Source organism: Halovenus rubra (assembly GCF_026586665.1).
Lineage (GTDB): Archaea > Halobacteriota > Halobacteria > Halobacteriales > Haloarculaceae > Halovenus > Halovenus rubra.
The window spans coordinates 1-54,617 of sequence record NZ_JAODIY010000011.1 but is presented as its reverse complement, the minus strand read 5'-3'; the positions used below and the strand labels follow the sequence as shown (position 1 = coordinate 54,617).

Below are 54,617 nucleotides of genomic sequence, written 5' to 3'. Positions count from 1 at the left end.
TGGTCGGGCCCCAAGCACGTCGTATACGGTTGCCATCGACTCGCCCGAAGAGATGCGTGACCGGGCTCGGCGAGCGGTCGACCGAGGCTTTGACGTGCTCAAGGTCAAGCTCGGGACCGCTGGGGACCGGGAACGGATCGAGGCAGTCAGAGAAGGCGCACCTGACGCGCGAATCCGTGTTGACGCTAACTGTGACTGGACCGCCGAGGAGGCTGTCGCAAACACGAGATGGCTGGCTGACTACGGTGTCGAGTTTGTCGAGCAGCCAGTCCCAGCTGACGACATCGAAGGGCTTCGCCGCGTCTCAGTCGAAGGTAACATTCCAGTTGCAGCCGATGAGTCCTGTGTTACGGCGGCAGATGTCCCGACTGTGGCTGATGCTGTCGATATCGTAGTAGTGAAGCTGATGAAATGTGGTGGTCTCCGGCCCGCCCGTAACCAGATTCTCGCCGCGAATGCACACGACCTGTCCGTTATGCTAGGCTGTATGACAGAGAGTAACGCATCGATTGCGGGCGCGTGTCAGCTGGCACCGCTAGTTGACTACGCGGACCTTGATGGTGCACTGTTGCTTGCTGACCACGCGTACGACGGCGTTCCGATGCCTGAAGGAGCTATCGACCTTACTGCTGTCGAGAGTGGTACTGGCGTTTCACAACTAGACTGACCGGTTCTTGACTTTCTGTGGGTCAATCCGCAGTTGTTGGCGTGGTTGTCGTTGTGCTTTGGACCGAAAGCTGGCCGGAGAGCGCAATGAATCCGAACCCGATTTTCGCGACGACATCGAGATACGAGATGACTAATGCCGATGTTCCAATTTGGATCAGGCCAAGCCCGACTGGTGCAAAGACCCAGATAAGCGGGTATATGAGCCATAGCACGATAACGAACGCCCGAAGCTTCCGGAACGTCGAAAGTACCGGTGATCCCTGTGCAGCCGTGTCAAACTCGGCGTACGTGTAGTAGACGACACCGGCAAATGTGAGTCCTCCAGCGCCAAAGAGGAGCCACTTGAGCGGTGAGGCCGCGTACGCGCCGCCAAAGCCCAGAACGATTGTCGCGCCCATCAGCCCTATCGATTTATAGACAGCTCTTGTGGCCGCTCCGGCCAACAGACCTAAATAGAGGACGTGAAGGGGAGTGGTCAGTAGCCAGTCGATATACCGGTAGATGAACAGGCTGTCTCCGGTTTGTGTTTCGATACTCCCGTATCCAAGTGCCATTAGAGCATACGCAACAACGGCAATAAACGGGACAGCAACCAGTAGTGAGTATCGACGACGGTTCGAACGGGGAACCAGTCGGAAGCCGTACGCAAGCCCAAGAGTTCCAGCCAACATCCCAATCGTCCCCAGCGTGTACCAGGTGCTTAGTCCAGCCATTATGCATCACCTCCGCTCACTGCGACAACACCGTCTTCCTCGCCGGTGACAGTAAAGCGCGAGAGTAGCTGGTCAAGTGCCTCTGTCCGCTCTCGGAGTTGATTTGCAGAATCAGACACCTCCGAAATGGAGTCGGCCTGCTGTTCTGCTGCATCGGCAACCGTATCGGCTTCACGTGCTGTCTCCTGACTGATGTCCGTGAGGTCATCAATTACTTCCATGACGTTCTGTGAGGTGCGTGCCTGTTGTTCGGTCGCCTCGTCTATCTCTTGAATCCCAACATCAACCTCTTCAGTGTATTCGACAATACGTTCGAGCGCGTCGACTGCTTCGCCGACAGTCTCGGTACCAGAGGTGATACGGTGACTCGTCGTTTCGATTGTTTCGACTGTCTCGCCGGTCTGTGACTGGATGCGTGCGATTCGGTCTTCGATATCCTCCGCTGCCTCGCGAGTCTCCTCAGCGAGGTTTTTGACCTCGTCAGCGACAACAGCAAACCCGTCTCCGCCCGCATCCGCACGGGCAGCTTCGATTGACGCGTTCAACGCGAGCATGTTTGTCTGCTCGACGATATTGGTAATGAGGTCGACGATATCCCCAATCTCGTCGAGTTCGTCCGCGAGTTCGTTTATCTCGGTTACTGTTTCGTCGGTTTCCTCGTCAATTGCATTCATTTCGTCGATAGCTTCCTGTGCCGCTTCCCGGCCAGTTTCTCCCACTTCGGCGGCAGACTGAGAGGTGCTTGCGACCTGTTGTGCAGAAGAAGCAACCTCTTGGGCGATGGCCGATAGGTCTTCCATGTCTGAGGCTGCATCTTGCAGTCGGTCGTTTTGCTCGGAGGCTCCCTCGAAGATTTCTTCGATTGATTCCCGCACTTCCTGACTGGCAGTATCGACTTCAATGGCGTTCTCTCCGGCACGGTCGCTTGCGTCCAACACCTCTCGTGCGAACGATTTTGTCGTCGAAAGTATCTCTTCAAGCGCATCCAACGTCGTGTTTATCTCCTCACCAACAGACTGCATCGCCTCGTTCTCGCTGTCAGGGTCAACCCGCCGGGTGAGGTTGCCCGCTGCAACGTCATCGAGCACTTCCCGGTACTCTGTTGCCTTTGATTCCAGCTCTTGGTTTATCTGTTGCATCCGCTCACTTTCCTCGACTGCTCCCTGTTTGGCTTCCTCGGCTTGTGCACGCGCCTTTTCGGCTTCTTCTCGGGCGGTTTCAGCCTCACCAATCTTCTCGCGTAACGACGACCGCATATCGTCAAATGAGTTGTAGAGAACGCCAAACTCGTCTTCACGAGAGGTCGACAGCTCCACATCGAGGTCGCCATTGCCCATCTGCTGGGCCCGTTCGGTCAGCCGTCGGAGTGAGGTTATCGTGTTGGTTCCGACGGTAACACCAACTAGGCCAAGATTGATGATAGCAAACAGAATAAGCCCAAGAAGGTTGGAGTTTATCTGATTACTCAACGCCAACGCAGCCTCGCGGTCCGTCTCAACGACCACAACCCAGTCGGTTGATTCAAGCCCGGTAAAGGTCAGTAGTTGTTCTTCTCCGTCATCAAGGAAGCGACTCTCTTCGCTTGTAACCCCCTCGTAATTCTCGGCATCGATAGCTGACTGTTCGAGAATCCGGTCCCCATCGGGGTGCGTAACGTAGGTTCCTTCTTGATTGATGATCGTAGTACTCGAGTTTTCAGCGTCGGCTGCAATCGAGTTCGACTTCGCTTGGATATCAGGCATATAGACGAGTACATAGTTTTGCTCGCCGGTTACTGGCGATAGAGCCGCAATAATTGGGTGGTCAGCCAGCGAAACACTAAACGGCTCGGTGATATGTGTATCGTGTGGTCCGGAAAATGTCGGCGGGTTCTTGGCAAATGCGGCCCCCTGCTCACTAGGGTCTGCGCCAATAAACTGCTCGTTAGAACTCGCCTCGATAGTCATGGTCTCTGTATTGAGATAGTGAACAGCAGCAACATGCTTGGAAACCTGTTTGTTTTCGACCCATCTACTCAGTTGTTGGCTTATTTCCTCCTCTGTAGCGCCGTTCAACAACGGGTTGTCCGAACTTGCTCTCACGCTTCGCTCGGTACTTTGAAGCCAGGAATCAAGCTGTCCACCTTGAGAGTTTGCTAACTCTTTGGTGTCTTTCTCGACATTATCTTCGAGCGTACTGGACGCTTGTACGCTGATGATTGTCCCGAATGCGAACATCACCAGAATAGCGAAAGCGAGAGCAACGCCCAGTTGGACAGCATAACTCCCCTGGATAAACGATGGTAGTACTGAACTCTTCCTGTCAGCCATTGTTTTTGATAGCTCCGGAAACCGATTAAATGTATGCCTACCATTTTTGTATTTGATACTGCCTCGGAGCCACAAGTGCTTAGCCCCAGCCGTGTCTGAACGATAGTATGGACATTGCTGTGCTGGGTGCCGACAGGGCGGCACAAGAGATTGCGCGTGCTTGTCTCCTTGCTGGTGAAACAGTCCGGCTCCACGCTACTGACGCGACTGCTGTAATGGACGGCATCGACATTATCGAGCGAGATATCGACGATGCATACGATACGGGCTACGTCGACGCCGACCGGCGGGACATGGCTGTCAAGCGCCTCGAAGGAACAACGGGACTAGATGCCGCAGTGACTGACGTTGATATCGTCATCGACGCGACAACACAGGACGTCTCAGCGTTACAGACACGGTTTGCCAAACTGGAGGAGTTGCTTGACGATGCCGTTGTTTCGAGCGCTGTTTCAGCAATCTCTGTCACGAACGCGGCAGCAGGGCTCCGACAGCCCAAGCAAGCAGTTGGCTTTCGCTTTCACCGCTTTCCGGAGCCGTTCGTTGAGGTTGTCATGGCTGAGCAGACCGGCTCGGAGGCTGCATCTCTTGCTTGGCAACTCGCTGAGCGTGTCTCAAGTGACTGCGTCTCTGTTCGAGACACTCCCGGCAACCTCTCGTTGCGACTCACGCTCGCGCTCGAAGTTGCCGCAATCCGGATGCTTGATGAGGGGGTAGCTGGTGTTGAGGCCATCGATACTGCATTCAAGCACACGTATCGCTCCGAGGTCGGTCCGCTCGAACGAGCAGATAGCGTTGGTCTCGACGAGCGGTACGATACCTTACGATCGCTTTCCGAGCGGCTTGGTTCGCGATTCGAGCCGCCACCGATGTTAACTGCGCTTGTCGAGGAGGGACAGACAGGCAAGGAAGCTGGAGAAGGATTCTACATCTGGGAGGACGACACTCCAACGCGAAGTGCGCTTGCAGACCCAACCATCCCGGACGAACAGTATCGTCCGGACTCTGCCGAATGAGACATGTAAGCCAGTACCAGAACTTTCGTCGAAGTTAACAAGCGTTAAAAGCCATGACGCTAAACGGGACGACATGAGCGGACTGCAAGAGCAAATCAGAAATCAGTGTATCTCCTGTGGCATCAACGTCGCAGGGTCTAACGCCGCACAGTTTGACTGTCCGGAGTGTGGCCACCAAGTCTATCGCTGTGCCAAGTGTCGCAAACAGAGCAACCTCTATCAGTGCCCAGACTGCGGGTTCACAGGACCATAACGATGGGTGACGTAGCAGCCGCAGTCAAAGTTATGCCGAACAGCCCGGAAATCGACCTAGACGACCTGCAAGACCAACTTGAGGAGTCCCTTCCAGAAGGCGCAGAAATTAGCGGCGTCAATACTGATGACGTTGCTTTCGGCCTGACCGCGCTTATTCCGACGGTTATCGTTCCTGACGAGGAGGGCGGAACCGAAGCCGTCGAAGAAGCATTTTCGACTGTTGACGATGTCGAAAGCGTCTCCGTCGAAGACGTCGGTCGGCTCTAGACGGTCTTCGTTCTCTGTTGCTCGAACACGACAAGCGACAGCTAACGGAGTGGCTCCGGCGACGGTGGCATCGCTCGTTTGTGGTAGCTTTTCTCGTGTAGGTCCCGAACATGCTCGATAGCCGACTCTTCGACACCAATCTCGTCCGCGGTTGCCTGTGCTGAGACCGGCCCGTCGATGTGGAGCGCAAGGATTGAATCGAGCGTGTCGTAGCCGACGCCAAGCTCAGACTCGTCAGTCTGGTCGTCCCACAGCCCGGCAGTTGCCGTTTTGGTCGCCATCCGCTCGGGAACACCGAGATGTTCGGCGAGCTGTCTGACCTGCTGTTTGTAGAGGTTACCGATTGGGTGACAGTCTACTGCACCGTCTCCATACTTCGTGTAGTAGCCGACCGCCGCCTCGCTCCGGTTGCCCGTACCGAGGACCAGCCCGCCACGCCGGTTCGCTTCGAAAAAGGCAAGGATTGCCCGGATACGCGCTCGGAGGTTTCCAACGGCTACCTGTACCGCGTCGTCTCCCATCTCGTCGGGGTCGACGTTCGGGTTAGCAGCCAGAAACGCCTCGACAAGTGGGTTAATCTCGACGATGTCGTATTCGATGTCGAGTAGTTCGCTTGCGACGCGTTCGGCATCGCTCATATTCTCGTCGATGTTGACAGTGCTTGGTAGGACGAGTCCGTAGACTGCCTCTTGGCCGAGAGCTTCGACGGCAAGATGGGATGTAAGCGTGCTGTCGATACCACCCGAGAGACAGATGACTGCTGATGCAGCCCCTGACGCGTTGTAGGTGTCGGTAATAAACGAGGTTATGTGGTCGCGCTGGCGTTCCAGTTCGGCTTTCGAGAACCGGAGGTCGAGAGGGTTGTCCGCGCTTGCGGTGTCCGTCATGCCCGTGAGTTGGCGTGAACAGTGATAAACCGGTCGGAACCCAGTAGAATTGTGACCGATTTACAAAAAAATGGACGTTCGTTCACTGAAAGAAACGCTACACTGAAGTACGCCCGGGATGGCATTTCCAATGTGCGCGGTTGGTCTAGTGGTAGGACATGAGCTTCCCAAGCTCATAGCCCGGGTTCAATTCCCGGATCGCGCACTGCCTGTTTCGTTTTCCTTATTAGCTCTTGACTCTCCGTGGCCCACTCAGCCAATACCTGTGACGCGGAACACTCTCAGCGCTTGCATTTGCTTGCATCACGTGACTTCCCTCGCTATGTATGTCAGAGAGTCGTCGTTAGACTGTTCGGGTCAGTCCAACATTAGACTGTCCAGTTGTCGTGCAGCACTTCGTCTGGAGAGTACACCGGCAGCGAGTGAACACAGCAACGTGAGTGTAACCCCGACGATAGCCACCCACTCAGGCACGAATGTTTGTGTCCCGTAGAGAGCAATAACCGCAGGAGCGGCCAGAACTGCAACAGCAAGTCCATGTCCGGCCATTGCGAACTTGCCTGGCGTAAGTGGCCCGTCAGTCTCGATTGGGACTGCTTCGAGACGGGGGAGAATGAGGCCGAACGCGATGCCGGTTGGAACCGTCCCGAGGAAGACCGCAATACAGACCACCATCCCAGGCAAAATGAGCGATGGCGGTCCGATGAGAAGCCCACCGGCGACGATTGTCGCAACCGTGACTGGAAGCCCGATAACAGCGGCAGTGAGCGCGTAGCCGGTGACAATTTCGTCCCCATTTGCAGTAAGTAGGTGTGGCAGTGTCCCACCCTCTGAGGAGAGCGGATTGAGCGTCAACACGAACCCAGTCATCCAGACGGCGTACAGCCCCATTGAGAGGGGGAACAACGCGAAATGGCTTCCCTCGGGGTCGACAACAGCCAGACCGACAATAAGTAGCGGGACACCCAGCAGCCCGAGGACCATTGGTTTCCGCCGTGACTGGAGCCAGAGTCGCCAAGCCACTGCGCGGGCAGGTCCTTCGACACCGAGGGATTCGAGCCACTGTCCGACTTGGGTCCGATTGGTTCCCGGCGCGGGACGCTGGTCGCCGCTGAACCACGTTCGCTGGGCAAGCCGCTCAATGAGAATTGCGATAAACGGAATGGTCGCAGTGCTAACCACGATGGTCCAAACGAGTGCCGTCCTGTCGGGTGTAACTGCGGGAATTCCTGAGAGAAACGCTTCAGCGAAGTTTGCTACCGGTATCTGTGAGAGAACCGTAAGTGTTGCATTCGGGTAGCCAAGCGCAAACGAAACAACAACAATGCCGACACCACCGACGATAACTCTCCCGACAGCGCCAAGGCGGAATCCAGAGGCAGCCACGCCCAACCGGAGGGTCATCCCGGTTAGCTCGGCAGTGAGAAATAAGAGCAAAAACGAGAACATCACTAGCGGGTCTCTGGTTGGCAAGCCAAGTCCCCAAAGGAGTGTAACGACTGCTGTGATGGCAAAGAGTCCGTACAATGCCAGACGGCGTGCATACTCTGCGAGCATCGTCCCCCACAGCGTCGGACGAATATCTGCCGAGCGAAGCAAGAACCCACCGCCGGGGACCTGACTAGCGTGTGTTGGCGTTCCCTTTAGCGCGGTGGCGACGTTGAACAGCCAGAGAACAACGATTCCACCGCGGACGCCGTTCCGAAGCTCGGTTGGGTCAAGCTCGCCTGTCGTTCCAGTCGCCCCCTCTACGCCGGGCATCTGTGACCCGGCAAACACCACATACACCCACACCGCTACAAAAAAGCCAACTTGTAACAAGAGAGTACGTGGCTGGTCGAGTGCGCGCCGCAAACTCCGGTGGAGTTGCAAGCGTGCAACGAGAAGCGCGTTGTAAAGGGGCGTTATGGCGCTCATTGGTCCGTTAGCTCGATGACGGCAGCTTCGAGGTCGGCGTCCTCAGCGACGCTTGCTGAGAGTGATTCTGGCGACGCGTCGGCGACCAGCCGTCCATCGCTGACGATGCCAACCTGGTCACAGATTGATTCGACGGTGGCGAGGTCGTGAGAAGAAATCATCACGGTTGTCCCGTCATCACTGACCTCGTTGACGAGTTCTCTGACCGTCCGCGTCGCCCCCGGGTCAAGACCGTTCAGTGGCTCATCGAGTATCAGTATTGGGGGGTCATGAAGCGTCGCCTGCGCGAGGCCAAGTTTCCGGCGCATTCCCGTCGAGTAACCGCTAACCCGGCGGTCGGCGGCGTCGACGAGGTCGTACCGCTCTAGTGCGTGCTCAACCCGGTCACCATCGTCAAGTCGCCGAAACTGGGCTGCGTACTGCAGTTGCTCACGGCCGGTGAGTTCGTCGTACAATGGTGCCTCTGCCGGAAGATAGCCAACTGTGTCGGTGAGCTCTTTTCGGTTGCTAGCTGCGGTTCCATCGACTAATGCAGTCCCGGCATCGGGAGACAGAAGGCCGACGAGCATTCGTATTGTCGTCGTTTTGCCAGCACCGTTTGGCCCAACAAAACCGTAGACCGTCCCGGACGAGATTGAGAGGTCGAGGTCGTCAACTGCCAACACGTCGCCAAGCTGCTTGGTCAACCCTCGTGTTTCGATTGCAGTCGTCACTATCACTGTGTGTTTCACGTTGACGTATAGTCATTTCGCCCTCGATTGTACGAGGAGAGACAGCGCTTCAGGTTTCAGATGGAACCTACCCACTCTCCGTGGGTTGTTCGCTTAGAAGCGCTGGGACTGAAATTGCACCGAAAGAAGGCGGGCGATTTGTTTTGGCTCGGCGTCATCAGAAATCGAAGCTGTCTGGCTGGCTTGAAAAGCGCACGGCGAATTTCGAACCCTGAGGACTCCACGTGTTCAAATTCTCAGTGAACGATGTTAGAACTCACGTTCTGTTTGTGGCAAAATACGGTGGGACTGGGATTTGAACCCAGGAGGGGCAAAGCCCCACCTGCTCTCAAGGCAGGCGCATTAGGCCACTTTGCTATCCCACCAAGCTCCACCCCAACGTTTTTTCTCCCCCTTCTAAGACCTGTCGGAACTCGGTGCGACCGTCCCGTCGTCAATTTGCAAGGCCAACTCTTCGAGACAGGCGGTCGTCCGTGATGGGACAATTCGTTCGGCAGCGTCTCGCGCACGGATAAGTGCAGCCGTTGTCGCCAGCCCAGATTGCGTGTCGATTCGCGGTAACACAGGAAGGTATTCGACCGATAGCCCTGCCTCTCTTGCACGTTGTGTCATCGTCTCAACTGCAGGCGAGTCGTAGCTATCGGTAAAGTCAACCGGCTCGCTAAACCCAGCAAAGTAGAGTCCGCCGTCCGTGGTTGGCCCAAGAACAACATCGCTTGCCCGGAGCTTCATTGCCATTGCTCCGATATGGTCGCGCCGGAGAAGTGGCACAGTCGGGTCAAGTACACCCGCTGTTGGCTCGGATTCTGTCTCGAGTAGATAGGTGAGTGCGTTCCCGACGCGGCTATCGTCGGTCTCTCCGACCTGTACCTCGTAACGGGCGGCATCCGGATTTGCCAGTTCGTCTGCCAGCAGGTCACGCAACTCTGTCTCAGGAGCGTCACTTGCCACACGTTCGGCGTCGGGATAGTTCACCAGCAGGTCAGCCTCACCGTGCTGGACCGTGGTACATACATCCAACAGCGAAGCGCGGTACAGCACCGACGCTTCTTCCCGAGACAACGGCTCGGGCTGTAACGCGGGCAATGGCTCCTCATCGGCCAACTCGGCCGGCACAACAACGGTAGTCATACAGAGCGTTCAGGGGTGTGGACCCTTGGGATTTTATATTGGGACTCCGTAGCAACAGTTGATGCAATGGCGTACGCTCGCGGGCACGGCTGTCGTGACGGCTGTTTCCCTTGCAGTGTTGGGTATCGTTGCTAACTTTGTGTTGTTTGGAAACAAGCTGTTGCGTTCCTCTCAATGGCAACAGCCAGCGCTTTTTTCTCTTGGAATCGTCGTGTTGTCGCTGCTGGTCTTTGCTGCGATGGGACGCCCATGGAAGCGCTGGAGCCGCACAGCGTACTGGTAACTAGACGGCTCACCACCGTAGAACCCAGAACTGTTTTCCCCCACGGTCTCCAACTTTAGCGTATGGTGCTGGAGCTCGCCCTGACGAATCTGCCGCTTTTGTTGATACTGGTCGGTGCAGGCCTCGTCATCGCTGAGGCGTTCGCACCCGGAGCGCATTTTTTTGTCGTTGGGGTCGCGCTGCTGGCTGCTGGATTGGTGGGGTTTCTCGGTGCCTTCCTGTTGCCGGGACCGATTAATCTCCTCTTGATGGCTATTGTTGTCCTTCTTAGTTCGCTGGCGACGCTGTGGGCATATCGCCAACTCGACGTAATGGGTGGCCCCGGCAAAGGGAAAACCTCAGACTCCTCGTCACTCCGAGGGTCGACGGGACGCGTCACTGAACGCGTGACACCGACGAAAGGTGAAATCAAACTTTCTGACGGCGGTTTCAATCCCTACTACAAAGCTCGCAGCATGGACGGTGAAATATCGGAAGAGGAAGAAGTTATCGTCGTCGACCCTGGTGGTGGCAACGTCGTTACGGTCGAATCTGTCTCGAAAATTGGAAACGATATCGACCGCGAACTCGAAAGAGAACGTGAACGGGAAGCGGAAACTGAGACGAGCTAACTGTTTGGGTCAGACCCGGTGTCGTCGGTAGCATCACTTCCGCTGTCGTCGCCATCATCTCCGTCATCACCGTCGTCATCGTACTGCTGTTCGGCGTCCTGAATGTTGTCTTTGAGTGATTTAAGCTCCGATTCCACGTCGATACCAACAGCGTCAGACTGGTCTATCTCCGGGCCTGCGCTGTCTTGTTGTGTCTCTGGTTGTGTCTCGTCTTCGGCCAACTCGCCTTGGACCTGTTCACGGAGTTCTCTAGCACGTGACAGTAGTTCATCGGCCTGCTCGTTTTCAGGACGGGATTCGAGTGCCGTCTGGAGGTCTGTCAAGACGCCATCGAGCTGTGACAGTGATGCCTTGCCGACCTCTTCGGCACGAGACCGTGCCTCTGACACCGCGCCGTCAGGCGACGGCTTCCGGCCATCTGCGAGCCGGACAGCGCGCTGTAGTAATTGGAGTGCACGGACGTTTGTCCGGAGAACCAGAATAATGCCCGGAATCGCGACCTCACTCGTAAATCGCGATAGTTCGCTCGGGGTCGGTAGCCGCGGGCCCCGTGGGCGTTCGGACTCTACCTCCTGTTCTAGCTCGCGGAGGGTCGTCGTGAGGTCTGTCAGGAGCTGTGAAAGCTCCGGGTCGGAATCCGAGTCGCTCATACGTATCCTATGCCCCCGCGATACAAAAACGTACCACGATTGTCTCTCAATAGGTCGTTGTCAGTCGTCAGCAGTACAGGGTGTTGCGTTGCTTCTCTCGGACGTACTGGTTGGCTCGCTGTCTGTGGTCGGTGCCGATGTATTCGACACGAACGGCTGTAGCTTGTCGATTCCAAACATCATTCCAACTACCGTAGCGGTTCCAGCAATCGGCAACGCGGTCGCAAACGGGTTCGTCGCGACGACGACGCAAGCGCTCACGGCGCTCACCGCCAGCAGCAAATGCTCCGCGCGAGATAGATTCGAAATCGCAGTGCGATATCGTTCTTTCATCAGTACCTAGTCATAGCCTCATACGTATAAATATAAGCTTAATTATACTTCTGTCGGATTCTCTACTGAAATTAATTTCATAGAATGTGATACCATTTCTCATGAATGTGAACTATTGGGCCATGAGGTGTCGTTCTCTGTCTCACAGTTTAGGCAGACCAAAATCCTTTTATTTTTAGGGATGCCTAATCAGTAGTAATGGACTCATTCAGACAACAGCGGGAGCCGACAAGTCAGCCAGACCCACAAGACGAGGAGAACAGTGTGTCGGTCCACCAGAGTTCACCCGACCGCACAGTCTTCACCGAGGATGGGAACACTGACGGCTGGATTGCAACTGACCTGACTGTCTCGCTGGAACGGTAACTGCCCAGAGACCGTTGGGTCTCGAGTCAGCCACGCACGCTTGCCGTTGGCGGTGGTCGCTGCTGTGCAATCTTTGAGACACAGTGTCTCTCACTGTCTACGCTGTGTGGAATCTACGCCCAGAGCTATTCTCTTTTGTGAAATTCTGCTTACCTTATTTATACCTTCCTTGTCTCACCTGTGAGTATCAGTTGTGACATGTTCAGCCGACCAACACTCTTTGTGTAGCCTTTTAGGACTGGTGACACTAGCTCAGGTATGACAGTCACTGCATTTCTTGCAGTCTCACCGACCGTCGACGGAAGCATGGCCCCGGAGATAGCGAAGGCAGTCGAAGCCTTAGAGCAGTTCGATGTGTCTTACGAGACAACGCCAATGGGAACAATACTCGAAGCTGACGACGTATCGGAGATATTCGCCGCCGCGCAGGCTGCTCACAGCGCGGTCGACAGTGACCGCGTTGGCACGTTCCTCAAAATTGACGACAAGCGGACAGTTGACGACCCAGCAACAGCAAAAGTTGACGCAGTCGAAGAACATCTTGGTCGTGAAGCCAGCGGGCAGCGGTAGCGCAGTTTTGTTGGTCACAAAGTCCACGCGTTGATAAGGGAGGCCCTCGGAAGATGTCCGTATGGAGAGTCTCAATCGGATGGCAACCGAACTGGTCGACGAGGCCATCGACTTCGCGGAGGAGCTTACTATCGACGCACATACGCTCCCAAACGAGGCGACGGTACTCGACTTCGGTGTCGACCTCCCGGGCGCTCTGGAGGCTGGCCTATTGCTCGCTGAAATCCAGACTGCCGGGCTGGCTACAGTTGGGAGCACCGTCGACGAACTCGCTGGAGCACCGCTTACTCACGTCGAGGTGACCACGGACCACCCGGCGCTGGCATTGCTGTGTTCGGGAAAAGCTGGCTGGGAGCTCGAAACCGAGAACTTTCAGGGTCTCGGGAGCGGCCCAGCTCGTGCACTCGTCGCTGAAGAAGAGATATTCCGGAACATCGGCTTCGAAGATGAGTTCGATTTCGCCGTACTGGCGGTTGAATCCGACCAGCTACCGACCGCTGAAGTCGCGTCAACAGTCGCCGAACGCACTAACGTTCCCGAGAGCAGTATTTTCTTGCCGACATTCTCGACTGCAAGTATCACCGGGAGTGCCGTCGCCGGCTCGCGAGCGGCCGAGCTTGCTGTCTTCCGGCTTGCTGAGTTGGGGTATGATCCGCTTGATGTGCTTTCGGTGAGCGCCTCGGCTCCACTTGCGCCTGTTGCTGAGAGTGAACCCACAGCGATGGCCCGAACGAACGATGCAGTCGCCTACGGTGGCCAGGTTCACCTTGTCGTCGAAGAGCCCTTCGACAAATTTTCCCAAATCGTCTCGACTGCACCGACAGAGTATGGTGACCCATTCGTCGACATTTTCGAGTCTGTTGATTGGGCATACGGCGACCTACCAGTCGAGTTGTTTGCCCCGGCACAGGTGACTGTCGACGTTCGTGGCGGGGATACCCACGTTTACGGGGAAACCGACGAAAGCGTTCTGGCAGAGAGCTTCGGACTCTGATGCGGTACCGACAGCTTCCCCCTGTGGGAGACCTCACAGACCTGGAATCTGTCTACTTGGCTGTCCCGAGAGACGCCGACGAGACTGCTGACTGCTGTCGACGGCTCTGTCGCCGGACAACTGTCGAGACGCGAACACACGCCAGCCAGTGGCTTGTCTTTCTGACTGCAGTTGGCTGTGTCTCTGATGACGGGGCTGGATATTATCGCCAAGAGACAACACTCGACGCAGCGACACTCGGTGACGAGTTTGTTTCGCATGTCTTTGGTGTCCCGGCTGTTCTAGCTGTCTTTGAGGCTACGGACCGAGCGCTTACGCGAGACGAGGTTGCTAATCGTATCGACGGTCGCACTCGTGACCGGCTTGAACGCACCGACCCGGGACCTGTTTATCTCGACCGGGTACTTGGCTGGGCTGTGACGCTTGGCCAACTGACAATCGCCGACAACGGGTATATGCTGTCAACGACTGCGTAGCTGTCTCTTACTGTTCGTGTTCGGGTTCACGCCGACCGAATATCGGACCACGAATGTCGGTAATGACACGCCAGCCGAGCGCAAGACCGCTGATGAGGAGAGTGAACCCAAATATTTGCCGGACAACCGGCAGTGCGTCTTCGCGTCGGTCGACGGTTAGCACCTCAAGCGAGCCAGTTTTCACGTTGTCGTTAGTGGCAACCGAGTAATTGTACTCACCAGCCCCAGCGTTCTCGGGCGCAAGGCTGAACGTTACCGATATCGTCTCGTTTGGGCCGATTGTTCGCTGTGTCGAATCGACTACCTCACCGTTGAACTCAAGGCCAATTGGCGTCGTCGCTGTGAGTGTTCCCGTGTTTTTTACTGCCGCAATAACCTCCGTCTCATCTTCCTGCCAGACTGTCTCTGAGTCATCAAGCGCTGTCACATCGTGGTCCGGGCGCTCGGCGACAGTTGTCGTCTCCGTCGTGCTCTCGTTTCCGGCACGTATTGTTGTCGAATAGTTCCCCGGTTCGTCAGGCGCGGTTACCGAAACAGTGAGCTCTTTGGCCTCGCCGGGGGATAGCCTGATTGCTGTCTGGAGGAGTCCACCCTCAGTCGTCACCCACTCCGGTTCGATGGCGGCAGGTATTCTTTTCGAACGCTCTCCACGGTTCATGAGGCTGACACGCAGTGTAACCCGTTCGCTGGCGGCAACCTCCGAAGAGACGCTCGTGTCGATAATTGCGGCTGTCTCGTTTTGAGCGGAGCGTGCTGTCTCGCGGCCGGTAAGCCAGTCGTGGTGGCCTCCGACACCGAGTCGAGTCCGGGTATCGACACTATCACCATGAAGTGGCTCAGTCACGACAGTTACTGCTCCGGTTGCACGCCCGTCGAAGGCGTCGACACGCCACTGCTCGCGTCCGTTCTCGGTTTCCAGTGCCATCACCTCGCCCGCGTCGGTCCCGGCATACAGCGTGTCATTGAATACATTTACCACCAGCACCTCTTGGTCGTCGCTTTTGACGCGCCACCGTTCTTCCGCAGAGTTGGCGTTAATCGCCACAATTGTCGAACTGACACTTGTGATGGGCGACTCCGTGGCAGCATAGATTGACGATGCTGAACTGTTCTCGCTGGGGTCGCCAACAATTGGGTTGTGTATGGTAGCACTGTTTTCCTTATAAGTCCAGTACCGTTCGCCGTCGGTTGGGTTGAGTGCGTACATATACACACGCCCTTCTGCGGCGTAGGCAACTGGCTCGGCCGTCGTGTTCTTTCCAGTCTGTCGTAACTCCGAGTCGACGACCACAACAGGTGGCGACATCCGACCGAATTCGCTGCTGTTTAACTGCAAGTGTTGCTCACCAGTCTCGGTGTCAAAGCTGTACACTCCCGACACACCAGTGATGAGCAACGAGTCTGGCCCGTTTTGATTCACACTTGGCGTCCCGCTGGTGTGATACGACTCGTCGTTGTTCACTTTCCGCCACTGGCGCTCACCGGTTCCAACCGAAAACGCTGACAGAGTCCCATTCATCGTGCCGACGTACACTGTCTCGTTAAAAACCGTCGGTGAGCCACCGACTGTTCCCTGGACCGAGCTGTTCCACTGTTCTGTTCCTGTGGCGGCATCGAGTGCAACAAGCCCCCTTTTATCGGTAAAATAGAGTGTCCCGTTATCGATGCTTAACCGTGTGCTCGAACTGTGAGCGAGTTCGTAGTGGGTCCACTCGATGCCGTTGGTACTGTCTGTCCACTGGGTGTCGCCGGTTACTGCATCCAGTGCGTGTATCTTCCCGGGGGAACGAACGTAGACCGTTCCGTTCGAGACCAGCGGTGACCGGAGCAACCCACTGAGATTTCTGGACCAAGACGTCTCTCCTGTCTCGGCGTCGAGGGCTGCGATTTTTCCTGTGGCTGAGCCGATGTACACCGTCTTTCCCCAGGCAATAGTGCGTGGCTCCTCAACACTACGCTCTGGTGGGCCAAAATCTAGCTCCGTCTCTAGCCCACCATCGAGCGTCGAAGCGGTCACTCCACCGCCAGTCTCACTTTCCAGAAACGGGAGACCGACGACCAACACAGCAAGGGCAGCGACAATAAGCAACAGTGCCATCCCACCCAGTGTGGCCTGTGGCCACGTCCAGCGTCGCTCGGATTGTATCCACTCTCCGCCCCGTAGCTCCGTCTCAAAGTACGTGGCCCAAAGCTGGTCGGCCGCTACGGTATCACAGCCGTAGATAAGACGACTCCGGAGGTCACTCGCGTCAACCAGCGGTTGCTCAGTATCGTCGATGGTTGTTCGCTCGCTGTTCTCGACACGTGGTGAAACTACGCAGTCAAACACGTCTGCTGGCGGGGGGTCCGAACGCAAACGGGCCAGTCGACCTGTTGGCCGGACCAGCAACCGCTGTTCGCGGTCGCTCTGTTGGGCGACGACAACAGCTCCGTCGATTGTCGTCTCCCAGCCAGCCAGAGACCAGAGGTCGGCCACAAACGCCTGAAACCTGTCGTGAGTTAGCGTTTGAACGTGCTCAGCAAACGCCGACGTAGGAATCGTCGACATTGCAAGTCATTCTGGACTCAACAGAGATATGTATATCGTTATCTTCTAACACAGAACACAAGTTGACACGAAAGTATCAGCGCCGCAAAATTAGAGGCCGTGGATGTTCTCTTCGGCTTCAAGCAGTTCGTGGTAGCGGTTCCGAATCGTAACCTCGGAGATATTTGCCACTTCACTGACCTCACTCTGAGTTACTTTCTCGTTTGTCAGCAACGAAGCCGCATAGACGGCAGCAGCGGCGAGACCAACGGGTGACTTGCCCGAGTGAACACCCTGTTCTTTGGCGGTGCTGAGCAGTTGGCGCGCGCGCCGTTCGACTTCCTCAGAGAGAGTCAGCTCAGAGACAAACCGTGGAACATAACTCTCAGGGTCGGCAGGCTCGATTTCGAGTTGGAGTTCCCTGACAACGTATCGATACGTCCGCGCAATTTCGTCTTTCTCGACGCGTGACACCTGCGTCAACTCGTCGAGCGAGCGCGGTGTTCCGGCCTTCCGAGCGGCCGCGTACAACGATGCGGTCGCGACCCCTTCGATAGAGCGGCCGGGAAGCAAGTCGTCTTCGAGCGCGCGTCGGTAGATGACACTCGACGTCTCCCGAACATTCTCAGGCAGACCAAGCGCGGAGGCCATCCGGTCGATTTCGCCAAGAGCCTGCTTGAGGTTCCGCTCCCGCGAGTCACGGGTACGGAACCGTTCATTCCAGGTACGTAACCGTTGCATCTTCTCGCGTTGGCGACTCGACAGCGCGTTGCCGTACGCGTCTTTGTCTTGCCAGCCGATGTTTGTCGACAGGCCCTTGTCGTGCATCATATTTGTCGTCGGTGCACCGACGCGGGATTTCTCGTCTTTTTCACGGGAATCGAACGCACGCCACTCCGGACCAGGGTCGATTTCTTCCTCCTCGACGACCAGTCCGCAGTCTTCACACACAGTTTCGCCGTGTTCTGCATCCGATGTTAGATTGCCGCCACACTCTGGGCAATCAACAGTCTCGTCGGACGAGCGTTCGGACTCTTCCTCATCATCCTCGTTTTCACGCGCATAGCGTCTCGTGGTGGTGTCGGTCATTGTGGACTGAAGTTGGGCTCAGTGCCCGGGAAAACGTTTTCCTGTATTCAATATGTTGGCTTGCTTCCAACTTAAATCTTTTCCAAAATAGCACTTTCATTCACTAGGACAAAAATTTTTTCTGGGTAATCGTTAACCTACTCTCGCCAATCTGGGTAGCAGTGACGATACTGTCCCAGTCAGTTGTCGGTGTTTTCCATGAGGTCAGCGACGTTTGACAGTTCGAGTTCGCCGCCGATTGTTCGGTTGGGGTAGGGGATGTTGATTCCCTCCGCGTCAAAGCGCTCTTTGACAGCCTGGACGTACTCGCCGCGAACCTTGACAAAATCTGCGCGACTCGGGTTCGAGACCCAGATACGCGATTGGAGGCCAACATCGGAGTTCCCGAGTTCGACCAGTCGGACTGACGGGGCGGGGTCAACAAGGATGTCATCGTGGTCTTGGGCTTCTTCGACAATAATTTCGGCCGCTGTGTCGATATCATCCTCGTATCCGATGCCAAAGTCGACTTTGAGACGGAGTTCGTCGTTTGCGACCGGGTTCTTGATAACGCCGCCAGTGAGTTCGGCGTTCGGGACCGTCAGCAACTCATTGTCGAACGTCCGGACCCGTGTCACCCGGAGGCTGATATCTTCGACGACACCGGCATGACCATTCCATTCAATCCAGTCACCGAGGCGGAATGGACGGTCTGCGTAGATAAAGATTCCCGAGACGAAGTTCTGAATGACATTCTGAAGCGCAAAGCCAATAGCAAGCGTCGCTGCCGCAGCAATCGTTGCCAGTAACTCAAGAAAGTTCCCAAACCTGGCCAGCCCAAACGCCATCGAAAGCGCGGCAAAAAGAATGCCAAAGCTCAGAACTTTCTGTAGTGGCCGCTGTGCATGGGCGTCGAGGTTCTTGGCATCCATCATCCTGCCAGCCATCGGACTGAGGACCTTTTGGCCGACATGATAGACGCCAACGAGAACAGCCACGAAGACAATCACTCGCGCGAGGGTCCGTGACCATGGAATGTTTAACTTGTTGAGGATGTCTGCTACCGGCATGACGGCCCCCACTACATCGGCGAAGGCAGTCAGGCTCCTCATCGTGCAATCACTGCCGTATGCCCGCGTGTCTCGATACCGCTCGCACCGACACGGTCAGCCAGCTTCTGGGCCAACTCCTCGGTATCGGTTCCTGCTCGCGAGGCACGATGGAACTTCACTTTCACGAACCGTCGGTCATCAAGCTGTGTCTCTAGTTCTTCGGCGACGGACTCGATACCGTTCTTGCCGACCCGAAGCGTTGCATCAAGCGAATGCATCTTCTCTCGAAGCTCGTCAGAACTCATCGTTACCCCTGTTTTCATCTATATCCCCTTATAGTTGGGCAAAGTCCGGTCACAGCCCGCGTTACTTGTATGGATGACGGTGCTGTTCCCCACAGTCACAGGTACTGACAACGTGACCGTCCTGTAGCCGAACGCGTGCGTTCGTTCCCGGGATAAGGTACGTCTCGCACCGGTCACAGGTGAAACGGATAAACTCACGCGGAAGTCTGAGCCGGTTGCGCTCTGCAATACGCTTTGCTCTCCGGACGTACCGCTGTGCACGCGCTTTGTTTCCCTCCTGAACTGCTTTGCGTGCCAGTTCCTGTAACCGCTCGATTCGCTCAACCGCAATGCTCACTGGTTATCTATCACCCGGTTTCACACGTATAGCTTCCGCTCTCTCGCTATATACATCCGAACTGCTCATACGGAAACTCACCAGCTCTTGCACTGAGAGCAAACGAACGTGCCATCATCGTTCCACAGCCGCTGTGTCGGGCTGTCACACTTCTGGCAGTGCTGTCCGTCGTTCGCCCACCTCGCGGTTGGTGTCGCGGACTCGACAGTGGTTGCGCTGTGCGTGTCGTCCTCACTGTGTGACTCCACGAACGTGTCGAGTGAGGTCTCTTCCATACCGTCGAGTCGGTGCTCCGGTCCCTTAGCAATGCTGGTTGGCCCGGAGTACCAGAACCAACAAATACTATCCATCCAAACATCCGAGCATGAACCCAGCTACGAAGCTGATTAACAGCATCACCAAAATGCCCGGACAGTTTGCCGACGTTGCGACCCAGGGGCCAGCCGAAGGAGTGTTGGTCCTGTTCGGTGCTATGTTTGTGGTGCTTCCGTCGATTGCACTCGGCTATCTGACCCTCGGTGCCGGTCTCGACCTCGTTACTCCCGGACAGATAGGTTCGAAGCATCCAGAAGAGTAATTGCTTTCTCGATATCGGGACCGATTGGCGACCCAATGACGACGCCGTCGGCTGTTTCTCCCAGCCTGTTCAACCTGTCTGTCACTTCCTTAGGTGTCCCTGCAACACAGAAAGCATCAATCATCTGCTCGGTTACAGCATCGAACGCCGCTGTAAATTCACCTGCCGAAATTGCCTCCTGTATGTCGTTTGCGGCCGCATCGTTGATACCGTGACGCGAGCGGACAGGCGGCGGCGCACCGGCAGCGATAAACGCGACAGGTGGTCGCGCACTCTCCCGCGCGGCCACCCTGTCGGCCGCGACGCTGACACTGGCATAAGCCACAAAGTCGAACGTCGTTGACCCTGTTTTGTCATCACGTTGTTGTCGCCCCTCAGACACACGTTGGGCGGCCCACTCAATATCACGAGGATGTGAACCATTAAAGAGGACGCCGTCTGCATACTTTGCAGCCATTCTGGTCATATGTGGTCCTTGTGCGCCGACGTAGACCGGTATCTCGCCAGCCTCGTAATTCAACCCTGCATCGGTCGCTTCGAAGGTTCCGTCTTGGTCGATGCGTTCGCCGTCCCAGAGGCGACGACTCACCTGCATCGTTTCAAGAACTCGACGAAGTGCATCATCGTGGTCAAAGCCGAGGTTGCCTAACGTCGACGGGTCGCCCGCACCGATACCAAACACACCACGACCATCAGCGAGTTCGTCTAGCGTCGCCATCCGCGAGGCGAGTGTAACCGGGTGTGCCTCGTATGGGTTTGTGATTCCCGGGCCAAGACGGATATCGGCAGTCGCCTGTGCAATCGCCGCGAGTGCAGTAAACTCGTCGCGGTTGTTGTAATGGTGACTGCAAAAGACAGCCTCAAAGCCGCTGTCAGCAGCATGTGTTGCGTGCTCAACGAGTTGAGGGACCGGCTTTTCGGGTGTCAGTTCAATTCCGAGCATTGGACCACTCCTTGAGTGCAGGTCTGATGAGGTCGTCTTCTTCCTCACGGAACAACGCATCACTACCGTCGAAATCACCGAACTCCCAGTCTCTGACCACCGCCACCGGTGTTCCACCAGCACCTTCGCCAGTAATAAGATTAGACGCTGCGGCGAGTTCGTCGACGACAGCCTGCACAGTGACGTCCATTTCTCGGCCGTCGCGGTCGAGCGTTCCTCGCCAGTCACGGGCAGCAGGAAGTCCGGCCCAGCCCAGCGCGACGCCGCGCTGGCCGTGTCGGAACGGTCGACCGGAGGTATCCGTCACAACGACGGGCACATCAAGCTCGTTATGGATGCGTTTGGCACTTGCGGTGGGGTCCTCAGGCAACAGCAGTAACTCCGCGTCAGGGACGTTCGACCGGTCGATACCGGCGTTTACGGTGATATGACCGAATCGGGTAACAGCGAGCATCATCGGTGCTTCGAGCAGTAGTTCTTCGCTCTCTTCAAGTACTGCCTGTGCGAACCGCGGGTCTTTCTTTTCGCCGGCAATTTCGCCAATGTTGGCAGCAATCTGCTTTGCCCGCTCCCCGGCAGGAAAGTCCGCGTGGTCGGCTTGTCTTCTTTCGGCTTTCGAGACGATGGTGCTCGCAACGCAGACGACATCGTCGGGTTCGATATCAACCTGCTGTTCAATGAGCGCGGCGATGTCGTCGCCCGGCCTGATTTCTGGTAGCCCCTCGACAGCGAAGACATTCATGTCTCACGTTGAGGGAGCGTCTCTCAAAAGGTGATTGGTCGGGTCGGGACCCGCCGGTACCGTCAGTCGTCGTCGTCGTCAGATTCGGCTTCGATACGGGCTTGTCGACGCTGTGCACGCTCAATGAACTCGTCAGGGAGTTCGTCAATTTCGCCGGCCTGAACTCCCCAGAGGTGGGCATACAGCCCGCCATTGTCCAGCAGTTCCCCGTGGGTTCCGCGTTCGACAATTTCGCCGCCTTCGAGCACGAGAATCTGGTCGGCATCCTTAATCGTTGAAAGGCGGTGGGCAATAGCGAACGTTGTGCGATTCTGGGTTAGTTTGTCGAGTGACCGCTGAATGAGCATCTCTGTCTCCGTATCGACGTCGCTCGTCGCCTCATCGAGAATGAGGATGTCAGGGTCTTTGAGGATTGCGCGAGCAATCGAGAGCCGTTGGCGCTGTCCGCCAGAAAGCTTCACGCCGCGCTCGCCAACCTCAGTATCGTAACCGTCGGGCAAGTTCTTGATGAACTCATGGGCTTCGGCCATCTTGGCTGCCTCAATAACCTCTCGGCGAGAAGCCTCGAATGTGCCGTATTTGACGTTCTCTTCGACAGTTCCATAGAACAGGAAGGTGTCTTGGCTGACGTAGCCGATTGACTGGCGAATCGAGCGCAGTCGGACATCCTTGAGATCCTGTCCGTCGATAGTGATCTCTCCTTTGTCAACGTCGTACATCCGCAACAGAAGCTTGAGAACCGTCGACTTGCCAGCTCCAGTCGGGCCGACAAGCGCGAGTGTCTCGCCACCGTTGACCGTGACATCGATATCGTCAACAATTGTCTCTTCATCGTCGTATCCGAAAGATACGTCGTTGTACTCGACAGCACCGTCGGTCACGTCGAGGTCCTCAGCACCGGAGCGCTGTTCGAGACGGTCTGGCTCGTCCATCAGCCCGAAGATACGAGCCGAAGACGCGCGAGCCCGCTGATACATGTTGATAATCTGCCCGAACTGCGCCATCGGCCAGATGAACCGCTGGCTATAGAGGATGAATGCAACGAACGTTCCGGCACGGAGTTCGCCCGAGAACGGACCAGGCGGGCCTTCAAGCACCCACAACCCACCGACGAGAAAGGTTAAGACGAACCCAAGTCCAGAGAGCAATTGCAGGCCCGGGAAGAACTTGATTCGGATGTTGATAGCTCCCCAGTTTGCACCCAGATAGTCATCGGAGACTTCGTTGACACGGTCAGACTCGTAATTCTCGGTGACGCTTGACTTGATGACTTTGATACCACCGAGGTTGTTCTCTAGCCGACTGTTGAGTTTCCCGACCATCGACCGGACCTCGGCGTACTTTGGCTGGATGAGTTTGATAAAGATGAACGTAAAGATGGCAATTAGCGGTACAGGTGCCATCGTCACGAGTGCCAGTTGCCAGTTGTACGCGAACAAGAGTACGGCAATCCCGACGACCATCACCGACAGACGGAAAAATGAGTTCATCCCGTCGTTGAGGAATCGCTCCAATCGGTTAGCGTCGTTCGAGAGGATGGACATCATCTCACCGGTCTGCTTGTCGGCGAAAAAGTCCATGTTCAGCGCCTGCATCTTATCATAGGTATCAGTCCGCACATCATGTTGGATGTGCTGTGCGAAGTAATTGAATCCCCAGTTCCGAATCCAGTGGAACACGGCTGCGAAGATGAAGATAACTGCCAACAAGCCGATTGTAAACCAGAACTGCTCTATTTGCTCGTTGGGGATATACGGTTCTAGTGTGTTGCCACCGAACGGTAACGCTTCCGCATAACTCGCTTCCTCGGTGAATATCGCATCGATAGCGACCGCGAGAAACAGCGGCGGCAACAGATCGAGGACACGGGCGAATATCGAGGCCAGAATGCCAGTCAGACCGGCCCACCAGTACGGTTCCCCGTAGTCACGGAACAACCGCTTCATGGGGTTCTCGATTTTCTCCCGTTGTTCCTCGAACGGGTCGTCTTCGTCCCAATCTACGCCACTCATTATCATATCCAGACGCTACACCGTTAAAACACTTTCCGAGTTGTGCTACCGAATGACGGATTTGTATACAATATCTGTTTTTGATGTGTATGATGTCTTACTAATCGTGCCTGGGAGTTAGAAAAGTAAAAGTACGCTTTGTTAGGCTTGAGTGGCTGTTTAATCTAAAATACAACTCCGATTGCTCTCGATACCGGCTATTTGCCATAGATAAATATAAACACAGAAATTTATTTCTGTACTATATCGTATTGTTTAGAATAGTGGCCTGTACTGCTGCTAGTTGGCTGTGTATTCATAGAATAGACTGCGGGTGGCCGTCAGTCGTCGCCTTGGTCGCGGCCAAGCCGATAGAATTCGTCGTTGGGACGCCAGTCAGCGAAGTGTGCCATGCGATTCGAGAGATTGAACAGCGAAGTAAGGCTGGCGATATCCCATATCTCTTCCATCGAGAAGCCATGTTGGCGTAGTCGTTCAATATCGCTTTCGTCAACAGCAGCTGGATTTTCAGTGAGTGTGACCGCCACGTCGCACATCGCCTTATGTTGGTCACTAATATTTGCAGTCCGGTGGTTTGTCGCTAACTGCTCGGCGAGATGTGGGTCCTCTCCGTAGATGCGCGCCAGTGCACCGTGAGCGACAACGCAGTACAGACAGTCGTTGGTGCCACTTACTGCGACCACAACCATTTCAATCTCTTCGCGTGCGAGTGGTGAGTCGTCGATAATGGCGTCGTAGTAATCAAAGAACGCGCGGGCTTGCTTTGGTTTGTATGCAAAGGCAAGGAAGACGTTTGGAATAAAACCAGATCGCTCACGCTCGTCATGGACGCGCTCTTGCATGTCTTCGGGGAGCTCTTCGACAGCAGGTACTGGGAACCGTGTCATTGGTGAATCTGCCATACTGCATACACCGACCGCCTGTACAATAACCGTTCCCCGTCGATTGCAGTGACAGTCGTTATCGACCTATGCTCACTTCTCGGGTCGTTCGTCGAGCTGAAACCGGGCTGCAGTGACGAACGTTCCAGTGACAACTACAAGTAACTCCCACGTTGCGCCGATAACTGGGAAGATTCGTTCAGGGTCCTCGTCGGGTGTGGCTGGCCCACCGGGGTCAACACCAGTCGTGATATCAACCTCCTCCGTGCTGCCGACCGCTTCGGGCGCGGGAGCACCGTCCTCGCCGCCCCATTCAATGAACGTTTGGACCAACCCGCGCTGGTCGGAAAGCTCTATCTGCCCGCTGAGGGTATAAAATTGGTCGTGCACCGGCCAGAGCAGGTTGACGACGCCGTCAGTCATATCGAGCAATACACCGGCGAAAGCATAGCAAAGAATCGCGACCCACGCAACCCGAACCCCCCACCGTCCCCACCTTTTGAGCAGGACTGACTCCTCGCGGATGTAAACATCGGCAACCACCAGTACGGCTCCGAGAACGGGAATCAACAGGTTATGAAAGATTGCTCGGTGACCAAACCCGATAACAAGTGGGATAAACGAATCGAAGTCGATAATCCCCACTGCCCCGAGCACAATCACCATCGATTTTCTGTCGAACGACCGTCCGAGAAGAGCGGCTGCAATCAGCGCCGCAAACGCCATATGGACGATTGTCGACGGCATAGCTGGATATTACGTCCTGCAGGAATGAGGGTTCTGGTCATGGTATATGGGTGCAAGTGACGAACCTGTGGCTGTAGCTGTTTCCGAGTCGGAAACGGCGTAGTGGTGTTTTTTGAGGTGTATTCGAAAGTGGGGCATATGAATCGCGGACAGAGTCAACGACTTTTTTACACCGTCCTAGCGGTCGTCTGTGCAGCTGGCATCCTTTCGCTGATATGGGTTGCTCCCGCAAGCGCGACAGACGCTGATGAAGACCTGAATGTCTCGGTTAGTGCCGACGACAAGAACGTGTGGGTTGGTGGCTCGGTCGACTTGAGCATAACAGTCCAGAACGATGTCAACAAGCCATATCTGGTTGATACTGTTACCATTGTTGACGGAGACGGAACAGTACACGCACAACGCGACATATTCAACTTCCGTGTTGGGGGAGAAAATCCAGAAGATACGGTCAGATTTAACGATATCACTGTTGACGACACCGGAATTACCGAGTTTCGGGCAGTTCTTGCAATCGAGAAAGACCGTGGGCGGGCAGTCGAGACCATCGAGAAATCCATCAAAATCGAGGTGTCGAATCCAGAACCGGTCGTCGATTTGACGGCCGAGCCAGCACTCAGTGGGACCGAGCGCACGGTCTCATTGGCTGTTGGTAACCCGCACAACGAGTCGCTCCGACGTATCGAGGCTGACCTTGCGGGGCCCGACGCGATGGATATTGATATTGTCAACCCCCGAGACGTGATTACGTCTCTTGGCCCATCGGAACGCAAAGATCTCAAGTTTACCGTACGGGACGTGCCGGTCGGCACTCACGAATTCAACGTTTCACTCCGATACGAAACGTCTGATGGCGAATCGTGGGAAACAATGCACCCAGTTAGCGTCGACTTTCCTGACCAGGGAGAATCCGTCCAGATTGGTCTCGCAGAGGCGAGTGTCATTGCTGCGCCAAACGGTGTCCGTCTCAACGGCTCGTTATACACTGAAGGTAATATCACCGCACAGAACGTCCGGATAACGCCTGTTGACGAACAGGGTGTCGAGCCGACCCGCCCATCACCACAGGCGTACATCAACAGCGTCGAAAGGCAGGGAACCGGCAGCTTCGACCTCACGGCGTCGCTGGGTGCGAACCGCAAGAGTATCCCGCTGCAGATTCAGTACCAGATTGACGGTGTCGCGCAGTCGACAACAGTGTCGGTACCGTACGAGGGCCCACGAAACATCCCGCCAGTCCAGTTGACGAATCTTAATATCGCCGGCAGCAACAGCGTCAGTATCAGCGGCGAACTGGCAAACACCCGAGAATCTCCTGTAACCGGTGTCACTGTTCGTATCGCAGAGAAGAACGGCGTCTCGCCTGGCGATTCCGGAGAGTTCTTCGCCGGCTCGATTGATAGTGGGACATTTACGCCACTTGAGCGGATTTCGGCGACAGTCTCGGGCGACAGGGACACGATACCGGTGGAACTCAGCTACGTCTACAAAGGAACCCAATACACTAGCGTTGTCGAATTAGACCACAAAACCGGCGGACAGAGCGGTGTCAGTCCCGGTGGTGGACAAGGAGGGAGTTCGTCACTCCCCGAGTTCGATGCAGGGACAGATGGCGGCGGGGGAAGTGGCAGTTCACTCCCCGCAGACACGCCTCAGCTGGTGGGTGGTATACTGGTAACCCTCGCGCTCGTCGCTGGCGCAGTTGTTTACAGACGACGGTCATAGATAGATGCTCATCACAGCCGACTCCGTTAGCAAGCAGTTCGCTGGCGGTGCTGACACCGTCCGTGCTCTCGACGATGTCTCCTTCAGTATCACAGCCGGCGAATTCGTTACCGTTGTCGGTCCGAGTGGAAGCGGGAAATCGACGTTGTTGAATCTTCTTGGCCTACTCGACACGCCGACATCCGGCTCAGTCACGCTCAAAGGGACCGACATCGAGAGCTACAGCGCCCGTGACCGGACCGGCGTTCGTAAGGAGACAATCGGCTTTGTCTTCCAGAGCTATGGACTGATTCCGACGCTTACTGCGCTCGAAAACGTCGCCGTGCCTCGGATGCTCGAACCGGACCCGTCAGCGACCGAACAGCGCGCAAACGAGTTATTGAATGCCGTTGGACTCGGTGACCGGCTTGAACACTACCCCGCTGAACTCTCCGGCGGGCAGAAACAACGAGTCGCTATCGCGCGCTCTATGATAAACGACCCAGACCTGATACTGGCCGATGAACCGACCGGTAACCTCGACCGAGAGACCGGCAAACAGGTGTTATCGACGTTGCTGGAGAGTACAGGGGAAGACGTTACCGTCGTCGCCGTCACACACGACGAGTACGTCGCCAGCTTCAGTGACAGGGTTCTCGAACTTGTCGACGGAACGCTCAGCCAGAGTGAGTCCTCCGACGCTGAGTTGAATGCTGAGCTCTCGCCGACAACTGGCACAGCCCAAACCACCGGTAACAGTAACGAGCCTGCATCAGATTCCACGACCAGAGGTGAGGGCCGATGAGTTTCCTCCGGCGGTATTTCCCTCGGACCTATCTAGCACGCCGGAATCTCCGCCGAGCAAAAGTTCGGACCGCGCTTGCGATTCTGACCGTTGCAATCGGTGTGGTTGCTATTGGTGGACTCGGAATCTTTGGGCTCTCGTTTGAAGCGAGCCAACAGGAGAACCTTGGTGATCTCGGCAACGAGGTACGTATCGAATCCCCACAGCAGTTCTTCTCTGGTAAGGATGCCCCAGAACTTGACGAGCGCAGTTTGGCAGACATTCGAGAGATTGCTGGGGACGCAAAGATGACTGTCGTTCGGCAAGGAGAAACTGCAACCAGGAGCGGTTCGACCGATGAGATTCAGATACCCTCTCGGGCGATGGGTGTAACCAACCCACAGCTAACCTACGACGTTGTCGAAGGCGAGATTCCCGACAACTGGAACAGTGGTGCATTGGTCGACCAGCGGACCGCCCGGTACGACGAACTCGAAGTCGGAGACCCGGTGACAGTCGGCGGGCGTCTCCAGCGAATTGTTGCACTGATTGAATCGCCAGAAGGATTCTCATCGCTCGAAAATACCGGAGGTTCGGCGTTGCTTCCGATTGAACTGGTTGAACCCGCCCGCCAGCCATACAGCGGCGTTATCATCTATGCTGAAAACGCAATCGAGGCAGACGAGATAGCCAAAGAACTCGAGCGCGAACTGAACGGACCGCTTCGCAAGGACCAAGACAAGTTCACTGTCGAGAACAAGAAAAAGGAGGCCGAAACAATCGAACAGCAGTTGACCTCAACCAACCGGTTCCTTCTCGGGGTTGGCGCGATTGCGCTGCTCGTCGCTGGTGTCAGTATTATAAATGTTCAACTCATGAGCGCCCGCGAGCGTCGGGAAGAAATCGGCGTGCTCCGGGCTGTTGGCTATGGACGCCTAGACATTCTCGCAATCATGATGATAGAGACGGTCTTTATGGGGTTACTCGCTGCTATCGTCGGCGTCAGCCTTGCTGTGGGTGCTGGAGCCATAATCAACGACGCGTTACTCGGTGACCCGATGGCTTTCCAACCTAACAGCTGGCGGTATCTAGCTGGTGCCTTTGGCTTTGGAGTGTTCATCTGTATTCTCGCAGGGATTCTCCCAGCCTGGAAGGCCTCCCGGGAACGGCCGGCTGACGCACTCCGTAGCTGATACCGCCTACCTCGTTTATATCAGCCCGGACATCCGGTGTTGCTGTCACAGAAACGCTGGAGAACCCCCTAATAGCGTGCTTCCGTGGGCATGATGTATGAAGCGTCGAGAACTCCTCGCTGGCTGTGGTGTCGGGTTTGTGACCGCAACTGCCGGCTGTCTCGATTCTCTCCCGTGGTCCGACGAGACTATCGATACGAGTAGTCCTGAAGCGGTTGTTAACTCGTACATTACTCTACAAGAGCAGTTGTACGACGATCCTGAAGCAACAAAAGAGAAACTTGACACGGTGATGTCCAACGACGCTGTCAGCCAGATTGGGTCGTCGCAAAACGCGCAGTTTCTCGAAAAAGCAGAGCTGACTATTACCAGTATCGACGGAATCAGCACTACCACAGAGGGGCTGACAGTCAGGCAGATACGAGAACTTGCACAACGGGGACCACAACAAAAAAGCCAACTCGAAAGCCGCACAATAAACGACCTTGGCTCTCGCAAGACAGCCCTCGTTGATGCTGCCTACAGTAGAAAAATCGAAACCGAAATCAACGGCAAAAGTAATACGTTCGAGAACTCGGCGAAGGAACGATACCTCGTCGTCAACGAAAAAGAGAGCTGGCAGATTGTCCTCCGTACCCCTGTATTAAAACAGTAAGCGACCACATTCTCGGGGCTCTGTCATCGCTCCTCCATCGAACCATTTTCTGGTAACATCGTGGAGCCGAGCACAAGAATTTAAACAATACCCCACGAGATAAGAAATATGGAAAACGACTCCGTTCCACAGGAGATCACGACGCTTGTCGGGCGAGAAGTCTACACGAACAACGGTGTCTTTCTCGGAGAGATTGAGGACCTCCGTCTTGAGTTGGACACACAACAGGTAACTGGGCTGGCTCTTCACGAGTTGAACCATGAGCTGTTTGCCGAAGAGGCTGCCAGCGCCCGTGGTGTTATCGTTCCTTTCAGGTGGGTTCAGTCGGTCGGCGACGTCGTCATTGTCAACGACCTTGCAGAGCGAGTCCAGCAAGCAAAACAAAACGAGGAAGAAGAAGTCAGAGCCTAATTAGCTACTATTTCCGTTGCTGCTACTTTCGACACCCATCGCTTCGAAGAGCTTCGTTTTGACTGCTTCTTCGGTTAGTTCGAGCAGCGTCTCGCGGTTATCTTCGCTTACTTCAATGCCTGTGAAAATACCCAATGGAATCTCTGCGCTAGCGTCAGTCGAGTGCCCGGCCACGTCAGCGATATCCCCAAAGGCATCTTCGAGTACTTTTCCAATATCCATCCGGATATCTTTCGAGCGCGCCGCGAGGTAAATTACGTCGTCGGCGATAGCGAAGACGGCTGTTGTGGTAATTCCTTCGAGATTAAGAAGATGCTGGGCGGCCTGAGAGAGTGCGTCGCGGTCATGGATGAAGCCGGCGTTTGAGACAAGATGGGACCCTTCGACCTCACGGTTACGAATTGCTTCGGCGAGTACGTCCAGTGTCTCCGCGGACATCGAGGGGGATTCGACCTGTTCGAGTGTGTCGTGGTCCGCAAAGGGGTAGAGGTACGCTGCAGCAGTAAGGTCTGCCGGCGTGGTGTCGCGTTTAAAATCGAGTGTCTCCGCACGAATTCCATAAAGCAGGGCAGTCGCGACTGTTTGGTCGAGTGTGAGGTCGAGTTCCTGAATGTACTTCGTCAAAATTGTCGATGTTGAGGAGACGTTTGGACGAATGTCAGTAAGCGTCGACTCGTGGTCGTGGTCGTGTTCGTAGTGGTCGATAATGATGTCGGCACCCGACTCCTCTTCGGGCTCACCAGCTTTGGCATGGTCGACCAGCGCGATTGTATCGTAATCGCCTTCGTCAGTCTCTTCGACCGAGACAAGTTCGATTCCAAGCAGGTTGACGAACGCACGATTTTCTTGATGGCCGATTTCGCCGTCATAAATAATATCTGCGTCTGCCTCGCGACTCTCGGCGATGGTTTTCAGCGCTGCGGCGCTTGCAATTGAGTCCGGGTCCGGACTCCGATGGATGCGGATCGCCATCTCGGTGTCGGTGTCGTCGATAACCTCAGCAAGCTGGTGTGCACGATGTTCGAGTTCGCCGCTTTCGAGCGCACGCAGTGCCGAGTCTGCAATGACGGCAGAGGGATTAATAACGACATCTGCGCCCGCCTTGGTCAGCTCATCGCCCGAGACAGGGTCTGATGCTCGGGCAACGATAAACTGCTCATCGCTGTGGTTTCGGATGTTTTCGATAGCCTGCACGTTCGCTTCGACATCTGAGGAGAGAATGAGAACAACATCTCGGTCGGCAATCTCCTCGGCAACCTCGTTACTCTGTATGTTTCCCTGGCGGGCGTCAAGGTCTTGATCACGAAGTGCCTCGACACGCCCCTCGTCGTGGTCGACAATGAGTAACTCCTTTCCTTCGGCGACGAGTTCATCGGCGACGACGTGCCCGACGCTTCCACACCCGAGAATCGCATAGGTAGACATCGAGGCCATCGTGAGGCCGGTTCCTGTACTCATCAGTGTGTACAGGTGTGACCTAATCCCTTATAACACCAAGGTTCGTCACATTCGTCGTGTTCGAGCAATAACACCGAAACGGCAGTGAAAACCTTACGACGGGTTACTGTGATTGATTGTGTGGAAAACAGCGCTGAATCGGCTGGGTCGGAGATAGCTGTTATTCCCACGCACGATTCTGAGATTGTTCCTTTCACCCCCTGAGTGCCTCGACAGGCCGCTCGCGCGAGGCTCGCCAGGCAGGGTACAGCCCGGCGAGTACACAGATAACGACCCCGAAAGCAAACGCGACGCCGAGATAGATGACGGTATCGGGTTGGAACGCCAGCGGGGCAGCGAGCAGCAGGTTGTTGATGAGCATACCAGCCCCAACGGTCAGGCCAACTCCACAAATCGCGGCTAGCAGCCCCATAATAACCGCCTCAATAAGTATGATTGCGAGAATATCTGTCCGTCCATAGCCGACGGCCCGGAGCACACCGATTTCTTCCCGGCGCTCGCGGGCGCTCATCAACTGGAGGTTCCCGATGCTGATACCAGCAATTATTAGCGAAATAGTCCCAACGCCGAGGAGGAATGTGTTTGTCGACGTAAACTGCTGGTCGATACTTTCAATATCGTCTTGTCGAGAAGAAACTTCGAACGTTTGCTCGTTCTCAGAGAGTGGGCCGTTTAATTCACTCTTTAGCTCCGTCGCAATCTCACCTGCCGCGAACGAGTTTTTGGCATGAATAACAACGCCACGGTACGGGTTGGTTGTACTTCTGACAAGGTCAAGCGGGACGAGCGCCGCGGCACTGGTCCGCTCGACACTGAACCGCCCGCCCGGTTGCTCTACGACTGCAGTTACTTCTTGTAATCGCCCATCTATCGTAATGGGGTCGCCGATATCGAGTTCGAAAATTGTCGCAGACTGTGTATCGATAATCACACCACTCTCCCAGTTCTCGGGAATCTCGCCCCGAACAACATTGTACGTCGCTTTTGGGTTGGTCACCCCAAGCACTCTCGTTGGTGAGGTCATTTTTTCTCCTGGCTGGACTCGTTTCCTGTCTACCTGTCTGATAACGGTCGTTTCTGCGTTACCGGCAATACGCTTGATCTGGTTAAGTCGTTTTTCGCTCAGTTCTGGTGGGTCACCATCCCCGATTGCAAAACTAGACTGACCGGGCGCTTCAACGCGAACTTGGTTGGCAATATCGCCCAGGTTTTGTGTTTGATTTTCCTCGAACGCCAGTCCAAAGACCCCAAGTCCACCAACAGCAAGCACCCCGACCGCAACCGTCAACACTGCGAGCGCAGTTCGCCCTTTCGCACGCTGGAGGTTACGCTGTGCCATGTAGGTCCGCGGAAAGTACCGGCGGAGCCAACTCACGGGTGATTCACGCCTCCATCTGTTGGTGTCTCCGAAGTCTGCTCGCTTACTGGTATCTCCGTATCTGTTCCTGATGTTTTCAGTCTGCCGTCGATAAGCCTGAGTACTCGGTCGCTGAACTCTGCAAGATATTCGTCGTGGGTCACTGCAACAATGGTAACATCGTCGCCAGTAACAGCCAACAACTCCTTGAACACACGCTCTCCGGTGTCACGATCGAGATTACCAGTTGGTTCGTCAGCCAACACAAGTGCCGGTTCGTTGACCAGTGCCCGGGCGATAGAGACGCGCTGTTTTTGTCCACCGGAGAGTTCATCCGGGTAGTGCTTTAGTCGGTTACTCAGACCGACCTTGCCAAGCAACTCTTTGGCACGCCGTTCGGTCGCTGCTGGATCAGAATCAAGGAGACGAGGAACAGCGACATTCTCGAGTGCTGTAAGCGTCGGAATCAGGCCATAGCTCTGGAAGACAAAGCCGATTGTCTCCTTGCGAACACGCGTGCGCTCACGATGATTATACTGTTCGATATCTGTGTCATGCAGACATACTGTTCCTTTACTCGGGACATCTAGCAGGCCGAAGATACTGAGCAGCGTCGATTTGCCGCTTCCGCTCGGGCCGACGACGGTGACGAATTCACCGGTATTAATCTGGACATTGATTCCGTTGAGAGCGTCTACAGTGCCACTACCGCCAGCAAACCGTTTTGTGAGGTTCTCTCCCGTGAGCAACATCAGTACTCACCGCCGCCTGAAGACGATACCTGCGATGCCTATCACAGCGAACACAGCTAAGCCACCCAGTACAAGAACTGCTGTCTGACTGTCCACCGGCGGACCATCTTCATCTCCTGTTTCCTCCCCAGCATTGAACGGTGGAGCGGAGCTATCCTGGTCCGTACTGGCGGTGTCTCCAGTCGAACCACCGTTGTTGTGTTGGATTTCAGTGACGGTTCGGTACTGCGTTCCGTTGACGCTGTATGTTATTTCGAGAGGAATCGTTTCGCGGTCAGAACTGGCATCTACTCTAATTGGGTCAAACGAGTTGAACTTTCCACCCTCCAGCGACCCGACGAAGAACTCAGTAGTCCCGGCAGGAGAGACTCCATCTCTGTCGACGACTCCAACGGAGATACCCGAAATTTTCCTGCCTCGCGTATTCGCGACCTTGCCTTCGATAATGACCGTCCCAGTCCCGCCAACAGAAATTTCGGTTAGTTGTACCGGTGCAATATTGGGGTCAACGGTGGTAACTGCCCCGTCAAACACGGCATCGAGAGTTTTTGAGACTGTTATTGACTCTCCTGTTTCTGTCTCGTAAGAAAGCGTGACTGGGAACGCAAACCGGCCAGCGGGGGCACTGCGGACGCTGAAGCTAATATCACGTGTTTCTCCTGGCTCAACAACCGGCAAAATATCTGTACCATCAGTTATTTCGAAAGAGGCATTTGTCGGCTGTTCGAGTGTAGCTTTGACGCGCTTGACCTGGTTTTTCTGTGGGTTCCCGACCGTTAGCGAGAGGGTCCGGTCTGTTGCGATGAACTCTTGTTGTGTCGAGAGGTCAAGTTGAATCGGTGCAACGTTTGCATCAACTGTTGATGTTGGATCAGCAAACGTTACCAGAAGGGAACGCTGACGTTCCCAGCGCTCACCGTCGGCTGTGACAAACGAGAGTGTAACGGGCACCTCTACCGTGTTGGAGGGGGCCTCTTGAATTTCAAACTCGATGGTGCGGCTCTGTCCCGACTCAACCAGAGGAAGCGACCCAGTCTGGTCTATGACGCTGAGCGTGGTGTTCTGTGGCTGGCCGACTGCAACACGAACACGGGTAATATCGCCGTCGTGTGGGTTACCGACCGACAGCGAGAGCGAACGGTCTGTGAGTGTTTCACCTTGGACATCGAGGTCAAGTGCTGGGGTGGGGTCGGTCGCAACAATCTCGACCTCGGCAGTGTCCTGTCTGTTGTTGCCGTCGTTTGCATCAATTGTTAGAGTGTTAATTCCTTCTTCGACCGGGAGCCCCTCAACGACGAACGTATGCCCTTCGTTTGGCTGTAGTTGTCTACTCTTTATGTCCTTGGTTGCGCGAACGTCACCGGTCTGGTCGCGAACAGTGAGACTCTTAAGACGACGATTCCGCTCTCTGTCATTTTTTACCGTGACGGTAATATCGACTGTTTCATCAACCCAGACAGTTCTCTCTTCAACTGTCGCAGAGATATTGAACACGCTACTATCTCCTCCTGCAGCGGGCACAACAGCGAATAAAAGGCAGACAGCACAGACAAATCCACCCAGAAGGAGAGTGGTAGCTGCAACCTGAATTGTTCTATTCATTGTTGTATATTTGAAACTATTCCGATGATTTTCCATTGGTCCTCGTCTGTTGCGACAAAAAACCGCATCTCGTTGTCGGCTAGATCGTTCGGGCTCTCGATTTCGGTTGCTTTGAGAGAGTAACTCGCGTCGACCAGCGCAGTGTCTGCAGAGAGCAGGTCCTGAACAGGACCCTGAATACCAGTCGTAAGATCGAGCGAACGAATCTGCGACTCGGTCAGATTCTTGTCGACGGTGTTAGTAGCGGTTTCCTCGACTGACGTCGTCTCGTTGTCACGACGGAACCAATCGAAAGCATCATCATCTCCATCCAGAAATGTTGACTGCGGGTGAAATACTGGCTGTGCTTCCTTGAGCCATTTATCAGTGTCTCCGTAAAGCGTAGGGAGAAGATCGATGTACATATCGACGACTGACTCTGGACTGTCGAAATCCGAGCTATCGTTACCGAGTCCGACTAGCCCAAGACAGCCTGAAGAAAATATGGCGCCCGCTGTCGCAACTCCCCCGATAAATCGTCTCCGTGTTTGTTGCACCATCTGCATTATCCTCTGTTATTAATAGATATTTTGTCACTTCTATGCTGGTGCAATGACGAACTGGTGTTGCGGTGCGCTCTGGTGGGACAGCCAGTGCGTACCTTTTTGATCTCATCGTATCCAGAACACTCATCCTCGACAGACTGCTGTGTTGTCTCGGTCAGCGTCTGAGATTGGTTGCACAAACGCAGAGCAGTTGGTCTCTTCGGATGATGTGTCTGCAATCGTTCCATACCCTATTCTTTGTGTGGAGTTGAATAAGTGCTTTGCAGAATTTCACCGTTTGTTAACACAGTCACTCCTGACTCAAGCACATGTTAACAGGCGATAGAAAATCTCTAACGGGCGTATTTTGGTTTATATAATATATCAGAACCTTTGATGTTTTTCGTAGGTAGGATCTACTAGCTGCAGCACAAACCGCTGATACGACCTTGCTATCTTGTTCGTGTTGTCTTCTGTTGGGCTGAAACACGCTGTTAACAAACGATATAACTGGTTGCTGAGTAGATTTCTTGCTAATATGGGTCTGGGTCCGTGGGGGTGCATAGTCAGTTGCGTACAGAAGAAAAACGACTCTCTGGTCGCAGACTGTCACTATTTTTGTTTACGTCTCACCAACCGTTCCTTCGTCGCGGCTGCCGAAAAATATCAGATTACTGATTATATGTGGTGTCGTAGATTTTATTCGTCAGCGTGTGTTGATGAAGTGGGTGCAGTCGCAGTCTGAACAGCAGTCTCGGTACTGCCCTCATCCATGCTTGTAAACAACTTCATACGTGATAGAACTGCCACTCTTGTTGAACTACCCTCGAAAGATACAACTGATGCTAGTACACCACCGACAGGACAGATTACCAGAGGATAGAACAACCCAGCCATCAACACACTTTCTAGCAGGGCCGGCTGAACGAGTAGTTCGCTTTCATAGGTAAACAGGACGGTCCCGGTAGCCGCAGCAATGCTCGTTCCGACTGCGATTGTTCCTGCGGTCAACGCTGATTCGAGAGGAGTCCTGGCACCTGATATACGAGCCAGGAAGAACCCGGCAAACAGCAATACAACCACCGGAATTACGAGATAGCTACCCGCAGGAATCAGCGTTGACGCGAAAAAATCAGAAGGCGTAACCAACTGTCCACTGGGGATGGAACTTCCACTGAGATGTTGAACTAATACGTTGAACTGTTGGTCGTGAAAAGCGGTCGCCCACCCTGTATCGACCATGGATTTCGTTTCCACATTGACGAAATGTGCATTGTAATAAACCCACCCCACATCAGTGGCGTCGGACTGTCCGTTTGCTACTGACATCCCGTACGTGAGGATATATCCGATACCAAACGTGATGATACCTAAAATTGGGCCGAGTATAACTGGGCTCCTGAGCTTCGACAGGCGGGTCACATCCGTAATTGGCGTACAGGCTGAATAAAACCTTTGCAAGGTTGTAGCAACCGTTAACCCTGTCAGTAGGCTGCTGGACCCTCTGTAACGGAAGAATGATTAAGACTAAATCATTTGTTAACAGAAACGGAACTGGTAAATCACCCACACGAGTACAATCTATTGTGCCCCGGAAACGGCAAATCGGGACCCGTATCGACGACTCGGGTGAGATTGCAGAAGCGTGGGACGAGTTCAAGGAAGACTACGAAAACAAGTCCTCAGCGATGCGGCAGTTGATGCGACAGGGACTTGAGATCGACGAGTCTGAAACGGGGGCCCCGGAGAGCAAGTCAGCGGACGCGACCACAACAGCGCCTATCCAATCTATGTATGTTGGGACGTTTGTGACACTCGTTGGCTGGCTCATAACGACTGCTAGTTCAGTAATTGGTGTACTTAACGTCCCGACTGGGTCGCTAGTGGTTTCGGGATTGATTGTTCTGGGAATTCTTTCAACGGTTCTGCATATCCGCTGGGTGTCTGAGCAGCCCGCGTAAGCCTCCACTTCGTTGGTTTTGGCCGTTACACGTCTGGCCCGATATAGCTAATTTGGGTAAGAATAGCGTATTTCTGCTCTCATTTCAGAGTCTAGACCGTTCTGCCCCCTCTGGTTTTATATTTACAGTCACGTTCGTCCCAAGAATGAGCAGCCTTTTGAAAAAGGAAAGCAACTGACCACGACTCAGCATTTATTGAATACGTCTTGAGCGCCCACGAATGTCGGACACGGTTTCGGATGTCTGTACCAGACTCATGAAGCTCCTTTCTTTCGGAGACGAGTTCATCGGCGACGACGTGCCCGCCGCTTCCACACCCGAGAATCGCATAGGTAGACATCGAGGCAATCGTGAGACAATTTCCCGTACTTATTGTTCAGTACCTAGCTCAGCAGACTCATGTAGCCTACGAGGCAGATTCCACTGCCCGGTTGACACGTATAGCCGCTAAAAAAATTGCCTTGAGGTGTGATATTGTCATCCGGACGGCCCAATAGTCGGCCGGTCAGGCCATGTTCTCTTCGTAGTAGTCCTTGGCCGCGAGGCCACCGGCTACGCCCAGCGCCACCGCGATAGCAAACGTGAGACCGACACCAATCGTCGACACGATGCCCTCAGTGATGATATACACAATCTCTATTTCAAAGCCAAACATCTCTAGGCCGATAATCAGCACAACGGCGGATAGGACACCTCGAACCAAACTAGTAATCCAGACGCCGTACTCACTCCGGTCGGTCAACTCTGAGTTTCCGGTCTGTCGCGCAGCGTACTCGGCAAACACCAGTCCGATGATGATGACTGCCGCGCCAGCGACAAAGCCCGGAGCATAGTCAATAATCCCCTCAATCCACTGACTGAGTTCCGAAACCCCCAGCCGGTCAGCCGCCAGAAACGCCGCAAACAGGATAACATAGTATTTAACGGCTTCCCCTGCCGCGTTGGCAACTGGACCGTACCGTGGGGCAGGAGGCTGCCTTGTAGCAGCCTGGTTTTGTGGTGACTCGCTTGGATTCACACCGCCATCGCTCCGTGGCTCTTGAATGGTCTCACCAACCCACGTCCCCTGTAGTGTACTGTCAACGCCGAATCGGTATACTAATCTCGTGACAAACGGACCAAGCCGCGTTCCAATCACATACCCGGCTCCCAGAAATACCAACGCCACGACTATCTCCGGAAAGTAGGCAACCAGCTCTTTCAGTGACTCGTCGATAGTATCACTAAGTGTGTCGCCCACGCTCTTGCCGCCTGACTGTGGTGCTGCCGTTCCGGCAACTGACGCCGAAACTAGTTCCTTTACCCCTCCAAACATGTCAGAAACAACCATGTATCAACCGAATCGAAGCTCCTCATCATAAACATTTCGAATAATTCTTCGAATGTATGTATTGCTTGTCCTGGGAAAGAAACGTATATTAATCACGTACGATAAACACTGATTGCTTGGGGCCGGTAGCTCAGTTTGGCAGAGCGACGGACTCTTAATCCGTCGGTCGCGTGTTCAAATCGCGCCCGGCCCGCTTTCTGAACGATGGATACAGAGTCAGACTGTTAGCGGCTGAACTGTCTCTTTGTAAGGGTTAGAGTCACTATAAGGTTCGGATATGACCGGGATTTTGGTGTTAGTTCGTTTCGTATGTGTTTGGGGTGCGCGCTGTCCTGTGGTTGCATCTTAGCCGATATTAGCCTGACGTAGATACCACTGTGTTCTTGAAGTAATTCACTATAAATCGTTCAATATGAGTATAGCACTTGTAATTCAGAGCCTTAGTAAGAATCTGAGGGTCCGGAAGAATAGCATAAACCCTAAGGCACCAACTATGCCCGTGATAAGACGAGTTTGGTTATTGCTTTCTCTGTTCCGCATTAGTTGAGTTATTCCATCAATTGTTGCAGGAAATCCCAAGAGGATGTACAGTGGGAGAAAAATGATGGGAGGCAATCCTACAATTATCTCAATTAGAAGTGCAATTACGCATCCTATGAGGATGCCTGTACATCGAGTACAAAGAGGAAATTGGTAACCACTGTAGCTGAGACAACGCTCAGATTTACCATGACATAACAATAAATCGAATTTCATGACCTTTGCTCACGTAGAATTCGACTCAGTTCTGCGCCAACGCTGTCATCGACGCCTGAACCCAGTGTAACTTCGATTTGTTGGTGGGCCTCGTCGCCAGTAATGAACTTGATTTTCTGCTTCTCGGTAGTCTCTGCATCTTGTAATATTTTCACTCCAAGAGCCAAGAGACCAGCTCCCAAAAGAAGCCCCCCTAACGCAGTACCCGGCTCGTCACCGAGTGCACTCAACCCTCCAAGTAACATGACACCCCCACAGACACCCACAGCTAAACAGTCCCTTGGTCGGAATTGTCTTCCTCCACTTCGGTCTCTATTGAACTAACATGCTGATAATCAATATCTTTGAAACCCCCGGACTCAGTCAAATAGACGACTCTTCGGTCTGTGGCGCCGAAGGTATATTCCGATTCAGAGAAATCGTGATTGCCATTCTGGCCATCTTTACCTTGAACAACGCTCTCCGCGATAAATACGAGTAATAGTTCTTCATCACTTGCGAGATAGCTTTCAAGCTGGCCTCTACTCATACAAAAGAGAAATTATCACACTCAACTAAAGAATCTACCGCTGTAAGACACCTTGCCTACTGGCAGTTTGTGTCTGTTCTCATTATAATACAGAAAGTAAATAGTATACTAATAAGACTAAGGCAAGTTAAGGAAGATATAAGTATCAAAATTCTATAAGAACATTTTAGATGTCATCTTTGATTAATATTAAGTATAAACCAAATAATGGGGTAAACATGGGTGATAAACTGAGAAAGACTCGACGACGGTTTCTCGCAGGAATCTCGGTGGGTATGGTAGGCGGCTTCGCAGGATGTACCGAAGGGGAGAATAATGACGATGGAAACGACGGTAGTCTTAGTGGTGGTAACGGGAATTCTGATGGAGAAGATACCCCTGTGGATTCGGATGGGGATGGTGTTCCTGATATTGAAGATGACTTTCCTTCCGATAGTACCAGGAGTGAATTGTTCAATCAAGGGAGGGAAACATATGATTTGAACGAGGATTATTACCAATATTTGCAATTTAGTCCGAGACAGGCAGCGACACTATCCTACAACGCCAGAGTTCAGAATGATATAAGAATTGATGTGATACTGATGGACAGTGCAAATTTCCGGTATTTCGAAGATGGAACAGAGTGGGAATACTATCCGGCGGGAAGTGAACTTGATACCCTATCTGCAAATAATGAAGTTCAACTCAGTGGTGACACTGAGTACTGTCTTGTCATAGATAATACTAATAAGGGTCGTACATCTCCGCCTACAAATTTCGACAATGACAGAGTTGATGTTACTTTGGATTACGAACTTTTCAGGTAAAATGCCCCATCTACCTTCCCTAATCATTGTTATTGCGCTGGACATGAGGTGTATTACGACTGACCCTGCTGAGTTGTTCAGATAAGAGCGTACCAGTAGAGAAATCGCACATCAACCCAACTAATTCATTTTTTTGAGGGGACAGGGGATTGCCATGCTGAGATGACTATGTGCTATCAAACGGAAACTCCTCTCCGCCGAGACGGCAGTCCCTTACTTCGAGCAGATGTGAGACAGATGGATTCACGAACGGCTTAGGTGAGACTCATTACGCGAGGTCTTCGCTATGAGGGTATTCCGTCTGATAGTCCATAGTCATCTTGCCTATCGTCTCAGCTTGTTCTGACCGTCAAACACCAACTCTGGAAGTCGAACCACACGATTCTCTGCATGGAGGGGGAATTAGCAGACGTTACTTTACGATTTTCCCCTGCGACGTAGTCAGACGTAGAAAGTAAGAGGTCTGAGATGACTATGAGCTACGCTACGGAATTCTTACGACAGTGCTGGAACTCCCCTGCTTGCTCGAAGGCTCTTTCGCGTAAGTCCATTGACTCTGGGGAGTCCCGACAAATTGCAGAGAAGATTCAGGCAGTGCATGACGCGGTCGCATCACTCCGAGGGAACAAAGAAGACCTCGCAGAAGACGTGACGGCTTTGGTTACAGAAGTAGCTGGAAACGCGGTATCACAACAGGTCGAAGATGAGGCGAAAGGATTCGTCGATGACCTGATTGAGACTTTGGAGGAACAAGCACACCGGACAACTGTTGTTCGAGAGTCACCCAAGGGTGACGACGAATTAGAAAACGAGAAATATGTGATTCGCCTCACCCGAAATGGAGGAGAGGTATTTCGAGTGACTGATACTGGTGGCTGTAATTCTTTGAATCGCTAGTTCCTGATTCGCCAGGCAAGAGCCTCGCTGTTAGAAAATACCAAGTTCGAATCTTCACGTACTTACAGCCATCAGTATGAGGACGTGCAATCTGACGCAATGGCTTCGCTCGCGAACTACCTAATTGGGGAGGAGGGGCTTGTGGATGAGATTGAGATTCCCTACATTCCGGGTACAGGACGCGGGAGTCGTGCGCTCCTCAGTGACAAACCCGAACATCCGGACGGCTCCAATATGAGTGGACAACGGCGAGTGTCTGGTGGCTATTACTTATTCACAGGTCTAAGCGCCGAAGATAAGCAACGATATGTATCGGAACTTCCGGAGAAAGTAGGTCTAAAGTGCGAATTCTCCGGTGGTTGGTGATTCTGGGCGGTGGCTTGCTACTGTGGTAGCTTGACACGGAAGATGCCCCTTTGTTTATTGCCCTCCATGGGTCAGATATTGTCGAAGTATCCTCGGCGGTTCTTCATCTCCTGCTTCTTCGTGCGCTTGTCGTAATGCTTCTTCAACACGTCTGCGCTCACGTCCATTCGTTCAGAAACTGCCTCAATGGGGATTTCACTGCGGCGAGCGTGGGTAATTGCACCTTTCCGCAGTGAATGGGAAGCATGGGATGATGGACACTTCGAGGCGGCGTGATAGGAATTTGCCGCATCACAGTTTTGGGGGTCTCGGCCGTGTGGGCAGTCCAGTCCATAATCGCAGGGTCGGGTAGCTCGATAGCAGTTGCTTCGGATAGAGGTCTTTGAGATACGGCCTTGGCGTGTCGTCAGTAACGGTTTACGTCCAAACTCGTCCGTTTTGGCGAAGCGATGATGGTCGATGTAGTCCTGCACAATCTGGTTGACTTTCGGCTTGAGAGAGACGACACGTTCGCCTTCTTTCCCGTTCTTTAGCGGAGTTTCTTCGTCCGGACGGTGATGCACTTCGAGAGTTCGTTCCTCGTTGTTGTAGTCGCCAAGGTCGATAGCCCGGAGCGCGCCATTCCTCATCCCGGTGTGCCACAGTAGCTCGAAGATGACGTGTTCGCGTTGAGAGTAGTTGAAGTTCCGCTGGTATTCGATGATGGCCTGCGCGGTGTCGGTGTCTATGTAGTCGTCGTTCACGTCCTCCTTGTTCTTCATCGTCGGAGGGTCGATGTAATCGGACAGTCCAGGCTGGACGGCGTCAATGCTCTCGCAGAAGTTGATGAAGACTTTGAGTGTACTCAGTTGCGTCGCCATCGTGACCTTGTTGCAGTCACCTTTCTCCCGTCGCCATTTCTTGTACTGGTGGAAGTACCGACCACTGAGGTCGTTCATATTGCTCACGTTTCCTTCGCCGTTGCACCATTCAACGAATGGAGAGAGTCAGTACTTGTGCGCTCGATAGGTAGCATCGGCAAGTTCGCCACGGCGGTTTTCGAGATACCAGTCCTTCGCTTCTTGCGGTTCGAGTGGTTTGAGGTTAGTCGTCATGGTGGGTCTTGCGCTCAGTCCACCAACAGCGACCCTCAGGTATCCGCATCTGCGGTTCCCGGAGGCGGTGAAACCGCCGGAGGGAGGTCGTGTCGTTCAAATCGCGCCCGGCCCGTACAACGGTCTGTCAACTAATAACGAGACAGTGAGTGTCGTCCTGTTTTGCAAGGAACCAACGTGACGCGTCAATGGACTGTCGCTGGTGTTTCTCTCTTTTATTGTTGATCCTGTGTCCTGTGATGTCTTTTTTGTAGGCACGTATCCAACGGTACAACGCTACGAGCTACACCCAATGGGAACTGATATTGGCTTCGAAGATATCCCGGACGCTTTCTTGTCTCTGATTGAGACGCTTGTTCACTCGAATATCCTTATTTCGGTCTCTGCAACCAGTGTCGCCGTCTCGACGATTATTCTGGCCGAGCTATCGATTGACTCGCTTCCCTTGTTTATTGTCTTTGCAGCGGCGATGTTCGTTTACTCGTACAACCGAATCTCGGACTTTACTGAGGACAAACAAAACATCCCGAAACGGGCCTCGTTCGTTGAACAGTATGGCAAAGGGCTGCTGGCTATCGGTGGCCTTCTTTACTTCCTCGCGACCAGTCTCGCAATCCAGCAATCGATTTCTGGTGCACCTGCAATGGTCATCCCCCTGCTTGTCGCGGTGCTATACTCCGTAGTAGGGTTAAAGAGAGTCCTGCTGGTGAAGAATCTCTTGGTCGGTTTCTCTTGGGGACTCATCCCCGCGGGTGTTGGTGTCTACTACGACGTTCTCTGGACCACTGATATCCTGTTCATGACTGGGTTCATTACAGCGACGCTTACAATTGCAGCAGCGGTGTTCGACATCAAAGATATCGAAGGAGACAGTGAGGCCGGTATTGCGACACTGCCCGTCCTGTATGGACCAGCAGTTACACGCCAACTCTCGACGTTCGCCACCGTGATTATCTCACTTCTGGTTGTTGTACTGGTTCTAATTGAGGTTCTCCGTCCTGTTTATCTCCTCTTGTGTCTCTATACAGCCTATATGATTGGCTACTGTTTCGTCGCGACGACAGACAAAGGGCCCCTTTTCTATGGCTTTGTTATCGACGCCGAACACATCGTGCTCGCACTGCTGTTGCTCGCACAGGAGCTTCTCAGTCGAGGCGTTTTGTCATCTTGACGTGTGAAATACCTGCCTCATTGAAGTGGTCACTGGTAGCCATATACCCGAGTTTCTCGTAGAACTGCTTGACGGCCGTCTGTGCGTGGAGGAGAACCTCCGTTGCATTCTGGTCACGGACCTCTGTTTCGAGTGTTTCCATCAACAACTGTCCGATTCCCGCTTGTCGGTACTGCTTCCGGACCGCAACCCGCTCAATTTTCGCAAGGTGGGCTTCGGGAATACGAACCCGTGCAGTGCCGATTGGGTAGCCGTCGTTGTAGACGACATAATGCACTGCATCCTCGTCGTTACCGTCCCACTCTTCGGCCTCGGATACGTTTTGTTCCTGGATAAACACGTCCCGGCGCACATCGTACGCGTCAGATAACTCACCGTCCCCCGGTATCCGACGGATTTCATACTCACTCATCAACAGGTCGTTTGTCGGCCTATAATCTGTGTGTTTCGACTGAGACTAACCCAGAGAACTGTCGTTTCACTATCTGCCTGCACAGCACGAACCTACCCGGGTCCCCGCTCCGAAAATCGACTTAGTCGCTGTTCGGTTTGTAGTTTGGTGCTTCGTCAGTGATGACGACGTCGTGGGGGTGACTCTCTTGTTGCCCAGCTGCGGAAACGCGGACAAACTCGGCCCGCTGTTTAAACTCTGGGATGGTCTCAGCACCGACATATCCCATGCCTGACTGCATCCCGCCGACGAGTTGGTTCAGTTCCGACTGTACTGTTCCCTTGTATGGCGTTGCGGCCTCGACACCTTCGGGAACGTAGTCATCGTCTTCGTCGGTGTCTTTGAGATAGCGGTCGCCGCCACCTGATTGCATTGCGCCGACACTGCCCATACCGCGGTACTGTTTGTACTTCTTACCGTTCATCGTAATGACTCGGCCGGGAGCCTCGTCGGTGCCAGCGAAGTACGAGCCCAGCATCACTGCGTCGGCTCCGGCGGCAATTGCCTTAATAGCGTCACCGGAGTACCGGATGCCACCGTCGGCAATGACCGGAACGTTGTGTTTGCTGGCTACATCGGCTACCTGTGCAATAGCGGTAATCTGGGGCATCCCTGCGCCCGTGACGACACGAGTTGTACAGATTGAACCCGGTCCAATGCCGACCTTTACGCCGTCGGCAAAGTCAACTACATCTTCGGCGGCCTCGCGTGTGCCGATGTTTCCAACAATTACGTCGGCCTCGACACGCTGTTTGATGTCGCGGGCACTTTCTATGACGCTCTCGTTGTGCGCGTGTGCACAGTCAATAAACAGCATGTCAGCACCCGCTTCGTCGGCGGCCTCGGCTCGTTCTTTTTCGAAGGGACCGACTGCGACACCGATGCGCAGTTTGCCGTTCTCGTCGCGCACTGCTTCGTCAAACTCTCTGCGCTGGAGAATACCCTGCATCGTGACCAAGCCGACGAGCAGATTCTCGTCGTCGACGACCGGAACACGCTCAATCTTATGTTCGTACATCAGGTCAAACGCCTCGCGGGCGTCGATATCCTGTGGTGCAGTGATGACTTCGTCAGTCATTGCCTTCGTTACGGGGTCGTTCTCGTCGACTTCGAGATGTGGTCGCACGTCAGTCGAGGAGATAATGCCCTGAACTTCGCCGTTTGTATTGATGACCGGTGCGCCGCCGACACCTTCCTTGGCCATTCTGTTGTCTGCTTCACGGACGCTCGTCTCTGGGTCGACGGTTACCACGTCATCAAGTGGAATGATGAGTTCGTCAGCGCTCTTGACCCGCTCGATCTCTTCGACCATCTGGTCAAGCCCCATGTTTCGGTGAAGGACTCCGAGACCGCCGTGTCGGGCCATAGCAATCCCCATTCCGCTTTCAGTCACGGTATCCATCGCTGCCGAGAGCACAGGAACAGTAAGCGAGACATTTGTCGAAACCTGTGTCGTGGTCCCGGCTTCATCCGGCTCGATGTTGCTTTGCTTTGGCTTAAGTAACACATCGTCGAACGTCAGTGCCTCCGGTACCTGCAGTTTCTCCGAGAAATGGTCGATATCGTTCGCCATGTCAACCGTCTAGCCCACCGGCTGAAAAACATTGCGAGTTTGGCTTGTCGGATATTCCAAAACAACGCATAACGACACTCTCAACGGCAGAGCAGTGTGTCCACGCATCTCACACAAGGCTATTAATCGCGGCCTCGAAAAAACATGTATGATGTATGGAGTTCCCACTGCCGTCAGTAGCGCTCGTGAAGCAGTCATCGGTTCCGATGACCAGACCAACGTACGAGCCATGGGACTCTTCAATACAGCTATGCGGACAGGCTGTTGTCGTCACACACGTTCGTGGGCCGCCCGGTCAGATGGAGCCAACGCTATTATTGGGCAAATCATGCCAAACAAAGCAGGGAGACGACGGCAGTATGGCTCCGAACGTGAGTACCCACGGCCAACGGGTGAACGGCCACAGCATTAATACCGCATGAGCAACTCACAGCATCCACGTGCCCTTTCCATTGAGCGGTGGGTAAGCGACTCAACCCGCCTGCTCGCGGTTGTCCTGTGTCTGCCACTTGTCGATGGCGTCTTCGTTGCAGTCGTCCTCGGCGGCGCGCTTGACAGCCTTTTTGGTATTGTTGAAGTCGGTCTCTTGGTTTTCGGCGGCAGCGCGATGGTCGCCGTTATCCTTGCAGAGATGGACGGCCCGCCTAAAGAGTCGATGGCGGTTATTCTCGCCATCGGGAGTGTGGTCATTGCAGGGGCCGGAATCCAAGCAACACTTGCACCGACTATCGAGAGCGCAATCGACATGGCAACTTTCGAGCGATTTGCAGCACTCGTCATCTTAGGGGTTGCGGCAGCGACCGCCAGCGCTCAGATTGCCGAGTACCTTCCCAGTCCGGCCCTAGTTATTGCACTTGGCTTTCTCGCAACTGTCTCGCCAAGTGAGGCGACGTTCGTGGTTCAGACTGATCTGGAACTCATTGCCCGCGCGATGGCCGCCGCGAGCGTCGGCGTCGCATTCGGACTCGTGCTTGCAGCGACGAGTCCATGGCTCAGAGACGTGGTTGAACTCGACCGGTTCCGGTTTGGAAGTGCAGTTGCACTCGGTGTGTTAGCGGTCTCGATTGTTGGATATCTGCCATCTGACGCTCCAGTCGCGCTGTTGGTGCTCGGTATCACTGCCTTGCTCGCGTTCGACCCGACCAGTGAGCCAACTGACGCGCCCGATCCGGGATTCGAGACGCAAATGACTGACCATGACGGCCCCGCCGGGACACGCACCGATACTTCTAGTGGTAAGCAACGCACCTCCTCTTCTGCTCAAAGGGGTACCGAATCAGACCTGTCTGAATACCCACTGGCCCCGATTTCTGACGGGAGAGAACAGTCGCCAGAGCCAACATGTAACAACAGCGAGACCCCCGACCCAACCACGGGAACCAACCCAGGCCAAGACCGGCCTCCTTGGCTGTGAGTGTCGCCAGTCCGATGTTGGTCGTACGTTGCGGTTTGGATCTCATTCTCGCAATACGAGCGAGGAAGCAATAGCCACAAGGCCAACGAACTGGAGGGCCCGTACTAACAGACGGACATAGTTCTGTTGTGGGAGCGTAAGCACACGGACATGGATGAGCACTGTTCCGACCATCGCAACCAGATAGGCCGCTCCAAAGAGCAACACCATCCCGACAGACAACAGGAGCATCTGTCGGCTCTGGTGGCGACGGAGTGCCCGGATTGCAAGAAATGTGATAAACAGGCCAACGACTGCGGAGCCGCCAGCAAACGCGAGCGTCACGATTTCTATTGTCCGGGCAGGGAGAAGCTGTGCTATCGTGGAAGCTGGTATGTATTTCATGATCAAAACTTGCTCCAGAGGCGTTCGAGTTCATCACTCAGGTCACGTTCTATACACTGGAGGTCGTATTCGAACTCACCATCACGCAGTTGTATTTCGAACCTGTCGAGTGTGGCCACGTAGACTGTGTCATGATGGCCGTCCGAGCGCAGGCGCGTTTCCTCCTCGACGAGGCCAACAGATTCGAGGCGGTCGATTCGTCGGGAGACGGTCGGTGCCGACACATCACACTCCTCGGCGAGCTCTGTCTTTGATAGCCTGTCGATACTCGTCGCTTGTAGTATCTGTCGTGCATACTCATCGTCAAGCAGGCCAACTACTGTCGACAGCTCTGTGTTATCACTCACGGTGTGCCCCTTGGTCTGTTTGTGCCTCCCTGGCTGCGTCTGCAAGACATTGTTTTGTTCCAGATCACCGTACCTGCAAAGCATAGTCGTCACGCGTCGCTCTCAAGCTCATTTGGTTCATAATGGAGCAACGCGATACTATTACTACTGTTCTCGGCGTAGTTATAAAATACCGAAATGTCATCCTCGCTCTCGGGGAATTTGGCGGTTGTAAACTCCAATTCATCACCAGGTTCGAGCAGTGTCCCAGGCTCCGGTTTATCGACGAGAGCGTTTTGCGGTTCGATATCGACTTGATCGACCGGAATCGTGTCACCTGCTTCGTGACGAATGGTCACGGTCGCGGCACGGTCGTCGACACCCCACGTCAGGTACGGTGCCCGGTCCTCGGCAGCGTCATCTTGGAACTCATCTTCTTCAACCCGCATCTGAATGGCAACCTGTGTCCCATCGATTTCGATATCGACGGCCCACGCTTGCATTGCCCGCTCAGTTGATTTCTCCAGTGCCTCTTGAATCTCGCCTTTTGTCGGTGTCTCTCCGTGAGCATACTGTTGGTGATAGATGAAGTAGGCTGCATCATCGTCGAAGTTGTAGGCGAGCGCTGATTCGCTGGGTTCAAAATCAGGAAAACTGGATCCAAACGCTTCTAGTATTGTCGGAGATGACCCGACCCAGTCCGAGAATGTCTCAAATACCTTGTCCTGTTCGTGATGCCGGGCGATACGACCATCGCCAGCATCAAGCACCGTTTCGATGATTGGTCGCCGCTCATTGCCATAGCTCTGGACGATTGCTCTCTTGGAAACGGCGACGGTCCGGGGTATATCTGTTCGGTCGAACAACTCCCACCCGTGGTATGTCCCGTTGTGACTGTAGCCGCTATTCTGTAGCGTACTGGTGACCGTTTCCGTCTCGATATCTCCCTCGGCGACTGTGCCGAGGCCGCCGAGTCCGTGGACGTAGTCGTAGTGTTGGAAAGCGTACCCGAAATAATCCAGCGGGGACATAGCTACATCCGCACCGACTCTAAACTCAGCACCGATGGCTTCTCTACCGAGTTCGCCTGGAGTTACTGAGACCCAGACCAAGTCTTGCACATCCGGTTGGTCTTCACCTGCCGGTAGCTCGGCCTGTACAGGAATCCATTCTCGGTATGCTGGCTCGGTGTCGATTGGTGTTGGTGTATCGACGCGGCCGTACCGAACTTCCTGTCCAACCGGAGGTAGCAGACTCAAACAGCCCGCAGTGGACCCGGACACTGCTGTGGTAACTAAGGCTGCGGCCCCAGAAATGAGCGTTCGTCGTGTGGCTGTTGGTGTGTCTCCTGACATCAGTGCCTTCCGCTACAGTCTCTTGATGCTTATAATGGAAATATACCCCGAACACTTCTGAAAGGTGGGAAAAAATATTTATACACCCAGTCGGGGATACCCCACTGAAACACGAAGTCTTAGGAGGAATGAGCGCCAGCACCTCAATATGGGAACGAACCGTGTTGTGCAGGGCCGAATGGTTACGCCCGAACGTCTGGCGGAGCTCATCGAAGGGTCGGATGTGATGGATGCAGAGCCTATCGAAGACGCCGACCGCGACTGTCCCGAATGTGGCAGCGACGTGCTCACTGTCGGATACATGCCATCAGCACTGGCGTTTGTGACCGGGTGGAAATGCCAAGAGTGTGAGTGGAGCGAGACCGACCGCGACGAGTAGCCGGTCAACTTCGTCGGTACTGCCTTTTGGGCTGTTGCTTCCTGGTGTCTCTACGGGAGCGTATGCATTCGTTGACAGCGTCCGGTTTGCCCCAGCAGCTAGCCGGTGAATGTCTTTTCTCCCGACCGGCAATCGAAATCCATTTACGGGGAATCGTCCAACGGGTGCATGAGGGCTCGTGGCCTAGTCCGGGAAGGCGGCTGACTCCAGAGGCTTACGTGCTCGGTGACGACACCCCTGATATACTGAGCGGCCGGCTGATCACCGCCCGCGCTGATGACCCTCTGGGGTACCGAGGCACTGTATACCGGAGATATCAGCCGATCGGGGGTTCAAATCCCTCCGAGCCCATTCCGATTTTAAAGGTTTCGGTAGGCTTTATGAGTAGTGTTTAGTTAGCAGCATTGTGCCAGTGGGCGAAGGCTTGTAACCACGTTTCTGCGGTCTCTGGTTCGACGTGACTAAAACAGCTTGAAAATGAAGAGGTTCGTCGCTTTGCTTCTCGGAAAACACGTTCAATGCTGTTCCGATTTTCGTGACGGTCGTATCTGAAATCGAGGCCGTGTCGTTGGAGTGCTGTTTGGAGCCAGTTGGCGTCATCGACGAGAAACACGGCGTTCGCAAGACGTGTCTTGTGAGCCCACGAGAACTGCGAGCAGTTCTCGGGACGTCATCAACGTCATGTTTCTCGCGGAGTTCATGGAGACATCTTTCGGTTACTCCGGTAGTATATGTGGAACAGAGACGGATATGGAGAAATTTGTTTGTCTCGGGATCGACGGCAGCGTACAACCAGTATTGCTGATCGGTGATGCGAATCACACTCCCGTCAAGCGCAACCTGATTCGGAGCTGTCCCGCCACCGGGCTGTAGAGTGGCTTTCTGGACCCAATCATGGACGGCTTTTCAAGAGCGTTGGATACCCAATTCAGCAAGTACAGAGATGGTATTCGAAAGCGATAGTCCAGCACGATACATCTGAATACCAAGATTCATCGCCTGCTGGGGTGTTCGCTCGCGCTCCACAAAATCCAGATCAATCAAGTCGTTATTGCCACTGAGTCGCGTGATTTCTGGCATGGACACCAAGAAATTTCCACGCCTCACGTTTTACGCTTAACTAAATACCGTCTTCTGGGCAGACGCTGGTCGTTCTGGATCCGTACCGAACATTCCACCAGCAACGCTTATTATATTCTTAATTTCCGAATCAGTTGATCATATCGAAAGCCCACTACTCCTTCCAGTAGAGATCAAAAAGCAAGATGAAAAACGACTGGACGCCGAGGACGCGCTCTATCCCGTGGACTTTGGCCAACCGCTTGGTGTCCGCCCTGCTAGGTTCATACTGCGTCAGTATCTATCGGTCAAGCAGTCATTTCAAAACCGAACGACAGTGTTTATATCACCTCTCTTGTTTGGGACCGTATGGACGCCGTAGAATGTGATGTCGGTGTTCTTATATCTGACTTGTCGATAACACTTGGCGAGGACGTTGTTGATGTTACAGTACTCCACGACGGCCTCAATCTCTCACTCGGAATCGACACAGCAGCCAAGGACGACGCCTACGTCCTCCGGCGGCCGAACAAGTTCCGAAATTCCGATGGCTTTCTTGATGTTCATCGGGAGTACGGCGTTTTGGAGCACCTCCACCACACGCCAGTTCCAGCCCCCAAACCGGTGGCTGTCGGTGACGGCAACACGATACTTGGGGACCCGTTTCTGATAACGACCTACGTCGAGGGGGAAGCAGTAGCACTCGGTTCGTTACTGCCCGACCGGTTCCGATACCCAGCCGCTCGACAGCAATTTGGCGAAGCTGTTGTCGAGACGCTTGCCGACCTCCACAACCTCGATACTGCGCCTTTCAGTGACGTGTGTGAGCGGAAATCGCTCCGAGACCAGGTTGAGGAAGTGATCAACCGGATGGAAGCAGCCACTAGAGAAACTGGCCACGAACCCCCTGCAGTCTGGGAAGTGGCCGAGTGGCTTCGTGATAACATCCCTGAGGATTCAACGACTGCGGTCTGCCACGGTGACTTTCGGCCGGGAAACATCCTGTTCGTCGGTGGAGACAGACCACAAGTGGGTGGCGTCATCGACTGGGAGACGACGTGGCTTGGCGACCCGCGAACTGAACTCGGGTATCTGTTGCTCCGGTGGCGCGACGAGGCGGACCCGACACCACCAGTCGAAGAGATTGCAGCGAGACACCCCCAAGCGGAAGTCACCGAAGAGCTGACTGGCGATGATGCCCCTTGCATCGCGCCCTACACGACAAAGCCAGGAAGCCCGACACGTCGGGAGCTGGTCGAGCGCTACCAGGCTGAAACTGGTATCACCTTTGTGCACGACCGGTTCTACCGGACGCTGGCCGCCTTCGACCTCGCGGCAATCTGGGCGGATATCTACCGAGAGCAACTCCAGTCCGGCTCGGCCGGGCAGTGGGAACCGAACATCGAGTACCTGCTGCTCATCGCTGAGAGTATCGCGTGCGGAGACCACACACTCTGATGAGGGTGCGTAGGAAAATAATCGCACTAAGTCAGTGTGAATGGTTCTATCAGCCGATAAACAATGCTACGGTACGGTATGCTTTTTGTGGACTCAATCTCTGTCCGGCAATTCGGAGAAGAACTCACATCTGATTAATCCAGCAACTTATAGTTACGCCAGCAGTTGCTTTTCTTTCATCATCCCAGACCCAGCATTTGGAAGCACCCCGGTTAGCTTCTCTCTATTCTCGCCCCTTGTTGAGCATCTAACGTCGACAGACGCACCCGCGGTTGTCGACGAGAACATAGCACAAGCAACGCGAATCTCACTACAGTAGCGTAACAAATTGCTGTGCAGAGCCCAGCAACAACCTGAGTACTATTTCTCACTAGCTTCGTGCAGTTGCACTGTTATGATTCGGTGGCGGTGGGCTACCGTGATAGTGTGAGGAGAGCACACCACTGACAGCTACTTTCGAACGACAACGATCGGGCGGTCGGCAGTGTCGGCGATACTCGAACAGACCGGACCGAATAGTTGGCCCTCGGTGTTTGGTTGTTCCGTTTCTCCCATAACAACCAGATTGTGGTCGCGAGCGGTTGCCGCAATCGCGGCGGTCGGATCGTTCGCGCTTTCGACTGTTATCTCAATATCTGCCTCCGAGAACCCACGAGAGAGAAGTGTTTCCTCGACTGTTTGGAGCATCTCTCTGGCTTGCTCAGTGCCTGTTTCGTCGGCTGTCACGTGGTACAGTTCTAGGGCAAAGAGGTCGGAGGAGTGAAACTTACTCACGAACTCAACAATCTCTGTTTGGCGTCGACTATCACGAAGTGGAACCAGTATGTTACTGACTGGTGGCAGTTCGGCCGCCAATAGAACACCGTCAGCGTCTATCTCCCTCGCGAGACGTGTCTGATGGGTCCGTTTGGGAGCACCGGGCCGACCGAACTGTAACTGTATTTCGGTCGGTGCACCCGCACGACTGAAGTGTGTAGCCATCTCGTAGAGTACAGCGTCTGCCTCGGTTTTGTGTGCCTCCCGCGCCTCTGTCACTGGGAGCTGGCTGGGAACTTCCCAGTAGCCGGACAGGACGATCTCAAAGCTTGACAGGCCCTCCAGATGCATATCGGCCAACGGGTACGGGGCAGGGTCGGGAAACGCGACAGGAATCAGTATTGTTGGTCGAGACATGAACAGTATCGACTGTACACCCTACTGAGGATTATAGTTGCTGATAAGTGCAGGTATGGTCTGATTGCTGTACTCGTCCGGTGGCGTGTCGGAATGTCACCAACTTATTCACACTTACTAGCACTCTTGGGCTGTTGCGGGGGTTGATAAGTGCTTTTCGACCAGTCGCTCTAATCTGTCGGTGTTTCACGAGCTGAAACCCAGCTTCTATCTTATATGTCTCCGCATGTTTGAGTTTAGTACCGGAGACTGATTCAGCCAGTTTGGACGCATAAATCTTCTCCGGTTCTATCCCTCCACCCCACCCCACCCCCACCCCCACC

The 54,617-nt window shown here is 54.3% G+C and carries 60 protein-coding genes, 4 tRNA genes and 1 pseudogene (1 of these 65 running past the window's edge); 27 read left to right on the top strand and 38 right to left on the bottom strand.

What is annotated here, in order from left to right; all coding sequences use genetic code 11:
* On the top strand, positions 1-667 hold the 3' portion of the coding sequence (locus tag N5098_RS11150) for a dipeptide epimerase (RefSeq protein ID WP_267637948.1). It extends 386 nt beyond the left edge of the window; the window shows 667 of its 1,053 coding nt (coding positions 387-1,053); the start codon falls outside the window, past its left edge; its stop codon occupies positions 665-667.
* A 22-nt stretch (positions 668-689) separates the two neighbouring features.
* Here N5098_RS11150 and N5098_RS11145 read toward each other — a convergent pair whose 3' ends face one another.
* Both N5098_RS11145 and N5098_RS11140 read right to left on the bottom strand, forming a co-directional pair.
* Positions 690-1,382: a bacteriorhodopsin gene (locus N5098_RS11145; protein WP_267637947.1), complete on the bottom strand. Its 693-nt coding sequence runs from the start codon at positions 1,380-1,382 to the stop codon at positions 690-692.
* Positions 1,382-3,691 carry a methyl-accepting chemotaxis protein gene (locus N5098_RS11140; protein ID WP_267637946.1) on the bottom strand — a complete coding sequence of 770 codons (2,310 nt, stop codon included), beginning with the start codon at positions 3,689-3,691 and terminating at the stop codon, positions 1,382-1,384. The genes N5098_RS11145 and N5098_RS11140 overlap by 1 nt, the downstream gene beginning before the upstream one ends.
* 107 nt (positions 3,692-3,798) lie before the next feature.
* Here N5098_RS11140 and N5098_RS11135 point away from each other — a divergent pair, with 107 nt between their 5' ends.
* The 3 genes from N5098_RS11135 to N5098_RS11125 all read left to right on the top strand — a co-directional run bounded on the left by N5098_RS11135 (position 3,799) and on the right by N5098_RS11125 (position 5,229).
* A complete protein-coding gene (locus tag N5098_RS11135; RefSeq protein WP_267637945.1) occupies positions 3,799-4,707 on the top strand; it encodes a 3-hydroxyacyl-CoA dehydrogenase family protein in 909 nt (302 codons plus the stop codon).
* A gap of 73 nt (positions 4,708-4,780) precedes the next feature.
* Positions 4,781-4,960, top strand: coding sequence for an HVO_2753 family zinc finger protein (locus N5098_RS11130; protein WP_267637944.1), 180 nt, complete (start codon positions 4,781-4,783; stop codon positions 4,958-4,960).
* Between the two features lie 2 nt (positions 4,961-4,962).
* Positions 4,963-5,229, top strand: coding sequence for an elongation factor 1-beta (locus N5098_RS11125; RefSeq protein WP_267637943.1), 267 nt, complete (start codon positions 4,963-4,965; stop codon positions 5,227-5,229).
* A gap of 41 nt (positions 5,230-5,270) precedes the next feature.
* On the opposite strand, the gene N5098_RS11120 is transcribed toward N5098_RS11125, so the two are convergent.
* The gene (locus tag N5098_RS11120; protein ID WP_267637942.1) at positions 5,271-6,116 is read right to left on the bottom strand and encodes an NAD+ synthase; all 846 of its coding nucleotides are present in this window, start codon (positions 6,114-6,116) and stop codon (positions 5,271-5,273) included.
* A 134-nt stretch (positions 6,117-6,250) separates the two neighbouring features.
* Between N5098_RS11120 and N5098_RS11115 the strand changes: the two genes are divergently transcribed.
* Positions 6,251-6,321, top strand: a tRNA-Gly gene (locus N5098_RS11115).
* Positions 6,322-6,473: 152 nt separating this feature from the next.
* Here N5098_RS11115 and N5098_RS11110 read toward each other — a convergent pair.
* From N5098_RS11110 to N5098_RS11095, 4 genes are all read right to left on the bottom strand, one after another.
* Positions 6,474-8,033, bottom strand: a complete 1,560-nt coding sequence (locus tag N5098_RS11110) for a hypothetical protein (protein ID WP_267637941.1) — start codon at positions 8,031-8,033, stop codon at positions 6,474-6,476.
* Positions 8,030-8,746 carry an ABC transporter ATP-binding protein gene (locus tag N5098_RS11105; RefSeq protein ID WP_267637940.1) on the bottom strand — a complete coding sequence of 239 codons (717 nt, stop codon included), beginning with the start codon at positions 8,744-8,746 and terminating at the stop codon, positions 8,030-8,032. The genes N5098_RS11110 and N5098_RS11105 overlap by 4 nt, the downstream gene beginning before the upstream one ends.
* A 298-nt stretch (positions 8,747-9,044) precedes the next feature.
* Positions 9,045-9,129: transfer RNA gene (locus tag N5098_RS11100), tRNA-Ser, on the bottom strand.
* Positions 9,130-9,160: 31 nt separating this feature from the next.
* Positions 9,161-9,895 (bottom strand): DUF2064 domain-containing protein, encoded by a 735-nt coding sequence (locus N5098_RS11095; protein ID WP_267637939.1) that lies wholly within the window; start codon positions 9,893-9,895, stop codon positions 9,161-9,163.
* A gap of 61 nt (positions 9,896-9,956) precedes the next feature.
* Between N5098_RS11095 and N5098_RS11090 the strand changes: the two genes are divergently transcribed.
* Together N5098_RS11090 and N5098_RS11085 are read left to right on the top strand one after the other, a co-directional pair.
* Positions 9,957-10,178: a hypothetical protein gene (locus tag N5098_RS11090; protein ID WP_267637938.1), complete on the top strand. Its 222-nt coding sequence runs from the start codon at positions 9,957-9,959 to the stop codon at positions 10,176-10,178.
* Positions 10,179-10,240: 62 nt separating this feature from the next.
* On the top strand, positions 10,241-10,789 hold the full coding sequence (locus N5098_RS11085; RefSeq protein WP_267637937.1) for an NfeD family protein: 549 nt from the start codon (positions 10,241-10,243) through the stop codon (positions 10,787-10,789).
* On the opposite strand, the gene N5098_RS11080 is transcribed toward N5098_RS11085, so the two are convergent.
* Together N5098_RS11080 and N5098_RS11075 are read right to left on the bottom strand one after the other, a co-directional pair.
* On the bottom strand, positions 10,786-11,439 hold the full coding sequence (locus N5098_RS11080; protein WP_267637936.1) for a DUF7547 family protein: 654 nt from the start codon (positions 11,437-11,439) through the stop codon (positions 10,786-10,788). The two genes, N5098_RS11085 and N5098_RS11080, sit on opposite strands and share 4 nt — an antisense overlap.
* A gap of 60 nt (positions 11,440-11,499) precedes the next feature.
* Positions 11,500-11,772: a hypothetical protein gene (locus N5098_RS11075; protein WP_267637935.1), complete on the bottom strand. Its 273-nt coding sequence runs from the start codon at positions 11,770-11,772 to the stop codon at positions 11,500-11,502.
* A 198-nt stretch (positions 11,773-11,970) separates the two neighbouring features.
* On the opposite strand from N5098_RS11075, the gene N5098_RS11070 reads away from it, so the two are divergent.
* From N5098_RS11070 to N5098_RS11055, 4 genes are all read left to right on the top strand, one after another.
* Complete coding sequence (locus N5098_RS11070) at positions 11,971-12,138, top strand: hypothetical protein (RefSeq protein ID WP_267637934.1); 168 nt, start codon at positions 11,971-11,973, stop codon at positions 12,136-12,138.
* Positions 12,139-12,396: 258 nt separating this feature from the next.
* Complete coding sequence (locus N5098_RS11065; RefSeq protein WP_267637933.1) at positions 12,397-12,708, top strand: thiamine-binding protein; 312 nt, start codon at positions 12,397-12,399, stop codon at positions 12,706-12,708.
* 61 nt (positions 12,709-12,769) lie between these two features.
* Positions 12,770-13,702, top strand: coding sequence for a methenyltetrahydromethanopterin cyclohydrolase (mch, locus tag N5098_RS11060; protein WP_267637932.1), 933 nt, complete (start codon positions 12,770-12,772; stop codon positions 13,700-13,702).
* Positions 13,702-14,178, top strand: coding sequence for a double winged helix-containing putative transcriptional regulator (locus tag N5098_RS11055; protein WP_267637931.1), 477 nt, complete (start codon positions 13,702-13,704; stop codon positions 14,176-14,178). The genes mch and N5098_RS11055 overlap by 1 nt, the downstream gene beginning before the upstream one ends.
* A 7-nt stretch (positions 14,179-14,185) precedes the next feature.
* On the opposite strand, the gene N5098_RS11050 is transcribed toward N5098_RS11055, so the two are convergent.
* The 6 genes from N5098_RS11050 to N5098_RS11025 all read right to left on the bottom strand — a co-directional run bounded on the left by N5098_RS11050 (position 14,186) and on the right by N5098_RS11025 (position 19,742).
* Positions 14,186-16,726, bottom strand: coding sequence for an outer membrane protein assembly factor BamB family protein (locus N5098_RS11050; protein WP_267637930.1), 2,541 nt, complete (start codon positions 16,724-16,726; stop codon positions 14,186-14,188).
* 90 nt (positions 16,727-16,816) lie between these two features.
* Positions 16,817-17,794: a transcription initiation factor IIB gene (locus tag N5098_RS11045; RefSeq protein WP_267637929.1), complete on the bottom strand. Its 978-nt coding sequence runs from the start codon at positions 17,792-17,794 to the stop codon at positions 16,817-16,819.
* A 179-nt stretch (positions 17,795-17,973) separates the two neighbouring features.
* Positions 17,974-18,885, bottom strand: a complete 912-nt coding sequence (locus N5098_RS11040; RefSeq protein WP_267637928.1) for a mechanosensitive ion channel family protein — start codon at positions 18,883-18,885, stop codon at positions 17,974-17,976.
* Positions 18,882-19,130, bottom strand: coding sequence for a YhbY family RNA-binding protein (locus tag N5098_RS11035; protein WP_267637927.1), 249 nt, complete (start codon positions 19,128-19,130; stop codon positions 18,882-18,884). Before N5098_RS11035 ends, N5098_RS11040 begins: the two co-directional genes overlap by 4 nt.
* 61 nt (positions 19,131-19,191) lie before the next feature.
* Positions 19,192-19,467 carry a ribonuclease P protein component 4 gene (locus N5098_RS11030; RefSeq protein WP_267637926.1) on the bottom strand — a complete coding sequence of 92 codons (276 nt, stop codon included), beginning with the start codon at positions 19,465-19,467 and terminating at the stop codon, positions 19,192-19,194.
* Positions 19,468-19,544: 77 nt separating this feature from the next.
* The gene (locus N5098_RS11025; RefSeq protein ID WP_267637925.1) at positions 19,545-19,742 is read right to left on the bottom strand and encodes a DUF7573 domain-containing protein; all 198 of its coding nucleotides are present in this window, start codon (positions 19,740-19,742) and stop codon (positions 19,545-19,547) included.
* Positions 19,743-19,831: 89 nt separating this feature from the next.
* On the opposite strand from N5098_RS11025, the gene N5098_RS11020 reads away from it, so the two are divergent.
* Positions 19,832-20,044 (top strand): DUF8024 family protein, encoded by a 213-nt coding sequence (locus N5098_RS11020; protein ID WP_267637924.1) that lies wholly within the window; start codon positions 19,832-19,834, stop codon positions 20,042-20,044.
* On the opposite strand, the gene N5098_RS11015 is transcribed toward N5098_RS11020, so the two are convergent.
* The 5 genes from N5098_RS11015 to N5098_RS10995 all read right to left on the bottom strand — a co-directional run bounded on the left by N5098_RS11015 (position 20,004) and on the right by N5098_RS10995 (position 25,369).
* A complete protein-coding gene (locus tag N5098_RS11015) occupies positions 20,004-20,987 on the bottom strand; it encodes a 5,10-methylenetetrahydromethanopterin reductase (RefSeq protein ID WP_267637923.1) in 984 nt (327 codons plus the stop codon). The genes N5098_RS11020 and N5098_RS11015 overlap by 41 nt on opposite strands.
* A complete protein-coding gene (locus N5098_RS11010) occupies positions 20,974-21,729 on the bottom strand; it encodes a coenzyme F420-0:L-glutamate ligase (RefSeq protein WP_267637922.1) in 756 nt (251 codons plus the stop codon). The genes N5098_RS11015 and N5098_RS11010 overlap by 14 nt, the downstream gene beginning before the upstream one ends.
* A 62-nt stretch (positions 21,730-21,791) precedes the next feature.
* Entirely contained in the window at positions 21,792-23,741 is a 1,950-nt protein-coding gene (locus N5098_RS11005; RefSeq protein WP_267637921.1) for an ABC transporter ATP-binding protein, read from the bottom strand.
* 320 nt (positions 23,742-24,061) lie between these two features.
* Positions 24,062-24,643 carry a peroxidase-related enzyme gene (locus tag N5098_RS11000; protein WP_267637920.1) on the bottom strand — a complete coding sequence of 194 codons (582 nt, stop codon included), beginning with the start codon at positions 24,641-24,643 and terminating at the stop codon, positions 24,062-24,064.
* Positions 24,644-24,715: 72 nt separating this feature from the next.
* On the bottom strand, positions 24,716-25,369 hold the full coding sequence (locus N5098_RS10995) for a metal-dependent hydrolase (RefSeq protein WP_267637919.1): 654 nt from the start codon (positions 25,367-25,369) through the stop codon (positions 24,716-24,718).
* 138 nt (positions 25,370-25,507) lie between these two features.
* On the opposite strand from N5098_RS10995, the gene N5098_RS10990 reads away from it, so the two are divergent.
* The 5 genes from N5098_RS10990 (at position 25,508) to N5098_RS10970 (ending at position 30,116) form a co-directional block, all read left to right on the top strand.
* On the top strand, positions 25,508-27,094 hold the full coding sequence (locus N5098_RS10990; protein ID WP_267637918.1) for a COG1361 family protein: 1,587 nt from the start codon (positions 25,508-25,510) through the stop codon (positions 27,092-27,094).
* A 4-nt stretch (positions 27,095-27,098) separates the two neighbouring features.
* Complete coding sequence (locus N5098_RS10985; RefSeq protein ID WP_267637917.1) at positions 27,099-27,878, top strand: ABC transporter ATP-binding protein; 780 nt, start codon at positions 27,099-27,101, stop codon at positions 27,876-27,878.
* Positions 27,875-29,050: an ABC transporter permease gene (locus tag N5098_RS10980; RefSeq protein ID WP_267637916.1), complete on the top strand. Its 1,176-nt coding sequence runs from the start codon at positions 27,875-27,877 to the stop codon at positions 29,048-29,050. Before N5098_RS10985 ends, N5098_RS10980 begins: the two co-directional genes overlap by 4 nt.
* Before the next feature lie 97 nt (positions 29,051-29,147).
* Complete coding sequence (locus tag N5098_RS10975; RefSeq protein ID WP_267637915.1) at positions 29,148-29,705, top strand: DUF6517 family protein; 558 nt, start codon at positions 29,148-29,150, stop codon at positions 29,703-29,705.
* 108 nt (positions 29,706-29,813) lie between these two features.
* A complete protein-coding gene (locus N5098_RS10970) occupies positions 29,814-30,116 on the top strand; it encodes a PRC-barrel domain-containing protein (protein WP_267637914.1) in 303 nt (100 codons plus the stop codon).
* Here the strand turns inward: N5098_RS10970 and N5098_RS10965 are convergent, their stop codons facing one another.
* The 6 genes from N5098_RS10965 to N5098_RS10940 all read right to left on the bottom strand — a co-directional run bounded on the left by N5098_RS10965 (position 30,117) and on the right by N5098_RS10940 (position 37,231).
* The gene (locus N5098_RS10965; protein WP_267637913.1) at positions 30,117-31,574 is read right to left on the bottom strand and encodes a DHH family phosphoesterase; all 1,458 of its coding nucleotides are present in this window, start codon (positions 31,572-31,574) and stop codon (positions 30,117-30,119) included.
* A 193-nt stretch (positions 31,575-31,767) separates the two neighbouring features.
* Positions 31,768-32,949 (bottom strand): ABC transporter permease, encoded by a 1,182-nt coding sequence (locus tag N5098_RS10960; protein ID WP_267637912.1) that lies wholly within the window; start codon positions 32,947-32,949, stop codon positions 31,768-31,770.
* On the bottom strand, positions 32,946-33,686 hold the full coding sequence (locus N5098_RS10955) for an ABC transporter ATP-binding protein (protein WP_267638130.1): 741 nt from the start codon (positions 33,684-33,686) through the stop codon (positions 32,946-32,948). The genes N5098_RS10960 and N5098_RS10955 overlap by 4 nt, the downstream gene beginning before the upstream one ends.
* 3 nt (positions 33,687-33,689) lie before the next feature.
* Positions 33,690-35,285: a COG1361 family protein gene (locus N5098_RS10950; RefSeq protein ID WP_267637911.1), complete on the bottom strand. Its 1,596-nt coding sequence runs from the start codon at positions 35,283-35,285 to the stop codon at positions 33,690-33,692.
* Positions 35,282-35,824, bottom strand: a complete 543-nt coding sequence (locus N5098_RS10945; protein WP_267637910.1) for a hypothetical protein — start codon at positions 35,822-35,824, stop codon at positions 35,282-35,284. Before N5098_RS10945 ends, N5098_RS10950 begins: the two co-directional genes overlap by 4 nt.
* Before the next feature lie 684 nt (positions 35,825-36,508).
* Positions 36,509-37,231 carry a DUF7978 family protein gene (locus N5098_RS10940; protein ID WP_267637909.1) on the bottom strand — a complete coding sequence of 241 codons (723 nt, stop codon included), beginning with the start codon at positions 37,229-37,231 and terminating at the stop codon, positions 36,509-36,511.
* Positions 37,232-37,395: 164 nt separating this feature from the next.
* On the opposite strand from N5098_RS10940, the gene N5098_RS10935 reads away from it, so the two are divergent.
* Positions 37,396-37,770: a hypothetical protein gene (locus N5098_RS10935; RefSeq protein WP_267637908.1), complete on the top strand. Its 375-nt coding sequence runs from the start codon at positions 37,396-37,398 to the stop codon at positions 37,768-37,770.
* A gap of 505 nt (positions 37,771-38,275) precedes the next feature.
* Here N5098_RS10935 and N5098_RS10930 read toward each other — a convergent pair.
* Positions 38,276-39,100, bottom strand: coding sequence for a mechanosensitive ion channel family protein (locus N5098_RS10930; RefSeq protein WP_267637907.1), 825 nt, complete (start codon positions 39,098-39,100; stop codon positions 38,276-38,278).
* Between the two features lie 119 nt (positions 39,101-39,219).
* Here N5098_RS10930 and N5098_RS10925 point away from each other — a divergent pair.
* A tRNA-Lys gene (locus N5098_RS10925) sits at positions 39,220-39,293 on the top strand.
* 239 nt (positions 39,294-39,532) lie between these two features.
* On the opposite strand, the gene N5098_RS17605 is transcribed toward N5098_RS10925, so the two are convergent.
* The 3 genes from N5098_RS17605 to N5098_RS10915 are packed head-to-tail and all read right to left on the bottom strand — an operon-like array spanning position 39,533 to position 40,385.
* The gene (locus tag N5098_RS17605) at positions 39,533-39,856 is read right to left on the bottom strand and encodes a DUF2085 domain-containing protein (protein ID WP_368408018.1); all 324 of its coding nucleotides are present in this window, start codon (positions 39,854-39,856) and stop codon (positions 39,533-39,535) included.
* Positions 39,853-40,101, bottom strand: coding sequence for a hypothetical protein (locus tag N5098_RS10920; RefSeq protein WP_267637906.1), 249 nt, complete (start codon positions 40,099-40,101; stop codon positions 39,853-39,855). Before N5098_RS10920 ends, N5098_RS17605 begins: the two co-directional genes overlap by 4 nt.
* A 23-nt stretch (positions 40,102-40,124) precedes the next feature.
* A complete protein-coding gene (locus N5098_RS10915) occupies positions 40,125-40,385 on the bottom strand; it encodes a PH domain-containing protein (protein ID WP_267637905.1) in 261 nt (86 codons plus the stop codon).
* A 218-nt stretch (positions 40,386-40,603) separates the two neighbouring features.
* On the opposite strand from N5098_RS10915, the gene N5098_RS10910 reads away from it, so the two are divergent.
* Positions 40,604-41,194, top strand: coding sequence for a hypothetical protein (locus N5098_RS10910; RefSeq protein WP_267637904.1), 591 nt, complete (start codon positions 40,604-40,606; stop codon positions 41,192-41,194).
* Between the two features lie 474 nt (positions 41,195-41,668).
* Complete coding sequence (locus N5098_RS10905; RefSeq protein ID WP_267637903.1) at positions 41,669-42,091, top strand: calponin homology domain-containing protein; 423 nt, start codon at positions 41,669-41,671, stop codon at positions 42,089-42,091.
* Positions 42,092-42,528: 437 nt separating this feature from the next.
* Here the strand turns inward: N5098_RS10905 and N5098_RS10900 are convergent, their stop codons facing one another.
* Complete coding sequence (locus tag N5098_RS10900) at positions 42,529-43,395, bottom strand: tyrosine-type recombinase/integrase (RefSeq protein ID WP_267637902.1); 867 nt, start codon at positions 43,393-43,395, stop codon at positions 42,529-42,531.
* A 448-nt stretch (positions 43,396-43,843) separates the two neighbouring features.
* On the opposite strand from N5098_RS10900, the gene N5098_RS10895 reads away from it, so the two are divergent.
* Positions 43,844-44,722, top strand: a complete 879-nt coding sequence (locus tag N5098_RS10895; RefSeq protein ID WP_267637901.1) for a UbiA family prenyltransferase — start codon at positions 43,844-43,846, stop codon at positions 44,720-44,722.
* Here the strand turns inward: N5098_RS10895 and N5098_RS10890 are convergent.
* Both N5098_RS10890 and guaB read right to left on the bottom strand, forming a co-directional pair.
* Positions 44,697-45,134 carry a GNAT family N-acetyltransferase gene (locus N5098_RS10890; protein ID WP_267637900.1) on the bottom strand — a complete coding sequence of 146 codons (438 nt, stop codon included), beginning with the start codon at positions 45,132-45,134 and terminating at the stop codon, positions 44,697-44,699. The genes N5098_RS10895 and N5098_RS10890 overlap by 26 nt on opposite strands.
* Before the next feature lie 121 nt (positions 45,135-45,255).
* Entirely contained in the window at positions 45,256-46,746 is a 1,491-nt protein-coding gene (gene guaB / locus N5098_RS10885; RefSeq protein WP_267637899.1) for an IMP dehydrogenase, read from the bottom strand.
* A 148-nt stretch (positions 46,747-46,894) separates the two neighbouring features.
* Here guaB and N5098_RS10880 point away from each other — a divergent pair, with 148 nt between their 5' ends.
* Together N5098_RS10880 and N5098_RS10875 are read left to right on the top strand one after the other, a co-directional pair.
* Positions 46,895-47,158, top strand: a complete 264-nt coding sequence (locus N5098_RS10880; protein ID WP_267637898.1) for a hypothetical protein — start codon at positions 46,895-46,897, stop codon at positions 47,156-47,158.
* A 6-nt stretch (positions 47,159-47,164) separates the two neighbouring features.
* Entirely contained in the window at positions 47,165-48,160 is a 996-nt protein-coding gene (locus N5098_RS10875) for a DUF5794 domain-containing protein (RefSeq protein ID WP_267637897.1), read from the top strand.
* Positions 48,161-48,202: 42 nt separating this feature from the next.
* Here N5098_RS10875 and N5098_RS10870 read toward each other — a convergent pair whose 3' ends face one another.
* From N5098_RS10870 to N5098_RS10860, 3 genes are all read right to left on the bottom strand, one after another.
* A complete protein-coding gene (locus N5098_RS10870) occupies positions 48,203-48,544 on the bottom strand; it encodes a hypothetical protein (protein ID WP_267637896.1) in 342 nt (113 codons plus the stop codon).
* 2 nt (positions 48,545-48,546) lie between these two features.
* Entirely contained in the window at positions 48,547-48,891 is a 345-nt protein-coding gene (locus N5098_RS10865; RefSeq protein ID WP_267637895.1) for an ArsR/SmtB family transcription factor, read from the bottom strand.
* An 89-nt stretch (positions 48,892-48,980) separates the two neighbouring features.
* The gene (locus N5098_RS10860) at positions 48,981-50,225 is read right to left on the bottom strand and encodes a hypothetical protein (protein WP_267637894.1); all 1,245 of its coding nucleotides are present in this window, start codon (positions 50,223-50,225) and stop codon (positions 48,981-48,983) included.
* A gap of 148 nt (positions 50,226-50,373) precedes the next feature.
* Here N5098_RS10860 and N5098_RS10855 point away from each other — a divergent pair, with 148 nt between their 5' ends.
* Positions 50,374-50,604 carry a DUF5795 family protein gene (locus N5098_RS10855; RefSeq protein ID WP_267637893.1) on the top strand — a complete coding sequence of 77 codons (231 nt, stop codon included), beginning with the start codon at positions 50,374-50,376 and terminating at the stop codon, positions 50,602-50,604.
* A gap of 172 nt (positions 50,605-50,776) precedes the next feature.
* Positions 50,777-50,955 (top strand) — tRNA-Trp (locus tag N5098_RS10850).
* 40 nt (positions 50,956-50,995) lie between these two features.
* Here the strand turns inward: N5098_RS10850 and N5098_RS10845 are convergent.
* Positions 50,996-51,684 (bottom strand): annotated as a pseudogene (locus tag N5098_RS10845) (IS6 family transposase).
* Positions 51,685-52,032: 348 nt separating this feature from the next.
* Here N5098_RS10845 and N5098_RS10840 point away from each other — a divergent pair.
* Positions 52,033-53,121, top strand: coding sequence for a phosphotransferase family protein (locus N5098_RS10840; RefSeq protein WP_267637892.1), 1,089 nt, complete (start codon positions 52,033-52,035; stop codon positions 53,119-53,121).
* Between the two features lie 450 nt (positions 53,122-53,571).
* Here the strand turns inward: N5098_RS10840 and N5098_RS10835 are convergent, their stop codons facing one another.
* On the bottom strand, positions 53,572-54,294 hold the full coding sequence (locus tag N5098_RS10835; protein ID WP_267637891.1) for a universal stress protein: 723 nt from the start codon (positions 54,292-54,294) through the stop codon (positions 53,572-53,574).
* Positions 54,295-54,617 lie beyond the last annotated feature (323 nt).

What these genes read in the sequence shown, in the direction of transcription:
- N5098_RS10990 (WP_267637918.1), top strand. Translation starts at nt 25,508, where the DNA reads ATGAATCGCGGACAGAGTCAACGACTTTTTTACACCGTCCTAGCGGTC.
- N5098_RS10945 (WP_267637910.1), bottom strand. Translation starts at nt 35,824, where the DNA reads ATGGTGCAACAAACACGGAGACGATTTATCGGGGGAGTTGCGACAGCG.
- N5098_RS11085 (WP_267637937.1), top strand. Translation starts at nt 10,241, where the DNA reads ATGGTGCTGGAGCTCGCCCTGACGAATCTGCCGCTTTTGTTGATACTG.
- N5098_RS10880 (WP_267637898.1), top strand. Translation starts at nt 46,895, where the DNA reads ATGATGTATGGAGTTCCCACTGCCGTCAGTAGCGCTCGTGAAGCAGTC.
- N5098_RS10905 (WP_267637903.1), top strand. Translation starts at nt 41,669, where the DNA reads ATGAGCTACGCTACGGAATTCTTACGACAGTGCTGGAACTCCCCTGCT.
- N5098_RS11125 (WP_267637943.1), top strand. Translation starts at nt 4,963, where the DNA reads ATGGGTGACGTAGCAGCCGCAGTCAAAGTTATGCCGAACAGCCCGGAA.
- N5098_RS11050 (WP_267637930.1), bottom strand. Translation starts at nt 16,726, where the DNA reads ATGTCGACGATTCCTACGTCGGCGTTTGCTGAGCACGTTCAAACGCTA.
- N5098_RS11095 (WP_267637939.1), bottom strand. Translation starts at nt 9,895, where the DNA reads ATGACTACCGTTGTTGTGCCGGCCGAGTTGGCCGATGAGGAGCCATTG.
- N5098_RS10970 (WP_267637914.1), top strand. Translation starts at nt 29,814, where the DNA reads ATGGAAAACGACTCCGTTCCACAGGAGATCACGACGCTTGTCGGGCGA.
- N5098_RS11005 (WP_267637921.1), bottom strand. Translation starts at nt 23,741, where the DNA reads ATGAGTGGCGTAGATTGGGACGAAGACGACCCGTTCGAGGAACAACGG.
- N5098_RS17605 (WP_368408018.1), bottom strand. Translation starts at nt 39,856, where the DNA reads ATGAAATTCGATTTATTGTTATGTCATGGTAAATCTGAGCGTTGTCTC.
- N5098_RS11110 (WP_267637941.1), bottom strand. Translation starts at nt 8,033, where the DNA reads ATGAGCGCCATAACGCCCCTTTACAACGCGCTTCTCGTTGCACGCTTG.
- N5098_RS10920 (WP_267637906.1), bottom strand. Translation starts at nt 40,101, where the DNA reads ATGTTACTTGGAGGGTTGAGTGCACTCGGTGACGAGCCGGGTACTGCG.
- N5098_RS11135 (WP_267637945.1), top strand. Translation starts at nt 3,799, where the DNA reads ATGGACATTGCTGTGCTGGGTGCCGACAGGGCGGCACAAGAGATTGCG.
- N5098_RS11140 (WP_267637946.1), bottom strand. Translation starts at nt 3,691, where the DNA reads ATGGCTGACAGGAAGAGTTCAGTACTACCATCGTTTATCCAGGGGAGT.
- mch (WP_267637932.1), top strand. Translation starts at nt 12,770, where the DNA reads ATGGAGAGTCTCAATCGGATGGCAACCGAACTGGTCGACGAGGCCATC.
- N5098_RS11075 (WP_267637935.1), bottom strand. Translation starts at nt 11,772, where the DNA reads ATGAAAGAACGATATCGCACTGCGATTTCGAATCTATCTCGCGCGGAG.
- N5098_RS10915 (WP_267637905.1), bottom strand. Translation starts at nt 40,385, where the DNA reads ATGAGTAGAGGCCAGCTTGAAAGCTATCTCGCAAGTGATGAAGAACTA.
- N5098_RS11040 (WP_267637928.1), bottom strand. Translation starts at nt 18,885, where the DNA reads ATGAGGAGCCTGACTGCCTTCGCCGATGTAGTGGGGGCCGTCATGCCG.
- N5098_RS10855 (WP_267637893.1), top strand. Translation starts at nt 50,374, where the DNA reads ATGGGAACGAACCGTGTTGTGCAGGGCCGAATGGTTACGCCCGAACGT.
- N5098_RS10980 (WP_267637916.1), top strand. Translation starts at nt 27,875, where the DNA reads ATGAGTTTCCTCCGGCGGTATTTCCCTCGGACCTATCTAGCACGCCGG.
- N5098_RS11055 (WP_267637931.1), top strand. Translation starts at nt 13,702, where the DNA reads ATGCGGTACCGACAGCTTCCCCCTGTGGGAGACCTCACAGACCTGGAA.
- N5098_RS10965 (WP_267637913.1), bottom strand. Translation starts at nt 31,574, where the DNA reads ATGAGTACAGGAACCGGCCTCACGATGGCCTCGATGTCTACCTATGCG.
- N5098_RS11035 (WP_267637927.1), bottom strand. Translation starts at nt 19,130, where the DNA reads ATGAGTTCTGACGAGCTTCGAGAGAAGATGCATTCGCTTGATGCAACG.
- N5098_RS10995 (WP_267637919.1), bottom strand. Translation starts at nt 25,369, where the DNA reads ATGCCGTCGACAATCGTCCATATGGCGTTTGCGGCGCTGATTGCAGCC.
- N5098_RS11090 (WP_267637938.1), top strand. Translation starts at nt 9,957, where the DNA reads ATGCAATGGCGTACGCTCGCGGGCACGGCTGTCGTGACGGCTGTTTCC.
- N5098_RS11065 (WP_267637933.1), top strand. Translation starts at nt 12,397, where the DNA reads ATGACAGTCACTGCATTTCTTGCAGTCTCACCGACCGTCGACGGAAGC.
- N5098_RS10870 (WP_267637896.1), bottom strand. Translation starts at nt 48,544, where the DNA reads ATGAAATACATACCAGCTTCCACGATAGCACAGCTTCTCCCTGCCCGG.
- N5098_RS10900 (WP_267637902.1), bottom strand. Translation starts at nt 43,395, where the DNA reads ATGAACGACCTCAGTGGTCGGTACTTCCACCAGTACAAGAAATGGCGA.
- N5098_RS11045 (WP_267637929.1), bottom strand. Translation starts at nt 17,794, where the DNA reads ATGACCGACACCACCACGAGACGCTATGCGCGTGAAAACGAGGATGAT.
- N5098_RS10930 (WP_267637907.1), bottom strand. Translation starts at nt 39,100, where the DNA reads ATGGTTGTTTCTGACATGTTTGGAGGGGTAAAGGAACTAGTTTCGGCG.
- N5098_RS11025 (WP_267637925.1), bottom strand. Translation starts at nt 19,742, where the DNA reads ATGGAAGAGACCTCACTCGACACGTTCGTGGAGTCACACAGTGAGGAC.
- N5098_RS10890 (WP_267637900.1), bottom strand. Translation starts at nt 45,134, where the DNA reads ATGAGTGAGTATGAAATCCGTCGGATACCGGGGGACGGTGAGTTATCT.
- N5098_RS11070 (WP_267637934.1), top strand. Translation starts at nt 11,971, where the DNA reads ATGGACTCATTCAGACAACAGCGGGAGCCGACAAGTCAGCCAGACCCA.
- guaB (WP_267637899.1), bottom strand. Translation starts at nt 46,746, where the DNA reads ATGGCGAACGATATCGACCATTTCTCGGAGAAACTGCAGGTACCGGAG.
- N5098_RS11130 (WP_267637944.1), top strand. Translation starts at nt 4,781, where the DNA reads ATGAGCGGACTGCAAGAGCAAATCAGAAATCAGTGTATCTCCTGTGGC.
- N5098_RS11015 (WP_267637923.1), bottom strand. Translation starts at nt 20,987, where the DNA reads ATGCTCGGAATTGAACTGACACCCGAAAAGCCGGTCCCTCAACTCGTT.
- N5098_RS10835 (WP_267637891.1), bottom strand. Translation starts at nt 54,294, where the DNA reads ATGTCTCGACCAACAATACTGATTCCTGTCGCGTTTCCCGACCCTGCC.
- N5098_RS11145 (WP_267637947.1), bottom strand. Translation starts at nt 1,382, where the DNA reads ATGGCTGGACTAAGCACCTGGTACACGCTGGGGACGATTGGGATGTTG.
- N5098_RS10985 (WP_267637917.1), top strand. Translation starts at nt 27,099, where the DNA reads ATGCTCATCACAGCCGACTCCGTTAGCAAGCAGTTCGCTGGCGGTGCT.
- N5098_RS10875 (WP_267637897.1), top strand. Translation starts at nt 47,165, where the DNA reads ATGAGCAACTCACAGCATCCACGTGCCCTTTCCATTGAGCGGTGGGTA.
- N5098_RS11120 (WP_267637942.1), bottom strand. Translation starts at nt 6,116, where the DNA reads ATGACGGACACCGCAAGCGCGGACAACCCTCTCGACCTCCGGTTCTCG.
- N5098_RS10895 (WP_267637901.1), top strand. Translation starts at nt 43,844, where the DNA reads ATGGGAACTGATATTGGCTTCGAAGATATCCCGGACGCTTTCTTGTCT.
- N5098_RS11020 (WP_267637924.1), top strand. Translation starts at nt 19,832, where the DNA reads ATGAACCCAGCTACGAAGCTGATTAACAGCATCACCAAAATGCCCGGA.
- N5098_RS11010 (WP_267637922.1), bottom strand. Translation starts at nt 21,729, where the DNA reads ATGAATGTCTTCGCTGTCGAGGGGCTACCAGAAATCAGGCCGGGCGAC.
- N5098_RS10975 (WP_267637915.1), top strand. Translation starts at nt 29,148, where the DNA reads ATGAAGCGTCGAGAACTCCTCGCTGGCTGTGGTGTCGGGTTTGTGACC.
- N5098_RS11080 (WP_267637936.1), bottom strand. Translation starts at nt 11,439, where the DNA reads ATGAGCGACTCGGATTCCGACCCGGAGCTTTCACAGCTCCTGACAGAC.
- N5098_RS10860 (WP_267637894.1), bottom strand. Translation starts at nt 50,225, where the DNA reads ATGTCAGGAGACACACCAACAGCCACACGACGAACGCTCATTTCTGGG.
- N5098_RS10840 (WP_267637892.1), top strand. Translation starts at nt 52,033, where the DNA reads ATGGACGCCGTAGAATGTGATGTCGGTGTTCTTATATCTGACTTGTCG.
- N5098_RS10950 (WP_267637911.1), bottom strand. Translation starts at nt 35,285, where the DNA reads ATGAATAGAACAATTCAGGTTGCAGCTACCACTCTCCTTCTGGGTGGA.
- N5098_RS10910 (WP_267637904.1), top strand. Translation starts at nt 40,604, where the DNA reads ATGGGTGATAAACTGAGAAAGACTCGACGACGGTTTCTCGCAGGAATC.
- N5098_RS11000 (WP_267637920.1), bottom strand. Translation starts at nt 24,643, where the DNA reads ATGGCAGATTCACCAATGACACGGTTCCCAGTACCTGCTGTCGAAGAG.